Source organism: Mammaliicoccus vitulinus (assembly GCF_029024305.1).
Taxonomy (GTDB): Bacteria; Bacillota; Bacilli; order Staphylococcales; family Staphylococcaceae; genus Mammaliicoccus; species Mammaliicoccus vitulinus.
This window is the reverse complement of the sequence record NZ_CP118974.1, coordinates 2,364,527-2,421,737: the sequence shown is the minus strand read 5'-3', so window position 1 is coordinate 2,421,737 and position 57,211 is coordinate 2,364,527. Positions and strand designations below refer to the sequence as shown.

Annotated in this window: 68 protein-coding genes, 1 tRNA gene and 2 pseudogenes (2 of these 71 cut by a window edge); 44 read left to right on the top strand and 27 right to left on the bottom strand. The window is 30.8% G+C overall.

The features are described 5' to 3' along the window. The 11 genes from PYW35_RS12135 to PYW35_RS12085 all read left to right on the top strand — a co-directional run. On the top strand, positions 1-1,294 hold the 3' portion of the coding sequence (locus PYW35_RS12135; protein ID WP_103323366.1) for an HD domain-containing protein. The gene continues 5 nt to the left of window position 1, outside the view; only the last 1,294 of its 1,299 coding nucleotides appear in the window; the start codon falls outside the window, past its left edge; it ends in the stop codon at positions 1,292-1,294. A 68-nt stretch (positions 1,295-1,362) separates the two neighbouring features. Further along, complete coding sequence (locus PYW35_RS12130; RefSeq protein ID WP_016912468.1) at positions 1,363-1,875, top strand: YwhD family protein; 513 nt, start codon at positions 1,363-1,365, stop codon at positions 1,873-1,875. A gap of 205 nt (positions 1,876-2,080) precedes the next feature. Further along, entirely contained in the window at positions 2,081-2,497 is a 417-nt protein-coding gene (locus PYW35_RS12125) for a YwiB family protein (protein ID WP_103323367.1), read from the top strand. Further along, positions 2,494-4,152, top strand: a complete 1,659-nt coding sequence (gene argS / locus PYW35_RS12120) for an arginine--tRNA ligase (protein WP_103323368.1) — start codon at positions 2,494-2,496, stop codon at positions 4,150-4,152. Before PYW35_RS12125 ends, argS begins: the two co-directional genes overlap by 4 nt. Positions 4,153-4,248: 96 nt before the next feature. Then, a complete protein-coding gene (locus PYW35_RS12115) occupies positions 4,249-5,136 on the top strand; it encodes an ABC transporter substrate-binding protein (protein WP_103323369.1) in 888 nt (295 codons plus the stop codon). Beyond that, positions 5,129-6,106: a FecCD family ABC transporter permease gene (locus tag PYW35_RS12110; protein ID WP_016912472.1), complete on the top strand. Its 978-nt coding sequence runs from the start codon at positions 5,129-5,131 to the stop codon at positions 6,104-6,106. Before PYW35_RS12115 ends, PYW35_RS12110 begins: the two co-directional genes overlap by 8 nt. A 148-nt stretch (positions 6,107-6,254) precedes the next feature. Then, on the top strand, positions 6,255-6,950 hold the full coding sequence (locus PYW35_RS12105; protein ID WP_103323370.1) for an HAD family hydrolase: 696 nt from the start codon (positions 6,255-6,257) through the stop codon (positions 6,948-6,950). Continuing rightward, entirely contained in the window at positions 6,947-7,726 is a 780-nt protein-coding gene (locus tag PYW35_RS12100; protein WP_103323371.1) for an alpha/beta fold hydrolase, read from the top strand. The genes PYW35_RS12105 and PYW35_RS12100 overlap by 4 nt, the downstream gene beginning before the upstream one ends. Positions 7,727-7,849: 123 nt before the next feature. After that, positions 7,850-8,377, top strand: a complete 528-nt coding sequence (locus tag PYW35_RS12095) for an SA0570 family protein (RefSeq protein ID WP_016912475.1) — start codon at positions 7,850-7,852, stop codon at positions 8,375-8,377. 94 nt (positions 8,378-8,471) lie between these two features. Beyond that, positions 8,472-9,188, top strand: coding sequence for a hypothetical protein (locus PYW35_RS12090; RefSeq protein WP_016912476.1), 717 nt, complete (start codon positions 8,472-8,474; stop codon positions 9,186-9,188). Between the two features lie 131 nt (positions 9,189-9,319). After that, positions 9,320-10,102: an alpha/beta fold hydrolase gene (locus PYW35_RS12085; RefSeq protein WP_103323372.1), complete on the top strand. Its 783-nt coding sequence runs from the start codon at positions 9,320-9,322 to the stop codon at positions 10,100-10,102. A 429-nt stretch (positions 10,103-10,531) separates the two neighbouring features. On the opposite strand, the gene sarA is transcribed toward PYW35_RS12085, so the two are convergent. The 6 genes from sarA to PYW35_RS12055 form a co-directional block, all read right to left on the bottom strand. Continuing rightward, the gene (gene sarA, locus PYW35_RS12080) at positions 10,532-10,900 is read right to left on the bottom strand and encodes a global transcriptional regulator SarA (RefSeq protein ID WP_103323373.1); all 369 of its coding nucleotides are present in this window, start codon (positions 10,898-10,900) and stop codon (positions 10,532-10,534) included. Between the two features lie 373 nt (positions 10,901-11,273). Then, complete coding sequence (locus PYW35_RS12075) at positions 11,274-12,392, bottom strand: mannitol-1-phosphate 5-dehydrogenase (protein WP_103323374.1); 1,119 nt, start codon at positions 12,390-12,392, stop codon at positions 11,274-11,276. Further along, the gene (locus PYW35_RS12070; protein WP_016912938.1) at positions 12,392-12,826 is read right to left on the bottom strand and encodes a PTS mannitol transporter subunit IIA; all 435 of its coding nucleotides are present in this window, start codon (positions 12,824-12,826) and stop codon (positions 12,392-12,394) included. The genes PYW35_RS12075 and PYW35_RS12070 overlap by 1 nt, the downstream gene beginning before the upstream one ends. A gap of 6 nt (positions 12,827-12,832) precedes the next feature. After that, entirely contained in the window at positions 12,833-14,878 is a 2,046-nt protein-coding gene (locus PYW35_RS12065) for a BglG family transcription antiterminator (RefSeq protein ID WP_103323375.1), read from the bottom strand. Positions 14,879-14,902: 24 nt separating this feature from the next. After that, the gene (locus PYW35_RS12060; RefSeq protein ID WP_103323376.1) at positions 14,903-16,429 is read right to left on the bottom strand and encodes a PTS mannitol transporter subunit IIBC; all 1,527 of its coding nucleotides are present in this window, start codon (positions 16,427-16,429) and stop codon (positions 14,903-14,905) included. 841 nt (positions 16,430-17,270) lie between these two features. Then, the gene (locus PYW35_RS12055; protein WP_103323377.1) at positions 17,271-18,266 is read right to left on the bottom strand and encodes a siderophore ABC transporter substrate-binding protein; all 996 of its coding nucleotides are present in this window, start codon (positions 18,264-18,266) and stop codon (positions 17,271-17,273) included. 152 nt (positions 18,267-18,418) lie between these two features. Between PYW35_RS12055 and PYW35_RS12050 the strand changes: the two genes are divergently transcribed. The 5 genes from PYW35_RS12050 (at position 18,419) to isaB (PYW35_RS12030) (ending at position 20,715) form a co-directional block, all read left to right on the top strand. Continuing rightward, a complete protein-coding gene (locus PYW35_RS12050; protein WP_016912972.1) occupies positions 18,419-18,751 on the top strand; it encodes a YflT domain-containing protein in 333 nt (110 codons plus the stop codon). A gap of 536 nt (positions 18,752-19,287) precedes the next feature. Further along, a complete protein-coding gene (locus PYW35_RS12045; protein ID WP_103323378.1) occupies positions 19,288-19,611 on the top strand; it encodes a hypothetical protein in 324 nt (107 codons plus the stop codon). A gap of 13 nt (positions 19,612-19,624) precedes the next feature. After that, positions 19,625-19,810: a helix-turn-helix transcriptional regulator gene (locus PYW35_RS12040; protein WP_016912974.1), complete on the top strand. Its 186-nt coding sequence runs from the start codon at positions 19,625-19,627 to the stop codon at positions 19,808-19,810. 17 nt (positions 19,811-19,827) lie between these two features. Next, positions 19,828-20,034, top strand: a complete 207-nt coding sequence (locus PYW35_RS12035; protein WP_204107868.1) for a hypothetical protein — start codon at positions 19,828-19,830, stop codon at positions 20,032-20,034. A gap of 129 nt (positions 20,035-20,163) precedes the next feature. After that, on the top strand, positions 20,164-20,715 hold the full coding sequence (gene isaB, locus PYW35_RS12030) for an immunodominant staphylococcal antigen IsaB family protein (RefSeq protein WP_016912976.1): 552 nt from the start codon (positions 20,164-20,166) through the stop codon (positions 20,713-20,715). A gap of 2 nt (positions 20,716-20,717) precedes the next feature. On the opposite strand, the gene PYW35_RS12025 is transcribed toward isaB (PYW35_RS12030), so the two are convergent. Further along, positions 20,718-21,032: a thioredoxin family protein gene (locus PYW35_RS12025; RefSeq protein WP_103323380.1), complete on the bottom strand. Its 315-nt coding sequence runs from the start codon at positions 21,030-21,032 to the stop codon at positions 20,718-20,720. A 71-nt stretch (positions 21,033-21,103) separates the two neighbouring features. Between PYW35_RS12025 and PYW35_RS12020 the strand changes: the two genes are divergently transcribed. The 4 genes from PYW35_RS12020 to PYW35_RS12005 all read left to right on the top strand — a co-directional run bounded on the left by PYW35_RS12020 (position 21,104) and on the right by PYW35_RS12005 (position 22,910). Continuing rightward, positions 21,104-21,307, top strand: a complete 204-nt coding sequence (locus tag PYW35_RS12020; RefSeq protein ID WP_016912978.1) for a DUF6440 family protein — start codon at positions 21,104-21,106, stop codon at positions 21,305-21,307. A gap of 34 nt (positions 21,308-21,341) precedes the next feature. Then, positions 21,342-22,118 carry a GH25 family lysozyme gene (locus tag PYW35_RS12015; protein ID WP_103323381.1) on the top strand — a complete coding sequence of 259 codons (777 nt, stop codon included), beginning with the start codon at positions 21,342-21,344 and terminating at the stop codon, positions 22,116-22,118. A gap of 139 nt (positions 22,119-22,257) precedes the next feature. After that, positions 22,258-22,467 (top strand): hypothetical protein, encoded by a 210-nt coding sequence (locus PYW35_RS12010; RefSeq protein WP_016912980.1) that lies wholly within the window; start codon positions 22,258-22,260, stop codon positions 22,465-22,467. A gap of 68 nt (positions 22,468-22,535) precedes the next feature. After that, positions 22,536-22,910 (top strand): nuclear transport factor 2-like protein, encoded by a 375-nt coding sequence (locus PYW35_RS12005; RefSeq protein WP_016912981.1) that lies wholly within the window; start codon positions 22,536-22,538, stop codon positions 22,908-22,910. A 614-nt stretch (positions 22,911-23,524) separates the two neighbouring features. On the opposite strand, the gene PYW35_RS12000 is transcribed toward PYW35_RS12005, so the two are convergent. The 3 genes from PYW35_RS12000 to PYW35_RS11990 form a co-directional block, all read right to left on the bottom strand. Next, on the bottom strand, positions 23,525-23,941 hold the full coding sequence (locus tag PYW35_RS12000) for a DUF2188 domain-containing protein (RefSeq protein WP_103323382.1): 417 nt from the start codon (positions 23,939-23,941) through the stop codon (positions 23,525-23,527). Between the two features lie 75 nt (positions 23,942-24,016). Continuing rightward, positions 24,017-24,838 carry a trypsin-like serine peptidase gene (locus PYW35_RS11995; protein WP_103323383.1) on the bottom strand — a complete coding sequence of 274 codons (822 nt, stop codon included), beginning with the start codon at positions 24,836-24,838 and terminating at the stop codon, positions 24,017-24,019. 60 nt (positions 24,839-24,898) lie between these two features. Further along, the gene (locus tag PYW35_RS11990; RefSeq protein WP_103323384.1) at positions 24,899-25,885 is read right to left on the bottom strand and encodes a YeiH family protein; all 987 of its coding nucleotides are present in this window, start codon (positions 25,883-25,885) and stop codon (positions 24,899-24,901) included. Between the two features lie 97 nt (positions 25,886-25,982). On the opposite strand from PYW35_RS11990, the gene PYW35_RS11985 reads away from it, so the two are divergent. From PYW35_RS11985 to alsE, 7 genes are all read left to right on the top strand, one after another. Then, positions 25,983-26,825: a LysR family transcriptional regulator gene (locus PYW35_RS11985; protein ID WP_103323385.1), complete on the top strand. Its 843-nt coding sequence runs from the start codon at positions 25,983-25,985 to the stop codon at positions 26,823-26,825. A gap of 322 nt (positions 26,826-27,147) precedes the next feature. Next, a complete protein-coding gene (locus tag PYW35_RS11980; RefSeq protein WP_103323386.1) occupies positions 27,148-28,632 on the top strand; it encodes a BglG family transcription antiterminator in 1,485 nt (494 codons plus the stop codon). Beyond that, positions 28,625-29,011, top strand: coding sequence for a PTS sugar transporter subunit IIA (locus PYW35_RS11975; protein WP_016911908.1), 387 nt, complete (start codon positions 28,625-28,627; stop codon positions 29,009-29,011). The genes PYW35_RS11980 and PYW35_RS11975 overlap by 8 nt, the downstream gene beginning before the upstream one ends. A 12-nt stretch (positions 29,012-29,023) precedes the next feature. After that, positions 29,024-29,335: a PTS fructose transporter subunit IIB gene (locus tag PYW35_RS11970; protein ID WP_103323387.1), complete on the top strand. Its 312-nt coding sequence runs from the start codon at positions 29,024-29,026 to the stop codon at positions 29,333-29,335. A gap of 12 nt (positions 29,336-29,347) precedes the next feature. After that, a complete protein-coding gene (locus PYW35_RS11965; protein ID WP_016911906.1) occupies positions 29,348-29,800 on the top strand; it encodes a PTS sugar transporter subunit IIA in 453 nt (150 codons plus the stop codon). A gap of 16 nt (positions 29,801-29,816) precedes the next feature. After that, positions 29,817-30,917 (top strand): PTS fructose transporter subunit IIC, encoded by a 1,101-nt coding sequence (locus tag PYW35_RS11960; RefSeq protein ID WP_016911905.1) that lies wholly within the window; start codon positions 29,817-29,819, stop codon positions 30,915-30,917. A gap of 14 nt (positions 30,918-30,931) precedes the next feature. Beyond that, positions 30,932-31,615, top strand: a complete 684-nt coding sequence (gene alsE, locus PYW35_RS11955; protein WP_016911904.1) for a D-allulose 6-phosphate 3-epimerase — start codon at positions 30,932-30,934, stop codon at positions 31,613-31,615. A gap of 53 nt (positions 31,616-31,668) precedes the next feature. Here alsE and PYW35_RS11950 read toward each other — a convergent pair whose 3' ends face one another. Continuing rightward, positions 31,669-32,019, bottom strand: a complete 351-nt coding sequence (locus tag PYW35_RS11950) for a winged helix-turn-helix transcriptional regulator (RefSeq protein WP_016911903.1) — start codon at positions 32,017-32,019, stop codon at positions 31,669-31,671. 131 nt (positions 32,020-32,150) lie between these two features. Between PYW35_RS11950 and nfsA the strand changes: the two genes are divergently transcribed. Together nfsA and PYW35_RS11940 are read left to right on the top strand one after the other, a co-directional pair. Further along, positions 32,151-32,891: an oxygen-insensitive NADPH nitroreductase gene (gene nfsA, locus PYW35_RS11945; protein ID WP_103323388.1), complete on the top strand. Its 741-nt coding sequence runs from the start codon at positions 32,151-32,153 to the stop codon at positions 32,889-32,891. A gap of 22 nt (positions 32,892-32,913) precedes the next feature. After that, positions 32,914-33,375: a nuclear transport factor 2 family protein gene (locus PYW35_RS11940; RefSeq protein ID WP_103323389.1), complete on the top strand. Its 462-nt coding sequence runs from the start codon at positions 32,914-32,916 to the stop codon at positions 33,373-33,375. 415 nt (positions 33,376-33,790) lie between these two features. On the opposite strand, the gene PYW35_RS11935 is transcribed toward PYW35_RS11940, so the two are convergent. Together PYW35_RS11935 and PYW35_RS11930 are read right to left on the bottom strand one after the other, a co-directional pair. Then, positions 33,791-34,204 carry a universal stress protein gene (locus tag PYW35_RS11935; RefSeq protein WP_103323390.1) on the bottom strand — a complete coding sequence of 138 codons (414 nt, stop codon included), beginning with the start codon at positions 34,202-34,204 and terminating at the stop codon, positions 33,791-33,793. A gap of 11 nt (positions 34,205-34,215) precedes the next feature. After that, on the bottom strand, positions 34,216-35,667 hold the full coding sequence (locus PYW35_RS11930; protein ID WP_103323391.1) for a SulP family inorganic anion transporter: 1,452 nt from the start codon (positions 35,665-35,667) through the stop codon (positions 34,216-34,218). 114 nt (positions 35,668-35,781) lie between these two features. Between PYW35_RS11930 and PYW35_RS11925 the strand changes: the two genes are divergently transcribed. Together PYW35_RS11925 and PYW35_RS11920 are read left to right on the top strand one after the other, a co-directional pair. After that, positions 35,782-36,324 (top strand): recombinase family protein, encoded by a 543-nt coding sequence (locus PYW35_RS11925; RefSeq protein WP_103323392.1) that lies wholly within the window; start codon positions 35,782-35,784, stop codon positions 36,322-36,324. A gap of 471 nt (positions 36,325-36,795) precedes the next feature. Next, positions 36,796-36,939, top strand: coding sequence for an FAD-dependent monooxygenase (locus PYW35_RS11920; RefSeq protein WP_233709594.1), 144 nt, complete (start codon positions 36,796-36,798; stop codon positions 36,937-36,939). A gap of 408 nt (positions 36,940-37,347) precedes the next feature. Here PYW35_RS11920 and PYW35_RS11915 read toward each other — a convergent pair whose 3' ends face one another. Genes PYW35_RS11915 through PYW35_RS11905 form a run of 3 tightly spaced genes read right to left on the bottom strand, consistent with a single transcriptional unit; the run spans position 37,348 to position 40,294 of the window. Then, on the bottom strand, positions 37,348-38,523 hold the full coding sequence (locus PYW35_RS11915; protein WP_204107867.1) for an ABC transporter permease: 1,176 nt from the start codon (positions 38,521-38,523) through the stop codon (positions 37,348-37,350). Beyond that, complete coding sequence (locus PYW35_RS11910) at positions 38,520-39,200, bottom strand: ABC transporter ATP-binding protein (protein WP_103323394.1); 681 nt, start codon at positions 39,198-39,200, stop codon at positions 38,520-38,522. The genes PYW35_RS11915 and PYW35_RS11910 overlap by 4 nt, the downstream gene beginning before the upstream one ends. Then, entirely contained in the window at positions 39,197-40,294 is a 1,098-nt protein-coding gene (locus PYW35_RS11905) for an efflux RND transporter periplasmic adaptor subunit (protein WP_103323395.1), read from the bottom strand. Before PYW35_RS11905 ends, PYW35_RS11910 begins: the two co-directional genes overlap by 4 nt. A gap of 203 nt (positions 40,295-40,497) precedes the next feature. On the opposite strand from PYW35_RS11905, the gene PYW35_RS11900 reads away from it, so the two are divergent. Next, positions 40,498-40,668 (top strand): hypothetical protein, encoded by a 171-nt coding sequence (locus tag PYW35_RS11900; protein WP_204107866.1) that lies wholly within the window; start codon positions 40,498-40,500, stop codon positions 40,666-40,668. 127 nt (positions 40,669-40,795) lie between these two features. Here the strand turns inward: PYW35_RS11900 and PYW35_RS11895 are convergent. After that, a tRNA-Lys gene (locus PYW35_RS11895) sits at positions 40,796-40,886 on the bottom strand. A 350-nt stretch (positions 40,887-41,236) separates the two neighbouring features. Here PYW35_RS11895 and PYW35_RS11890 point away from each other — a divergent pair. After that, entirely contained in the window at positions 41,237-42,484 is a 1,248-nt protein-coding gene (locus PYW35_RS11890) for an aminoacyltransferase (RefSeq protein ID WP_204107865.1), read from the top strand. Between the two features lie 300 nt (positions 42,485-42,784). Further along, positions 42,785-42,925 (top strand): hypothetical protein, encoded by a 141-nt coding sequence (locus PYW35_RS11885; RefSeq protein WP_204107864.1) that lies wholly within the window; start codon positions 42,785-42,787, stop codon positions 42,923-42,925. 742 nt (positions 42,926-43,667) lie between these two features. Here the strand turns inward: PYW35_RS11885 and PYW35_RS11880 are convergent. The 3 genes from PYW35_RS11880 to PYW35_RS11870 all read right to left on the bottom strand — a co-directional run bounded on the left by PYW35_RS11880 (position 43,668) and on the right by PYW35_RS11870 (position 44,928). Beyond that, positions 43,668-43,943 carry a hypothetical protein gene (locus tag PYW35_RS11880; RefSeq protein ID WP_103323609.1) on the bottom strand — a complete coding sequence of 92 codons (276 nt, stop codon included), beginning with the start codon at positions 43,941-43,943 and terminating at the stop codon, positions 43,668-43,670. 35 nt (positions 43,944-43,978) lie between these two features. Next, positions 43,979-44,143: a hypothetical protein gene (locus tag PYW35_RS11875; protein WP_204107863.1), complete on the bottom strand. Its 165-nt coding sequence runs from the start codon at positions 44,141-44,143 to the stop codon at positions 43,979-43,981. 212 nt (positions 44,144-44,355) lie between these two features. Further along, the gene (locus PYW35_RS11870) at positions 44,356-44,928 is read right to left on the bottom strand and encodes a GNAT family N-acetyltransferase (RefSeq protein WP_103323610.1); all 573 of its coding nucleotides are present in this window, start codon (positions 44,926-44,928) and stop codon (positions 44,356-44,358) included. 403 nt (positions 44,929-45,331) lie between these two features. On the opposite strand from PYW35_RS11870, the gene pgsB reads away from it, so the two are divergent. From pgsB to PYW35_RS11845, 5 genes are read left to right on the top strand one after another with little or no spacing between them, the layout of a single operon-like run. Then, positions 45,332-46,489 carry a poly-gamma-glutamate synthase PgsB gene (gene pgsB, locus PYW35_RS11865; protein WP_016912235.1) on the top strand — a complete coding sequence of 386 codons (1,158 nt, stop codon included), beginning with the start codon at positions 45,332-45,334 and terminating at the stop codon, positions 46,487-46,489. Between the two features lies 1 nt (position 46,490). Further along, positions 46,491-46,943, top strand: coding sequence for a poly-gamma-glutamate biosynthesis protein PgsC (gene pgsC / locus PYW35_RS11860; RefSeq protein ID WP_016912236.1), 453 nt, complete (start codon positions 46,491-46,493; stop codon positions 46,941-46,943). A 15-nt stretch (positions 46,944-46,958) separates the two neighbouring features. After that, the gene (locus tag PYW35_RS11855; RefSeq protein WP_103323563.1) at positions 46,959-48,011 is read left to right on the top strand and encodes a CapA family protein; all 1,053 of its coding nucleotides are present in this window, start codon (positions 46,959-46,961) and stop codon (positions 48,009-48,011) included. Further along, complete coding sequence (locus PYW35_RS11850) at positions 47,995-48,153, top strand: hypothetical protein (RefSeq protein ID WP_016912238.1); 159 nt, start codon at positions 47,995-47,997, stop codon at positions 48,151-48,153. Before PYW35_RS11855 ends, PYW35_RS11850 begins: the two co-directional genes overlap by 17 nt. Before the next feature lie 5 nt (positions 48,154-48,158). After that, on the top strand, positions 48,159-49,736 hold the full coding sequence (locus PYW35_RS11845) for a gamma-glutamyltransferase (RefSeq protein WP_103323562.1): 1,578 nt from the start codon (positions 48,159-48,161) through the stop codon (positions 49,734-49,736). 483 nt (positions 49,737-50,219) lie between these two features. Here PYW35_RS11845 and isaB (PYW35_RS13300) read toward each other — a convergent pair. Both isaB (PYW35_RS13300) and PYW35_RS11840 read right to left on the bottom strand, forming a co-directional pair. After that, positions 50,220-50,645, bottom strand: a pseudogene (isaB, locus tag PYW35_RS13300) (immunodominant staphylococcal antigen IsaB family protein); the annotation flags it as partial. A gap of 30 nt (positions 50,646-50,675) precedes the next feature. Beyond that, complete coding sequence (locus PYW35_RS11840; protein ID WP_239102450.1) at positions 50,676-50,813, bottom strand: hypothetical protein; 138 nt, start codon at positions 50,811-50,813, stop codon at positions 50,676-50,678. A gap of 325 nt (positions 50,814-51,138) precedes the next feature. Between PYW35_RS11840 and PYW35_RS11835 the strand changes: the two are divergent. Next, positions 51,139-51,452 (top strand): annotated as a pseudogene (locus PYW35_RS11835) (recombinase family protein); the annotation flags it as partial. A 219-nt stretch (positions 51,453-51,671) separates the two neighbouring features. Here the strand turns inward: PYW35_RS11835 and PYW35_RS11830 are convergent. From PYW35_RS11830 to PYW35_RS11820, 3 genes are all read right to left on the bottom strand, one after another. After that, positions 51,672-52,091: a DUF805 domain-containing protein gene (locus tag PYW35_RS11830; protein ID WP_240594936.1), complete on the bottom strand. Its 420-nt coding sequence runs from the start codon at positions 52,089-52,091 to the stop codon at positions 51,672-51,674. 77 nt (positions 52,092-52,168) lie between these two features. Further along, complete coding sequence (locus tag PYW35_RS11825; protein WP_103323655.1) at positions 52,169-52,525, bottom strand: hypothetical protein; 357 nt, start codon at positions 52,523-52,525, stop codon at positions 52,169-52,171. Further along, the gene (locus PYW35_RS11820; protein ID WP_204107862.1) at positions 52,522-53,400 is read right to left on the bottom strand and encodes a LysR family transcriptional regulator; all 879 of its coding nucleotides are present in this window, start codon (positions 53,398-53,400) and stop codon (positions 52,522-52,524) included. The genes PYW35_RS11825 and PYW35_RS11820 overlap by 4 nt, the downstream gene beginning before the upstream one ends. Before the next feature lie 119 nt (positions 53,401-53,519). Between PYW35_RS11820 and PYW35_RS11815 the strand changes: the two genes are divergently transcribed. Both PYW35_RS11815 and PYW35_RS11810 read left to right on the top strand, forming a co-directional pair. After that, the gene (locus PYW35_RS11815) at positions 53,520-54,092 is read left to right on the top strand and encodes a flavodoxin family protein (RefSeq protein ID WP_103323354.1); all 573 of its coding nucleotides are present in this window, start codon (positions 53,520-53,522) and stop codon (positions 54,090-54,092) included. A gap of 300 nt (positions 54,093-54,392) precedes the next feature. Further along, on the top strand, positions 54,393-55,007 hold the full coding sequence (locus PYW35_RS11810) for a YIP1 family protein (protein ID WP_103323022.1): 615 nt from the start codon (positions 54,393-54,395) through the stop codon (positions 55,005-55,007). Between the two features lie 50 nt (positions 55,008-55,057). Here PYW35_RS11810 and PYW35_RS11805 read toward each other — a convergent pair whose 3' ends face one another. Beyond that, on the bottom strand, positions 55,058-55,237 hold the full coding sequence (locus PYW35_RS11805; protein WP_103323021.1) for a VraH family peptide resistance protein: 180 nt from the start codon (positions 55,235-55,237) through the stop codon (positions 55,058-55,060). A 362-nt stretch (positions 55,238-55,599) separates the two neighbouring features. Between PYW35_RS11805 and PYW35_RS11800 the strand changes: the two genes are divergently transcribed. Continuing rightward, the gene (locus PYW35_RS11800) at positions 55,600-55,761 is read left to right on the top strand and encodes a hypothetical protein (RefSeq protein WP_158256836.1); all 162 of its coding nucleotides are present in this window, start codon (positions 55,600-55,602) and stop codon (positions 55,759-55,761) included. 124 nt (positions 55,762-55,885) lie between these two features. Here PYW35_RS11800 and PYW35_RS11795 read toward each other — a convergent pair whose 3' ends face one another. Continuing rightward, complete coding sequence (locus tag PYW35_RS11795) at positions 55,886-56,125, bottom strand: DUF3923 family protein (RefSeq protein WP_103323020.1); 240 nt, start codon at positions 56,123-56,125, stop codon at positions 55,886-55,888. Between the two features lie 604 nt (positions 56,126-56,729). Here PYW35_RS11795 and lepB point away from each other — a divergent pair. Beyond that, positions 56,730-57,211 carry the 5' portion of a signal peptidase I gene (gene lepB / locus PYW35_RS11790; protein WP_103323019.1) on the top strand. Its footprint extends 106 nt past the window's final position, so the window shows 482 of its 588 coding nt (coding positions 1-482); it begins with the start codon at positions 56,730-56,732; its stop codon lies off the right edge, out of view.

Below are 57,211 nucleotides of genomic sequence, written 5' to 3'. Positions count from 1 at the left end.
ACAGGAAGCTTATGGAACAAAAAAATTACCTGAAGAAAAAGTTTTTAAAGATCCTGTTCATCGTTATATACATGTTAGCGATCAATTAATATGGGATCTAATTAAAACGAAAGAATTTCAACGCTTAAGAAGAATTAAACAACTTGGAACACTTTATTTATCTTTCCATACAGCTGAGCATAGTCGCTTTGGACATTCATTAGGTGTCTATGAAATTGTGAGAAGAATGGTAGACGAAGTATTTGATGGAAGACCATCTTGGGATAATAAAGATAGACCACTTGCGTTATGTGCAGCATTATTACATGACTTAGGTCATGGTCCATTTTCTCATTGTTTCGAAAAAATATTTTTAACGGATCATGAAGCTTTTACTCAGTTGATTATTAAAGGTGATACAGAAGTTAATGAAGTGTTAAGAAGAGTGTCGCCTGATTTTCCAACTGAAGTGGCAGAAGTAATTAACAAAACACATGAAAATAAATTAGTCATTTCAATGATTTCTTCTCAAATAGATGCAGACCGAATGGACTATTTACAACGTGATGCTTATTTCACGGGTGTGAGTTACGGTCAGTTTGATATGGAGCGTGTATTACGTTTAATGCGACCTTCTAAAGACGAAGTGCTTATTAAAGAAAGTGGTATGCATGCAGTAGAGAACTTTTTGATGAGTCGTTATCAAATGTATTGGCAAATTTATTTCCATCCTGTAAGTCGCGGTGGAGAAGTGTTGCTTAATAGATGTTTCAAACGTGCAAAAGCGCTCTATGACGAAGGGTATTCATTTAAAGAAAAGCCTAAATATTTAATTCCATTTTTTGAAGGTGACGTCTCTATTGAAGACTATATACGTTTAGATGAAACAGTCGTCATGTATTATTTAGAAGAGTGGACTGAAGAAGGTGATCAAATATTGAGCGATTTGAGTAAGCGCTTTGTGAATCGTGATTTATTTAAATATTTACCTTTTGATGGTTCTATTATTACGATTGGTGAACTGACAGATTTATTTGAAAAGGGCGGTATCGATCCAGAGTACTACTTTGTTTGTGATTCTTTTTCTGACTTACCGTACGACTATGATCGACCAGGCTCAAATCGACAACCGATTCATTTGTTGCAAAAGAGTGGTCACATTAAAGAAATTAGTAGTCAGTCTGTTATCATTCATAGTATTACAGGTATTAAACGACTTGATTATAAATTGTATTATCCAAAAGAATTAATTTTAGAGATGGAAGATGAAGATATTAAAGGAGATATTATTAATCTATTAAATGAACTCGTATAGATTACAAACTTGAATGTCAGTCTGATACTCTAGTATGATGTAAACATGAATTAAATGAGGTGAAACAAGTGGCTGAAAAGAAAGGATTTCAATTTAACATCATTAAAAATGACCCATTGGATGGCCATAAAGGTACAAATATTGGTTCAATCAGTTTAGATAATGTTGCACCTGTATTTGTTGATGTAGCTGAAAAGACGGCCTTTATAGATGTTGGCGCAATGCACGCAAGAGCTGAAGTAGAAAAGCGTGTGAAATGGGTTAAAGATATAGAAGAAGTAAAAGGCGAAGAAGCGAAAGAATATTGGCTATGTTGGGTTACAACGGAACGTGGCGAACAAGGCCCTTATTATGCAGGTTTAACAGGTTGTTACTTAATGGTTAACAAACCTAAAAAACGTGGCTATAAAAGTATGCCAGAACACGTTAATATGATGGATAGATCTATGAAACATCATGTGAAAATTGACCAAATTGGTGATGAAAATAGAATTGTCCTTAAAAAATTCCTTCAAGAACATAGTGAAGAGATGTGGCGTAACAGCAGTGACGAATTAAAATCATCACTTGCGGTTGATTAAATATGTCTAATTTGTGACTTAATTGTGAATTCTAATAATTCAACTAAATAGCTATTGTCTTTTCACAATTTCATAAGTAAAATAGTTGATAGCTACTATAGCTAGGACACTAAAAAAAGCAGGCGCTTTTAGCCCTGCTTTTTTTAATTTTATTTGTCAAATATGCTATAATGAGAGACGTTCTTAAACGGTGAGGTGGCCAACTATGGAAGAAAATATTCATATTAATATTAAACAAGTCGTAAAACAAAATGGCGAAAAGTCAACGTTTCAAACGAATACTTCCGGTACATATCATAGAAGAAATAGTGATATTATTAGGTATGAAGAAACGATTGATAACCAAATAGTAAAAAATATGCTTAAAATAGAAAATAATGGCGTGAAGATTCACCGTACTGGCGCTGTTAAAACTGTATTTCATTTTGTCGAAGGGCAAGAGACAATCAGTTATTATGATACAGAAGCTGGACGCATGACTATGAATGTCAAAACATTGTCCATTAAACATGATATAGACGATATTAAGGGCAAACTGAGGATACATTATCAATTAAGTGACCAAACAGGTTTACTCGGAACATATCAATTTCAAATTAATTATAAGGAGATAAATGAATGAATATTATTGACCAAGTTAAAGAGACATTAATTGAAGAAATTAAAGCAAGTATATTAAAAGCTGAACTTGTTGATTCAGTTCCAGAAATCAAAATAGAAACGCCTAAAGATCCAACAAATGGTGATTACGCTTCAAATATTGCAATGGTGTTAACTAAGCTTGCCCGCAAAAACCCACGCGAAATTGCAAACCAAATTGTAGAAAATTTAGACACGACTAAAGCAAACGTTAAAAAAGTTGAAATCGCTGGCCCAGGATTTATTAATTTTTATTTAGATCAACAATATTTAACAGACATTATCAAAACGGCTTTAACTAAAGGTGAAGCGTTTGGTAAATCAGAAGCACGTAAAAATGAAAGCATCATTGTTGAATATGTTTCAGCGAATCCAACAGGAGATTTGCATATTGGACATGCACGTAATGCAGCTGTAGGTGACACGTTATCAAATATTTTAAATGCAGCAGGTTATGATGTTACACGTGAATATTATATAAACGATGCAGGTAAACAAATTGAGAATTTAGCGCACTCTATTGAAGCACGATATCATCAAGCTTTAGGATTAGACGCAGAATTACCTGAAGATGGTTATTACGGAAAAGACATTATCTCTATCGGTAAAGACTTAGCGGAAAAGCATCCTGAAATTAAAGACCAACCTAAAGATGAGCGTATTAAAACGTTCCGTAAACTTGGTTTAGATTATGAAATGGTTAAATTGAAACAAGACTTAGCTGATTTTAATATTCATTTTGATAACTGGTTTAGTGAAACATCATTATATGAGACGAACAAAATTTCAGTAGTGTTAGATAAGATGACAGCGTTAGGATTTACTTATGAACAAGATGGCGCAACATGGTTGAAAACAACTGAATTTGGTGATGATAAAGATCGTGTACTTATTAAACAAGATGGTACGTATACGTATTTCTTACCAGATATTGCATATCATTATGATAAAGTTGATCGTGGTTATGACAAGTTAATCAACTTGTTTGGTGCAGATCATCATGGTTATATTAATCGTCTAAAAGCTTCTTTAGAAACTTTCGGAGTAGATTCAAAACGTCTTGAAATACAAATTATGCAAATGGTAAGATTATTACAAGATGGTGTTGAAGTGAAAATGAGTAAACGTACTGGAAATGCCATCACTTTAAGAGACATTATGGATGAAGTAGGCAATGATGCTGCACGTTACTTCTTAACGATGCGTAGTCCGGATACACACTTTGATTTTGACATGGAACTTGCGAAGAAAAAATCACAAGATAATCCTGTTTACTATGCACAATACGCACATGCTCGTATTTCTTCAATTATTCGTCAAGCTGAAGAAAAAGGTATCACAATTGATCAAAACGTGGATTTATCATCTATATCACATGAAAAATCTTATGATTTATTGAAAAAAATTGCTGAATTTGAACCTATGATTATTGGTGCTGCTGAATCACGCAGTCCACATCGCATCACAAATTATATTCAAGATTTAGCTGCACAGTTCCATAAATTCTACAATGCAGAAAAAGTATTAACTGATGATATAGATAAGACAAAAGCACACTTAGCTTTAATTGAAGCGGCACGTATTACACTACGTAATGCACTAGCTTTAATTGGCGTTTCAGCTCCAGAATCTATGTAATTAAATAAATTGTCTTAATTGAGGTGCAGCTCAATCTTATTTGAGCTGTGCCTTTTTGTGTACCATTTTTTAATAAACATGACTAGGAGAGATGTTATGAAAGGAATAAAAGTCATTTATTTGATTTTTGTGGCGATGATTATATTATCAGGTTGCCAAAGCGGTCAATCTAATCATGATAACGACACAAAGCAAGAATCAACTGATAAAAAGGAATATAAGCGCATTGTTTCGCTTATTCCAAGCAACACTGAAATATTATATGCGTTAGGACTTGGAAATAGAGTGGTTGGTGTCTCTACAGTCGATGACTATCCTAAAGATGTTAAGAATAAAAAGCAATTTGATGCATTTAAATTAGATACAGAAGCACTGCTGAAAACTAAACCAGATTTGGTATTAGCACATGAATCTCATAAATCTACTCAAGAAAAAGATTTAAAAAAATTGAGTGATGCAGGTATAAAAGTTGTTTACATAGATGATGCAAATTCTATTGATGAAATGTACGATACATTTAGACAAGTTGGTAAAGTGACTGGCAAAGAGCAAGAGGCTGATAAACTTGTAGATAAAGTTAAAAATGAAATGGCAGATGTGATTAAAGAAGTGCCTAAAGATCAGCAAGGTAAAAAAGTCTTTATGGAAATATCTTCACAACCAGACATTTATACATCTGGAACGCATACATTTTATGATGATATGTTAAATTCTATAAAAGCAGAAAACATTTATCATGATCAAGAAGGATGGATTAAAACAGATAAAGAAAATATTTTGAAAAGAAATCCAGACGTGATGATTACGACTAGTGGACAAAGTGAAGAGGAATATCAACAATTAAATAACAATAGAGCTGGCTTTGATCAAGTTAATGCTGTTAAAGAGAAACATGTTCATGCTTTAAACGCAGATATGATTTCAAGACCTGGACCAAGACTTGCTAAAGGATTAAAAGAACTTTTAAATAAAGTTTATGACTAAAAGCGCTAAAATCTATGGACTGATCGCATTATGGTTTCTCATTCTATTGTTTGCTATTACGATTTCTTTGTTTGTAGGGTCAACAGGTGTCACTTGGAAAATTGATAATCAACTTGATTGGACGATATTTTATAAGTTAAGAATTCCTAGAACTTTATTAGCATTAATTGCAGGTATGGGACTTGTAATAAGTGGACAAATTTATCAAACGATTTTAAATAATCCTTTGGCAGATAGTTTCACATTAGGTTTAGCAAGTGGTGCAACATTTGGAAGTGCGTTAGCAGTATTTATAGGTGTGTCTGTATGGTTTGTACCATTATTTTCGATTTTCTTTAGTTTATTAACACTTATTGTAATTGTATTCATTACAGAAACGATGGTTAAGACGTTTCATGTCGCAACGATGATATTATCAGGTATATTTATAGGCGCTTTTTTCAATTCTGCGCTTTATATCCTCTTATTATTAAAACCGGATAAAGTGAACAGCATGGTTTCTTATATGTTTGGTAGTGTTTCTTCAGCTGAAAAATTAACTGTGGAAATAACAGGAGGCGTTACACTTATTTGTATCCTCATTTTATTTGGAATGAGTCACTTCATTAAAATGATTCAATTAGGAGACGATAAGGCTATTACGCTTGGTGTGAATGTGAGGCTCATTTCATGGTGTTGTTTATTAATCGCAGCAATCATGACAGCGGTCATTATTAGCTTTACAGGTATTATAGGGTTCATTGGCATGATTGTCCCTCAAGTGGTTCGTAGAGTCTATAAAGTGCCTATTAGTATTCAGATGATATTAAATTTACTAATAGGTGGGTCTTTATTACTCATTGCTGATACAGTTGGCAGAGTCATACTCAGTCCAATACAAATACCTGTTGGAATTGTCTTATCAATTATTGCGATACCGATCATGATGTATTTAATGATCACAGAACAACGAAAAAAAGAAAATCATTAAACACACAATTTCTAATACAAATTTATAATGAGAATGGCGACACCAATCCTTTAATGTTCATTTTGAAGGATTGGTGTTTTCTATTATAAAATTTGTATTGCTTTCTTTATGGAATAGTTTAAAATGTTTCTATGAAAGGGATGATGACATGTGTTCGTGTGATATTCAAGCGATTATTTTTGATTTAGAAGATACGCTTGTAGATCGTGAGAAATCACGAATAAAATTTTTGGAAGAACAATTTGAACGATTTCATGAATTGATGGTTACAGTCCAAAGACGTGATTTTGAAAAGGTATACTTAACATTGAATCCCTATGGTTTAGAAGATATTGAATGGGTATACCGAGAATTAGTGAAAAAATTAAACATAGAAAGAATTTCATGGAAAACTTTTTATAATGATTATAAAATGCATCATTATAGATATCATTTTCCATTTTATGATACGTTGTTTGCACTAGAAAAACTGCGAAATATGGGTTATAAGTTAGGCGTTATCGCTAACGGTAAAAGTGAAGAGATTACACATGTTATGAATGCGATTGGCATTTATCCATATATCCATTATGTTTCAATTTCTGATGAAGTAGGTGTTAAAAAGCCAGACCCTATGATATTCGAAGATATTATGAAACATCTAGGTGTTTCAGCTGAAAATGTGATGTATGTTGGAGATTGCCCTTTAAATGACATCGCGGCTGCGCATGCTATGGGTATGAAGACTGTATGGATGGCTAATGCTGTTATCGGGACACCAGAGGAAAATGAATTGAATTATACGATTGAAAGTTTAAGTGATTTAATAGGCGTTTGTAATAAAATAGAAAGAGGTGAAGCATGATGAATTTATTTTTAACTAAAGAAAATGTTGCGATTCATTATAAAACTAGAGGTAATGGGTATCCTGTCATTTTATTACATGGCGTTTTTCAAGATATGGATGTTTTTACGCCTTTAATTAAAACATTAAGAAAGCAATATCAAGTTATTTCCATTGATTTAAGAGGCCACGGTTTAAGTGACACACCTCATGATAGTCGCGTAGATGATTATATTTCAGATATACAACAATTGCTTAGTGCTTTATTTATTAACTCAGCTTATGTTATTGGTTTAGAACTTGGCGCAACAATTGCAACAGGCTTAACGTATAAAAACCCAGATCTGATAAATGGTATGGTTTTGATAAATCCAACTGACGATCATACGACATTCCCAGATAATCGTATTTATGATCGTCATGCAGATGAAATCAGAACAATGTCTGATCACGAAAAAGAAAAATATTTATTAAAATTTAGATATAAAAATATTAAACAGGCTAAAAAGTTTGTTAAAACGCATATTCCAACGAATGATTTACAAACGATGGAAGAGGAAATCACGGTTAAGCGCTCATTTAAAGATTTTGATATTATTTCATTATTACCAGATATTAAAACGCGTACACTTATCATTTCTGGGTTACATGATGGAAAGATATTATATAGTGAGGGCGAGCGAATGAGTCAATTGCTACCTAACGCTGATTTTAAACTGTTTGAACAATCTGGAGAATTGCCTTTCGTTGAGGAAAAAGAAAAATTTCTAAAAGTGCTCACTGAATTTTTAGATTAAATTACAGCGTATTAATCTCTTTGTTACACGTTTGTAATAAAAGTGGTCATTTTGTAATGTGTATGTTATAATAATGCCAGTAAAAGCATAACATATAAGACACAGAATGAAGGAGAACCTCATATGAAAAAATGTCTCTTAACGATAGTGATGACACTTATGGTTTTACCATTTTCACCGTTTGCTGAGGCAAATGCTGCAACTAATAATCAATTAGATATTAACGAGGATAATGTACAAACTTACAAAGACGGTACAGTAGCAATCGAAGATATTAAAATTGGTGACAAGATTTCTAAAATTAAATCTAAATATCCTAACGTAATGTTTTCGTACTCTGATGATAGTAATGATAGAGAGAATTATTACGAATTTAATACTGATAATGGACATATGATTATTACAGCAAAAGTCCAAGGCAATAAAGAAACTGTGAAAAGAATTACAATGGTTTACGATGATTTAACAAATGTGAATTTGGATTCACTTGTTTCGTTACTAGGTGATAATACGACTAAACGTGTACAAAATAATAAATACACTGGTGGTTATGCTTACGTGAACAACGAACAAGCGCACTTCCAACTTTCTAAAGCAACACCAAACAGTAAACAGTTTAAAGTATATCGTATTGATTTAGGTAAATACTAAATAAATGACGAATCTAATCCCCCGTTATGTAATATACATATTGCATAATGGGGGATTAATTTATACAATATTAGAATGAAGGTGGTGTATATATTTGCGTCCGAACAATAAGGTATTACTGGAAAATGTGAATGATTATTTACAGCATGTCGCTGTATTACCTAAACAAATTGATAAAGTACAACATTCATTAAAGAAAGATATGAAAAAATCTGATGAGAAGGACATAGACTATGCTGAATATAGGCATAAGACTCATGCGGAAATTCTCCAAATTGTGGAACGAAATTTAGTGATTGTGAATTATAACCCTATTATCTTTTATACACTCAACTTCTTATTAATGGCATATTTATTTGATAAAAAAATAATTCCGTTTAATGCAGTAACTGGATTGTATATATTCTATTGTAGTATTATTCTTTCCATTTCACTCGTTATATATTTAATCATTAAGAAGCACAGTTATCTATATCCTAATCAAAAGCTGATGATGACGAATATCTTGTTATTTAGCATCGGTGTCATATTGTGCGTGCTCAAGATATTTAATGTAACTTTTGGTCTGTATGTTATTCCATTGGTCGTCTTTCAAACCATATTCGCGATTGGCATTTTGCTCGTTGTCTTGTCATTATTTTTAAAGAAGCCAGAAGTGGCAGCTATGGGCTTGGCAGTGATACAAAAGACAATCGCTTCAGTAACAATTAATGAAACAGTCATCACGGTCATAACTTTTAGTAGCTGGTTAATTATTTTAGTTATTATCCTATACTTTGTGATGATCTATTCAACAAGAAAATATGTGTAAATAAATACAGAAAATGAATTGTAGCTTACAATCATTTTCTGTATTTTTATTTATAGGATTAAATTAGTAGTATAAGTGTGAAAAATTGTAAAAGGGGTATATTATTACTGTAAAGTAGGGAGGTACACATTATGGGAGAATTAATAACAAGGGACGGGACTCATATTGTATATGAGAAACACGGTAAAGGTAAGCCACTAATTATGTTACATGCGTTGAGCATGAATTTAGCTGCATTTAATTCAACAGTACAACTTCTGAAAGATCAATATACGATTTATACAATGGATTCTAGGGGACATGGTAAATCTGAAAAACCACAATCAATATCTATACAAAATCATATTAATGACATTGTAGATTTAATGGAATCTGAAGAAATAGATTCAGCTTATATATTAGGTCATGATATGGGCGGTATCATCGCACAAGAATTCACAAATCAACATCCGAAAAAAGTTGATAAGTTAGTCGTAGTATCTTCGATATCTAATCAAGGAAAACAACCGCTTATTAAACTAATTGCTAAACATAGAGATAAAGTTGCAGGATTTAGTAAAGAAGAAGCGATGTTAATTTTATTTAATGAAATATTTCATGATGTTAAATCAACATTTAAATGGTATCAAGAAGTGAAAAAATATTATCGAATGTCAGCCGAAGAAGATGCAATATCAGTGAGATCGATTAACGGGATAAATGTGAAAGTAGATAACATCAAAGTACCTACACTCATAATAAGAGGGAAATATGATCCTTTCGATATAGATAATGATGCTGAAGCTATTAAAAATGCTCAAACAGAAATATTCGAACACTCAGGTCACGCACCCTTTATTGAAGAAAGTGAAAAATTTAAAGAAGTCGTTTCAACTTTTTTGAATCAAAAAGTAAGAGATAAGCTGGCCATATAAAATTAAAGAACTTGGGACATCATTCTTTTTCTCAAAATAAAACACCCAATCCGTTGTATTCATTTTCGGATCGGGTGTTTTTTATATTTTTGATTTTGTAAAGTGCATGCTTGCCTAGGGGTATGGTTCGAGCCTGTAGTCTCTCACTCATACTATTCCCCCGGGCGTCAGCACTTTACAAAATCGTGAGTAATATCTAAGTGAATTTAGGATTACGGTGTTCAGTGAGGGATACGGGTAAAACGCACGAAGACTCAAGAGATATTGTGCGATTTTGGTAAAATATGGATAAAACGCACGAAGACTCAAATATCATGATCCACTCAAAACAAAAAAGAGCAGAAATTCAATTTTAACAATGAATTTCTGCTCTTTTTAAGTTGCTAGGGCATAGATGTCCTAAGTCATTTTTGTTACATGATTTATATATTAGTCGTTAATGTCAGTCTTTGCGATTTCTTTATCAATTTTTTCAAGAACTTCTGAGATTGATTTGCGTTGTTTTTTATTAACTAAAATTAAAACAGTACGTTCATCATATTCATTTCTTCTTTTAGTAAAGTAATCTTGTTGTGATAAGTTTTTAACGGCTTTCACAATTTGTGGTTGTTTGTAGTTCAATTTATTAATGATTTTTTTTAAATGATATTCTTCTTCATCAGTTTCATTAATATAAGTTAATACAGCGAATTCTTCAAAGCTAAGTGAAAAATCCTTTTTAATAATAGATTTTAATTTATCTACGTAAGTAACAAGCGATAATAAGTCCGAACAATTTTCTATTTTAGAAATTGCCATTTTGAATCCCCCTAGTATATTGAGTATTTGCTTCATTAATTGAAATAATACAACGCCCTATATTATCGTTTTGGAAGCGCTTTTAGTTTTTGGTTCATAATTTAAGTTTATCAATTATTTACTTATTTTAGCCTAAATATAACTGTATGTAAACTAATAAGAGTAGGATTTAATTAAATAATAATAAAAATAATATAACTGTCACAAACGAAAGGAGCGTATAATATAATCTTAAAAAATATAAGTGCATGATTATTATTAATTCTACTAATAAAATAAATGGAAAATTACGAATTATCCTAATATTAAATGTGGATATTATAAATTTGAACCACGGAAAAAGCCGTATACAAAAATACGGCTTTTCAAAAGATTATTTTAGAATTGAAGTGTATTGAATAATAACTTCTTCGATAATATCTGATTCTAATTCTGCATATTTGTTTAAAAATTCAGCAACACTATTTGATTTGATATAATCGTTCTTTTCTATAGTTTCTTTGTCATTTGCATCTTGATACTCTAATAGATAACATACTGCTTTAACGAGTTCTGAATGCTTTTTATTTGTTTTTGATAAAGCGACGAGAGGTTTAACGATGCGATCGTTTGGTCCAATTTTACGCAGTACACCGCGTCCAACTCTTGTTACATCATCAGATAAATATGGGTTATTGAAACGGCCAATTATTTTTTCAACATAATAAGATTGGTCGGCTTTTGTAAATTCATCAAAGTTTGAAACAAGATATTCGCTTGTTTCTTGTAAGACTTCGTGTAAGCCATCATTTATTTCTTTATCTTGAATCGCTTCAAGGATTGTGTTGTAACCTTTATATTGACCATAATATGCTAAGTAAGCGTGACCTGTATTTACAGTTAATAATTTTCTTTCAATATATGGTGTTAAATCATCCACATAATGAACATCTTCTAATTGTGTACCTTGCCATTTAGAAGCCTCAACAACCCATTCAAAGAAAGGTTCGACTAATACATCTAATGATCCTTCTTTTTGACCTTGTGGCACAATACGGTCTACTGCTGAGTTAGGGAAACTAATATCATCAGATAAAGGTCCAGTAATATCTAAAATTGCTTTTTTAAGTTGATCTGTTGCCATGATGGCATTTTCACAAGCAACAATATTTAAGGCTTTACCAGGTTGGCGCTCTTTTAAAAATTGTGCAAATGATTTAGCGATGATAGGTAAGATATTAACACCAACTGCAGTTGTAATAACATCCGCTTCTAAAATTGCTTTTTTTAATTTATCTGTTTCAGTAATACTATTGATTCCTTTAACGCCTGATACAGGTTCTTTCGTATTTTCTGCGTTAGCGATGACAACTTGATAAGCTTGTTCTTCGTTAATTTGGTTAATAACATTTTCATTAACGTCTACGAAAGTTACTTCATAGCCATTGTCATTTAACACTTTTCCTATAAATCCGCGTCCGATATTTCCAGCTCCAAAGTGAATGGCTTTCATTAAAGTTCAACCTCCTCAAAGATCGCGATAATTTCATCTTTAGATTGAGCATTGATAACACGCTCAACATTTTCTTCTTCACTAAATACGATTGCAATTTGTGAAAGGATATCTAAATGCTCACCGTCTTTACCAGCAATACCTACAACAACTTTTGCTTCGTTGCCATCCCAATCAACGCCATCTGGAATATGAAGTAATACAAGACCTGATTTTAAAACTTCTGTTTTCGCATCATCAGTACCGTGAGGAATTGCTAAGAAGTTCCCCATATAAGTAGTGACGATTTGTTCACGTTCTTTCATTGCACTAGTATATTTTTCAGTTACTGCACCGTCTTCAACTAATGCTTGTCCTACTTTTTCGATTGCTTCGTCTTGTGAATTTACTGATAAGTTCATAAAAATGTTTTCTGGTTTGAATAAGTTTGTCATTTTAAGTCACTCCGTTTTCGTTAGTTTTTGTTTTAATTTATTTAAGAAAAATGATTTGAGTGTATTTTCTATTAGCACTCTATCATTTAACAACTGATCAATATCATCCAAATGCTCTGTAATTAAAGATGATACTTCACTCATAAGTTGACCTTGTTCTGAATTCTTCGGTATGAACATACATACAAGCCAAGTTACTTCTTGTTCTTCATGCTCTATTGTTCTAAGCGTTAAAGGTTGGGCTAATTCAGTTATGATGAGCTGTGGCTTTTTAATAACATCATCTGATAGGTGAGGGATAGCCACAGGATATCCTGATAACGCAAAGCCTTGAAGTTCCATTCTATTATTGAGTTTTTCAATAAAACTATGCGTATTTTCAATAATATGATGTTTAGATAATGTTTGAGCTAAGTAGCGATTGAGCTGAGTTACTTTTTTCTTTTCGACGATCATATTTTGAATTACTGATAAGCTTTCTTCTATAAAAGTAACTGTACGGTCATAATCTTTATGTGATAGTGGTTCTGCTTTACTTTGGCTATCACGTTGCCCTTGAACAATAGATTGTTGTAATTTTAAGAAGTACTTAACATTTTCTGCATCTTGTTCTGGTAATAATGGATTCACTGTAATATGCGGGTATTTAGTATCAACCGCGACAGTAGAAATCATGCCATCATACTTTGAAAAATCAATGGACTTCAAGCTGCTCACTGATACTTCAGTCGTTTGTGTGATTTCTGAAAAATGCTGTTTCAAACGATTGGAGAGAATACGGCTTGTACCAATTCCGCTGCTACATACGACCAATACGTGTAATGAGCGACTTTGTTTTGCTTTTAACATGCCACCAAAGTGAAGGGCGATATACGCGACCTCGCTTTTAGGGAAATGATAATTGTTGAATACAATCTTTAAACCTGACGAAACAGCGTCAAATAGTTCTTTATCATATGTTTCTATCATTTCGGTAAGCGGATTGTAGGTTTCAATATTAGCTTCCAAGCGGTTGATAGCGGGTTCTAAATGTAAATTAAGGCCTTTAAATAATGATTCTTCATCTTTGAAAGTAAACCCTTGTGTTTGTACAAATTCAATCAGTTCTGTTACATGTTGTTCATGAATTTCAGTGTTCTCATAAGCAGTTGTTTCATGTCGACGTCTTGCACCTCTTAAATGCATCGTAATAAAAGCAATTTCAGAATGATTAAAGGTGACATCATAAATGTTACTTAAGACGTTTGTAAGTCTTTCTGATACTTTAAACTCATCGGTTGAAATTAATTCATTTAGAATATCATCTTCAATTTCTACGTGACCATCTTGTTTAATCCGTTCAATTGCTAAAACAATATGAATCGTCAACGTTAAATAACTGGCTTCTGTTAATGTGTAGGGCAGTATGCCAAGTTCGTCCATGAGCAAACGTTCAACATTAAACAATCTGTCTATATCAACAATACCTTTAAGATGAGTTTCATTTAATGTGTGATAGACAAAGTGATCTTCAACAACAGAATAGACGCTGTCGCCGTCTAGCTTTTCTAACATGATTCTAGCTAACAATTGTCTTTTGTTAACTTCTTCACCATTCAGAATTAATCCTTCACCACGTCTACGTTCTAACGAAAGCTCGACCGTTTCTAAATCGGGTTCTAACTGTTCAATTATTTTATTAAGTGTATGCGTTGATGCACCGATTTCATTTGCTAAACTGTATAATTTTACTGGATCTTTAGATTGAATCAAGTTGTATAGAATAATAACTTTTCTTTCTTCATCAGATAAATCGATGGTATGTTGCTCATTTAAAGATTGGACAAAATCGTCAATGTTTACTGGTTCACCTTCAATACGCAAACCTAATTTTGGTACTCTTGTTAAGGAGAGGTGGTATTGATGAAGCGTATCTTCAACACTTTTCATTTCTCTATGAACCGTTCTTGATGAGATACCTAAAGCTTGTGCAATGTCATGAATGGTCAAAAAAGAGTGAAGACGCTCAGATAGTAATTTGAGAATGCTTTTTTCCCGGTTACTTATCATCATCGACCTTCACTCCTTTGTTTAGAATTATTTTTTCAATTCGTTAATTAACTCTTCATATCTTGGTGAATTTAAGAAATTATCTACTGAAATATGAATCGCTTTAGGATTCTTTTTAATCGCTCTGTCTGTTAATGTTTTTTGTGTAATGATGACATCTGCATCGTCTGGTAATTGGTTGATAGCAGTGTTCGTCACTTCTATATCCGTTAATTCAGCTTTTTTGAATTTGTTTCTTAACATGCCAGCACCCATAGCACTTGAGCCCATACCAGCATCACAAGCGAAAATAACTTTTTGAACATTTGAGAAATCATGAGCATCTACATTTTCAGTGTCATAGTCATTTAATAATTCGCCTGATTCATCTTTTTCTTCTGCATCATCTTTTTCTTCTGCATCATCTGAAGTTTCTGTTTCTTCTTTTTCAGCACCAGTTAAAGCACCACTTACAGAAGATTTTTTACCTTTACGAGCTTCCATGTCAGCTGCTGCTGATTCGATGTCGCTGTCAGGATCTTTAGTAACTTTTAATATGAGAGATGCAACGACGAATGAAACTAATGTCGCTAAGAAGATACCTAGTAACATCACTAAATAACTACCTTTAGGCGTAATTGCAAAGTAGGCTAGGATTGAACCCGGTGATGCAGGTCCAGTAGTACCGAAGTCGAATAAACTGAATGTAGCGACACCAGTCATACCACCTAATACAACTGCAACTAATAATAAAGGACGCATTAACACATATGGGAAGTAAATTTCGTGAATACCACCAAAGAAGTGGATAATAACAGCACCATATGATGTTGCTTTTGCTGTACCTTTACCAAATATCATATACGCTAATAAAATACCTAGACCTGGTCCAGGGTTAGACTCTAATGTATATAAAATAGATTTACCAGCTTGAGTTACTTGTTCAGATGCAAGAGGTGTTAGTACACCGTGGTTAATTGCATTGTTCAAGAATACAGTCTTAGCTGGTTCGATAATAATACTTACGAGTGGTAATAAGTGATGAGAAACTAAGAAATCAACACCCATACCAAGAATCTTCATTAATCCTTCAACTAATGGCGCTAAGCCTTTGAAACCAATGATTGCCATAATGAAAGCTAGAATACCAGCAGAGAAATTGTTGAATAACATTTCAAAGCCTTGAGGTGTTCTAGGTACTAAGAATTCGTCCACTTTTTTCATTAACCAACCAAGTAATGGACCCATAATCATTGCACCAATTAACATCGGCGTATCAGGGAATGCTGCGATAACCCCCATCGTAGCAGTCGCACCAACGACACCACCGCGTAAACCGTGAACTAAACGTCCACCACTAAATGCAATTAATAATGGAATTAAATATTTAATCATTGGATCTACCATAGAAGAAAGCTCTTCGTTAGGCAACCAACCATCTTCGATAAACAGTGCCGTAATAAGCCCCCAAGCAATAAAAGCACCGATGTTTGGCATAATCATACTACTTAAAAATGAACCAAAAGCTTGAACCTTAGGACCAATGCCTTTTTTCTTTTCTGTTTGTTCTGCCATATTTAACACACCTTTCCTTACATAAAAAGTATTTTGTACCTTAATCATACGAAGATGTAAGCCCATACACAATGAATAGTAAACGCGACTTTGTCACAGTCACTTTGACATGTGTGCCATAAGCAAATTTAATTGAAGCTTTTGAATGAAAATGTTTTCAATGTAATTATACACTGTTGTGTGATTCCTTCATAATGTTATGAAATTAATTTTGATAGAATACTCATATTACATAGAGGCTGAGACATAAAATTCTACTCAAAAAAATAACAACTCATTTCACTGATTTATTCGGCTAGAAATGAGTTGTTATTTTTTTGAAATCTTACGATTTTGTAAAGTGCATGCTTGCCTAGGGGTATGGTTCGAGCCTGTAGTCTCTCACGCATACTATTCCCTCAGGCGTCAGCACTTTACAAAATCGTTACTAATATTCATTTTTTTATGTTTTTTCATTTGTTCTTTTAAGTACATGTTCTATGTTGCAAGACTGACGAAACAAGCAACATAGAAGGACTGTAAGTTGCAAGACTGACGAAACAAGCAACATAGAAGAGCTGTAAGTTGCAAGACTAGCCAAACAAGCAACATAGAAGAGCTGTAAGTTGCAAGACTGATCAAACAAGCAACATAGAAGGACTGTAAATTGCAAGACTGATCAAACAAGCAACATAGAAGGTCTGTAAGTTGCAAGACTGACGAAACAAGCAACATAGAAGGACTGTAAGTTGCAAGACTGATCAAACAAGCAACATAGAAGGTCCGAATGTTGCAAGACTGACGAAACAAGCAACATTCAGACCCCGACCAGCTCCCGCCATACACTCCAAACTCTTCTTCATTAATATGCTTTTTCTATATCATCTAACTGTTTAATCGTAGCGCTAATTCCACCTGCACCAAAGAACCATGAGTTTGCGTCGAACTTGAGGATGTCATTATTTTTGATAGCATTCACATTTTTGATGACAGGATTTTTTAATGCTTGTGGCAAGTCTTTTGTATCTTGATCTGTTCTATTAATATAGAAGATTTTGTCTGGATTTTTGTTCGCTATATATTCATATGATACGACTTGTCCGCTCGAGTTTGCAGGCATGTCTGGATCGATATGCTTAATGCCTAAGTCACCGCTTAAAAAGCCACCGTATCTCCCGGTTTGACCGTATGTTTTGATGCCTTTTTGATCAATATTTGCAAACATGACTGTGTCATTGTTAATTTTATTTTTTACAGTTGAAACTTTTTTATCTAGTTTTTTAATAAGTGATTTTGTTTCTGATTCTTTTTCAAATATTTTACCGATATTATTTGCATTTTCTTTAATAGAATCTAAGTATCGATCATCATCTGGGCTTACATATAACACTTTAGCGTTTGGTGCTGCTTTCTTAAATTCTTCTAAATTTTTAGTATAAGCTTGTCTAAATGAAATTAAAATTAAATCAGGATTTTCTTCTGCAATTTTTTCGAAGTTAGGTCTTCCAGGATTACCTAAGTTGGTATATTTATCGTCTTTAAATTTTGATAAATAGCTTGGTAAAAAATCACCATTAGGACCTTTAGGAATGGCAGTTATACGATTTTGTAAGTTCAAATCTTGCATGATATCAAGAGCTCCGTAGTCCATTACAATAACTTTTTTAGGATTTTTAGGAATTTTTATTGTTTCAGTTTTTTTCTGACCTCGTTTATGATCTTTGTTCTTATCTTTATATTCATAAGTCTTCTTAATCGTGACAGTATCTTTATTGTTCGTTTCTTCTTTTTTATTGTGGTTACTACATGCAGATAGTAATAAAACCATGCATATAATCGCAACGATGTATTTTTTCATAGGTGTTCTCCTTAATATGTAATTGATAATTATTATCAATTATACAAAAGAACCAACAAATAACAACTGTTATTTAAATAAAAGTGAAAATGTTTCATAAAAAATAAGACGGGAAGACAATAAGTATCAAATAGAAAATGGGGGATTTATTCATGACAGTAGTAAAAAGTTATATCAATGATGAATCGTTAGAGCGTGATATTAACAAACTGAAAGAATTAAATATCGACCCGACTGATGTATTTGTATTATCACATGATGATGACCGTACAGCACGAATCGTAGAACATACAGATTATAATAATATAGATTACAACAATAAAGATATTGGCAAAACATTTGATAAACAAGGTGATGAACTGAGAGCAAAACTTATAGAAATAGGTTTATCTAAAGAAGATGCAGAAGATTACGAGGAGAAAATGGATGAAGGTAAAGTATTCTTAATCTCAAAAGATGATAAAGCAAAAGAAGTACTAGAATAATCATATAGTATAAGAAGTTGGGACATAAATACCCGTACTTAAAATAAAGGATCTCTTCATTAGGTTATAGCCTAGTGGAGAGATCTTTTTATTTTTACGATTTTGTTCGTGCATGCTTGCCTAGCAAAAGATATCATGCGATTCAGGTAAAATCCAGACAAAACGCACGAAGACTCAAAAGATATCGTGCGATTTTGGTAAAATCTGGATAAAATGCACGAAGACTCGGAAGATATCGTGCGATTCTGGTAAAATATGGATAAAACGCACGAAGACTCAAAAGATATTGTGCGATTTTGGTAAAATCCAGACAAAACGCACGAAGACTTGATATGCTCCCTTCAAAGTAGACAGTTAAAATGAGTGTGAATTCTTATTTTCCAAAGAATTCACGCTCTTTTATATTAATCTAGGATGTTAATGTCCTGGCTCATTTTTATTTTTCGCAAACTCAAAATGTAAAAAGTTTTTGACATATTTAGCACAGATGTTAGAATAATAAATGTAAAAAGTTTTTGACATTTGGAGGTGCTAATTTGATAGTTTTGAAGTGGTTGATTTTTATTATGATTACATTGATGATGTGGACGGTTTATTATAAATATATAGCAATTAATACTAAAGAATTTAAAAAAGAACGACAGCTAGATGAAAGACAATTAAGAATAAGACTCGAAATATTGTCTAACACGTTTGGCTATATGGTCTTGATTATAATGTCTTATATAGCGATTAAACTGTCTGGTATAAGTGGAAACGCGCATAATATTTTCACTCAATATCCAGAGATATTCTTTGTTGTGATATTATTTATTGTTTATGCAATGAATGTATTAATAGTTAAGAAGAAATACAGTTGAAAGTAGGAAAGTCGTGAAAAATAAAATTAAGGAATATCGTAAGCAAATGGGGATGTCACAAGATACGTTAAGTAAAAACGTTAAAGTGACAAGACAGACAATTAATGCAATTGAAAATGATAAATATGATCCAACTTTGGCGTTAGCTTTTAAATTAGCGAAAGCGTTCAATGTGACGGTGGATGAATTATTCTCTTAAAGGAAAGGAAGATGGCATTGAAAAAACAAGATGAAATGGAAAGACAACATATACTGATAGCATCTAAATATACGGTCGTGTATTTTATATTCGCTTTAGTCATTTATAATTCATATACAAAATTTACCACAGGTGAATTTAATGTTGTTTGGATAATATTATTAATTGGCGTCATTTTATTTACAAGCATTCAAACATATTTCAAATTCGTTACACGAAATTAATACTATTAAACAAAAGTATAAAAAAACAATAAATGTTTACTTCTATACCCCTTGTAATTGAATTTTAAAGTAGTAGCATGAAGGTGTATCAATTTATGATACATAATCTATAAAAGGGAGAGGAATCGAATGAACAAATTTTCTAAGATTTTTGTTTCAAGCGGTTTAGCATTAGCGTCAGTATTTACAGTAGGTGCAGCGAGCAACGGGAACACAGTGGAAGCAGCAAGCGACAGTAATATGGAAAGCCAAGCGTCTCAACCTTATACTTCTTATTATAATGGATATGCAAGTTATGACCCTGGATTCTTTATCACGGACACTTTCAAAAAAGGGTTTGAATCAGGGAACTTTTCATTAAATGGTTATGAAACACCAGCACATGAAGATTATGCTAAAGAACATCAAGATGAAGCTAAAAATATTAATTTATATGATCAGAATTTAAATGTCTATAGTAATTACGGTTTAGATGCAAATGCACAACCGACGAACGCTAATCAATTTAACTTATCTATAGATGATGTTAGAGAATCTTATGGATTTGATTATACTAAAACTGGAAGTCCTCGTAGTATAGTAGGTCAATATTCTTATGATTTAAATGGTTACAAAATTGCCTTCACATCTGATGGAAATGGTATGATAACTAAAATTGATTTTTATACAATAGTCGAGTAATGTTATAAATTTGTAATTTGTTCAATACGATATTGAAGTTCATCAAAGTCTATTATTCGGGCTTGTCGATGGACTTCTTTTTGATTGTAATAAAGTAATACAACGGGTGAAGTGAACAAGTTTAATTGTCCAACTGCTTCAGGTACTTGATCGGCAACAATTTCATAAGCTGGAATTTGATAATCTTCAGTCATTCTTTGCACGATTGGGTGATCAGCTTTACATACTGAACAATTTTCACTAGAAACATATATTAAAGTGAATGCATGTGCATTAATTTTTTCGTTTAATTTGTCAAAAGAATCAATAATTTTCATAAAAATATTCTCCTATCATTTAAATATAGTAGCAAATATTATACCATTACATGTGAAAAGGAGTGAATCAGATGTTTGGTAATAAAGAGAGCAATCAAGAAAATAACGAAAGATTTTACGTAAAATCTAAAGAAACAGTTAAGTCATTAGGTAGATTCTCTGTAATAGTAGATCGTGAAACAGGTGTAAATTACATACATGCATGGGTAGGACCTGGAAGCAGTTTAACGCCTTTATTAGATGAGAATGGTAACCCTATAATAGATAAAATATAATTGAGTTTTCCATAACAGTAAAAGGAGTATTTAAATGTCTAAAAGAATTGTGCGTGTCATAATAGCTATAACTTTATTGATGATTATGATAAATACATCATCAAAAGTAGCAGAAGCATCAAAAGAAGAAGGTACAATGGGTAATGGCTATAAGAAATACATAGAAAATAAAAAAGATACACAACTGAGAAAAAATCAAGAAACTGAAGAAGCGGCAGTCGTTCCTAAAGATCAGTCAATACTAGATTTATCAGAGTGGCAAGGAGCATTAACATCCGCTCATGTTAAAAAATTAAAAGCGAATTATGATTTTATAATATTAAGAGCACAATATGGTTCAGATTATAAAGATGCAACTTTTGCAACAAACTCAAAATTATTAGCAGAAAATAATATGAAATATGGTGTCTATTCATATAGTATGTACGAAAATGCTAGCGATGCAAGAACAGAAGCAAAGGCATTGTACAATAGAGCACCAAACGCAAGCTTCTACATTAATGATTACGAAGAAGAAACTGTAACATCAGGAACCTCTGATGAGAGCACACAAGCATGGTTAGATGAAATGAGAAAGTATTCAGGAAATAAGAAAGTACTATTATATTCATACGAAGACTTTATGCTGAATCATACCGCTACTGCTGTACAGTCATATGACGGATATTGGTTAGCAGCATATCAAGATGCACAACCTGAAAGAGAGCACGTACTGTGGCAGTATACAGATAGTTATTACTCAGAAGAACTTGATCAAAATGTAGATGCTAATGTATTAGGTCCAAACGTACAAACAAGTTGGTTTATTTAGAAAATCTTATAAAAATCTAGAGTTTAGGACATTTATATCTCATCCTAGTTTCATTTACATCGAATGATTGAGTGTATAGTTACAATATATACTATAATGGATAGTAAGATAGATGCACTTGAAAAAAGGGGTGTAACATATGTACTTATTATTTATTATTTTAGCCATTATTCTATTTATATTATTAGCATATTCTATCATCATATTAATGGGGAAAGACGGCATGATATATTCAATGCTGTCTAAAAATAATCGAAATCAATCTGAATTAAATAAAGGGTGGATATTCTTTACAAGTGTCTTGTTATTATTTATATGTTTAATTGTTTTATTTTATTTTGTTATTTAAATCATAAGTCGATATCATTTATTTCCAACGATGTGCAAGATATAATCACATGAAAAGAAGGTGAATAAATGAAAATATTAGAGGACTATTTTATATTATTTGATGAAGCAAGATATAGTGAAGAAAGTTTCCAGAAGTTAAATGCATTATTTAGTGATGATATTGAATTTGTATTGAATAATAAGACATTTAAAGGTAAAGAAGCTTGGACACAGTTTGTAAAAAGTGTGTATACAACAAACAAAGACTTGAAACATATGCATAACGGTTGGACACAAAACGAAGATGGTAGTTTCGAAACACATTGGGCAATTTGTGGTAATAGATATGAGACAGGCGTTTACACCCAAGAAGGTAAAGATATTGCAAGATTAGATGCAAATGGAAAAATTGTGTATTTAGAAAACCAACCAAAAGATGATCAATTATTCTCAAATCAATAAAATGATGATTAGAACTTTAATGAATCATAGATAATATGACAATGATTCTGGGACATAAATAATCATTCTCAAAATAAAAAATCTCTTCATTAGGTTAGCCTAGTGAAGAGATCTTTTTATATTTTAAAATCTTACGATTTTGAAAGTACATGCTTGCCTGGGGGTATGGTTCGAGCCTGTAGTCTCTCTCTCATACTATTCCCCCGGGCGTCAGCACTTTACAAAATCGTAGAGAACGAATCCAAGTGAAATTAGAATTACGTTGTTCAATGATTGTTACGGCCAAAACGCACGAAGACTCAGAAGATATTGTGCGATTCTGGTAAAATATGGATAAAACGCACGAAGACTCAAAGGATATTGTGCGATTCTGGTAAATTATGGATAAAACGCACGAAGACTCAGAAGATATCGTGCGATTTTGGTAAAATCTGGATAAAACGCACGAAGACTCAGAAGATATTGTGCGATTCTGGTAAATTATGGATAAAACGCACAAAGACTCAGAAGATATTGTGCGTTTTTGGTAAAGACATCTACAGTAAATAAATTGCTTGAGCTTTAATGGCTATCAACATTAAACTAAGATGTTTATGTCCTAACTCTATTTGTGTTTAATTTTCATTTTTCTTATGCTCGATGATTTCTGTATCTCGATTTGATGTGATATTTCGAGCACGTTTCATCGCGTCTTCTTTCTTATCAAATGTTTCGCTTGCTTGTTTAGCGCCATCTGTTTTAATTTTCCATTCGTCGTCTTCAAAGTATACATGTACGTCTTTCTCATTTAATTTAGGATTTGCAGAACGATCTTTATCGTGTTGTGTGATTTTTTTATTTTTGAGTTTGTTTAAATCTTCTTTTGATGCATCTTTATACCATTCTTCAGCTTGTTTAGTAGCAATAGGGATTGTATCTTGTTCTTTATAGCCGTCTTTCAACATAGCGTTTCCAATATCAATAGCTTTTTTTCTTTTAAGCTCGTCGAAATTTTTCCAACTTTGTGGGTAATCATCCATTGTCCAAGGCATAAATAATCATCCTTTCGATATTTACATACATTTATTGTTTACCACTTATATATGAAGTGAAACAATTTCGTCTTATCATTCACGATGTTGATTGATGAAATCTCTTGTTTTTCCTGTAAGGAGTGGACCGCCTGTATAAATGTCTCTTGTTGATTGGTGGTTCATTTTTATTTCTGGTCGTATGCCATGTGCATGTATGCCGACAACGTGATTGTCTTTATTAAACACCGGTGACCCTGAAAAGCCGACTGTTCTATGCAAATGTCCGATATATTCAATGTAATCTTTAGTTGGTTTAAGGAAGTAACCTTTAGATTGATACATAAGTTGACCATTGTACTGATGTTCGTTCGGATATCCTAACATGTACAGTGGTTCTTTAGATTTCATATTTTTTATTTCTTGTTCGGATGCTAGTTGTAATGGTTTTACTTTTTTAGATAAACGTTGTTCTGTAATAAGTACGGCTACATCTCTTTCATATGACTTATAAAACTTTTTAACTTTAAATTTCATAGGAATTTGTTGATCTGATTTAGATGGATAGAAATAAAATTGCTTTGTTTCTTTATTACCATCGTCATCACTTGCAACGTGTGAAGCGGTAATAATTGTATGATCATCAATGACAAAACCAGTTGCGCCGTTTCCCGATTTACCAGTTTCATCAGATGATACTTTACCAATTCCTTGGATATGATTTTTGCTATATGTACTGTAGGGTTTAAGTGTTAGTGAATCATTTGGTATTTGTGAACCAAGGTTAAAAGCATCATCATAATCTGAATGTGTTGCTTTCGTGAATGTATCTTTATAAGTTGCTGTTTCGTCATTAGGTACAAAAATATAATTAAATACCGATATGAGAAGTACTAAATATAATTTAAGGTATAACATAGGTTTATCACAATCTTTCTCAAAATTAGATATTGTCTATGTTATACCCTAATATAATGTTTATAAAATGCCAGCTACAAAATATGTGATGACTGAAAGTACGACTGATGTAATCGCCATAGCAATCATTGGTTTGAGCGCTTTTGTTCTTAAGTCGCTGAATGATACATTTAACCCTAAGCCTACCATTGCCATAATTAAGATTAATGTAGTAAACGTGCTCATAACATTTAAGACGCCTTCTGGAATGTCCACAAATGTATTAACAGCACTCATTATTAAAAAGCCAATTAAGAAGTAAGGAAAATCAATTTTTTGAGCAACTTTATTAGATTTCTTTCTATTTACGATAACTAAGAAAATAATGCTTAAAGGAATAAGTAAGAATACTCTCCCCAATTTAGTTAATAGCCCGATACTAAGTGCCTCTGAACCACCTGCATCAGCAGCTAATATGACATGTGCGATCTCATGTAAACTGGCGCCCGACCAAATACCATAAGCTGTTGGATCCATAGGAAATAAAGCGAATAATAATGTATAAGTTAATGAAAAAATCGTTCCCATAATCGCAACTAGACCAACACTTATACCAATATCACGCTCTTTAGATTTTAATATTGGTGATATTGCCGCAATAGCCGCTGCACCACATACACCCGTACCAATCCCTAATAATAATACTAAGTTTTTATCACCTTTAATGATTTTATTAAGCAAAATCATAAAACATATCGCAAAAGCGACAACACCTACATCAAATATTAAAAGTGTACTTCCTTGATGAATAATCGTAGATAAATTAAGTTTTAACCCATAAAGTATAATGGCGAGTCTTAAAAGTTTCTTAGAAGAAAAAGCGATACCCGATTCGATTTGTGTTGGGTAACCTTTAAAATGTCTATACATAATTGCTGTTATGATGGCGATTGCTAAAGCGCCAACTTTATTCAAAATAGGTAAGTTAGATAACAAAATACTTACAATAGCTATAATAAATGTGAATCCGACACCTAATAAGAAATTTTTGTTCATTTGAATGCCCATAGCTTTCACCTCAACTACAGTTTAATGGGCAGTTGATTATTTGTGAAATGCTATTTTTAAATATATAATATAACAAAAATGATATGAGGTGGATAAGTTGGAAGATAAATTGAAGATATTAAAAGTCATAGTAGAAGAAGACGGTTTTACAAAGGCCGCAGAAAAACTATTTAAGTCCCAACCGTCCATAAGTAGAGATATCAAAACACTTGAAGAAAAGTATCAAATTAAAATATTTGAAAATACTAGAAAGCAAATCATATTAACAGAAGAAGGTAGAGAGCTATACAATTATGCATGCCAATTAGCGATATTAGATGAACAATTATATACAAAAATTAATCAACATAAAGAAGAAGTGAAAGGGAAGTTTGTAATAGGAACAAGTCATACATTTGGACAGTCCATGTTGTTAGATTTAACCATTCACTTGCAAACAAAGTATCCAAAATTAAATATACATATATATGTATATAATTCAGCAGATATTTTAAGTCGCTTAAAAGATTACTCCATAGATTTAGGGATCATTGAGAAGCCAGTAATAGACGACAAAATAAGTAGCGAAGTATTAACAAGAGATAAGTTATTACTTGTGAAAAATAAAAAGATCAATGAAAACGTCAATGATATGAGATGTTATGTCAGAGAAACAGGCTCTGGCATTAGATATTATCAAGATATGTTATTACAACAACTTAACCTCACGTCACGTAAAGTCGTCATAAATGATAACCAATTAATTTTAGAACTCGTTAAACAAAATATGGGTTATACAATATTGTCTAATTTCTCCATTAAGTCATTTGATGAAGAATTTATAACGACAACGGATTTAGACTTATATCGCAATTTCTTCATCGTATCTAACAAAGCAAGGTACAAAACAAATAAATACAATACGATCATAGATGAAATTAAGTCATATAACTTTAGGTAGTGATTTAAGAGTAACATAAAGCTCACTTAGCATAGTGCTAAAATGAGCTTTTTTATTTTGGAATCATATTTTATCTAGGTAACGCATACAAAAGTTCAAAGTTTGAAGTTTAAAGTGTAAATAAAAATAAAATATTACATTAGTAATGTTATGCTTTATAATTAATGTTATTTAAAAAACAAAATTTTTAGGTTCATTTAATAGCTATAGTCACGGACTATAGCTATTACTTTATTTTAATGTCTATTGTAATGGACACACGAAAGTAAAACGCTTACATTATTTTGTTTTATTATAAAGTTACAGGGAGGTTGTAAACGTCATGAAAGGAGATAATCAAGAGAAGTTAATTAGTTATTTACTTAATGCGCATTCTTTTGTCGATTCGAGTAGTTTAGCAAAGCATCTTGATGTATCAACAAAAACGATTTATCGACTTGTTAAACGTATAAATAATTTTTATAAAGAACCCCTTATTATTTCTGAAAAGGGTAAAGGATATCGCATTGATGACAGAGAATATATAGAACAACATGAGATTGGTCAGTTTCATCAAAATGATTTACTTTCTCCTATTGAAAGACGAAATATGATAACAAAAGAATTATTGTTAATCTCCCCTAAAACGATATCACTTTTTAATATTTTTGAACGTTATTATATTTCTGAAAGTGTCTTAAATACAGATGAGAAAAAAATTGAAGAGATGTTGAAACAATTTAATCTAAAATTGGAAAGAAAAAAACGTCATTTATCTATAAAGGGTGCAGAAAGTAATATACGCCATGCGCTATTAGAACTGATTGGGGAAGGGAAATTAGCAAATTTATCAGCATATAATGGCATGGATCAAACAGAAGATAGGGATTCACATTTTGTTCAAGAACAGATTAACACGATTGAAAATTATAAAGGTATTATTATTCCTTATCCATATAACGTAAATATATTTTCTCATTTATATATTCTGATAATGCGTTTCAGAAAAAGAGGCGTTATAAACGGCGATAAAAATAGAGAAACCCAAGAAATAATGAAATTGAAAAATGAATATCAATCTTTTTATAGAATGAGTGATATGGTGATTGGCAATATTGAGAAGTACTTACATACTCAATTGCCCCAAAATGAAAGAATCTATCTATTTGAATACTTGATTTCATCTAGATTTGAGACGCAAAATATTCAAAATAATGAAGAAGATATGAAATATTCAAAAGATGTTATCGATATAACCAATGCCTTAATCAAAGGTGCAAGTCATGAATTAAATCATTCTTTCAAAAATGCCGATTTAGAACAGCAGTTGCTTAAACATGTTAAACCGATGCTTAATAGGATTGAACATGGATTAATTGTAAAAAACACTTTAATAGGTCAGATAAAAATTGAATATCCACTCGTCTTTAAAGTAATAAGCAACATATCAGAACAAATATCAGAACATTATTCTATCAAGAAAATAAACCAAGATGAAATAGGATTTTTAACATTATATTTTGCTAAGGAGCTTGAGAGAAACCCAGTAAAAATACGAACGTTAATTACTTGTACAACTGGTATAGGTACTTCAGAACTTTTGAAAACAAAAATAGATAGAAATGTCCCGGAAATAGAGATTGTAGATGTTAAATCTTCATTTGATTTAACGCAAGAGGATTTAAAAAAGATAGATTTAATTATTTCAACTGTTCATATTCCTGATGTAGAAGCTATTCCACTCGTTGTTATAAGCGCAATGTTTAATAAGAATGATCAAATTAAGCTGCGTAAGATGATAGAAATGATAGGTGATATAAATGAATAAAAATCTTTTTCACGAAATCCAAACTAAAAATACATTGTATCAAGATGTTATTAAAGAAATAGGACATCAATTGAAAAAAGATAACACGATTAAGTCACATGATAATTATTTTCAAGAAGTGTTAAGTAGAGAAAAGGATGGAAATATAGAGATTTTTCCAGAAGTGATATTACCACACATTCAAAGTGAAAATATTTTAGAAACTACAATTTATTTGATAAAGGGTAAAAATGACTTAATCAAGTGGCACAACAAGCCATTGAAATTAATCATATTATTAAATCTTAAACCGAATGAAGATCCAGAAGTGTTAATAGAAATACAAACGTTCATGAGAAATTTAGCAGAAGAAAGTTATGTAGAAACATTAATTAAATAGGAGGAATGAATTATGAATATCGTAAGTATTTGTGCTTGTACTGTAGGGATAGCACACACATATATTGCAGCTGAAAAACTAGAAAAAGCAGCAGAAAAGAAAGGACACAGTATTAAAATCGAAACACAAGGAACGATTGGTATTGAAAATGAATTGAGTGAAGAAGACATTAAACAAGCAGATGTCGTGTTGTTGGCTGTAGATGTAAAAGTAAGTGCTAAAGAAAGATTTGAAGGAAAAAAAATAATCGAAATACCGACAGATGTAGCGATAAAATCTCCAAATAAACTTATAGAAAAAATTGAACAAATATCAGAACAATAAAGGAGATGCCTTATGAATTTAAAAGATGTTATTGATGAAAAAACGATTTTAACTGAATTAGAAACAAGTAGTAGAGAAGAAACATTAGAAACGTTAGTTCATTTATTTAAACAAGAAAATTATATAAATGATCAAAAAAACTTTTTAGATGCTGTATATAAAAGAGAAGCGGAAGGTGTCACAGGTATAGGTGATTTAGTAGCAATTCCTCATGGGAAAAGCAAAAGCGTAGATAAAGTTGGTATTGCAATCGCAATATTGAAAGATGTTGTAGATTGGCCATCATTAGATGACAAAGGTGCCAAAGTTGTTATCTTGCTTGCGGTCGGAGAAGATAATGACAATTCTAAAGAACATTTAAAATTATTATCATTGATTGCCCGTAGACTAAGTAATGATGAAATAATTGAACAATTATTAAATTCAAAAGAAAAATCAGAAGTTGTATCGATTTTATCAAACTGATAAAGGGGAAGATAACATGAAATCATTTTTTAGACAGTTGAATCTGAAAGGTCATTTGCTAACTGCAATATCATATTTAATCCCTGTTGTTTGTGGAGCAGGTTTTATGATTGCAATTGGTATGGCATTTGGTGGTGATTCATCTGCGGATTTAACTAAGACAGGGTATTCATTTTGGGATGTTTTAGCAACGTTAGGTGGAGCAGGTTTAGGGATGTTACCAGTAGTCATAGCTACTGGTATTGCTTACTCCATAGCTGACAAACCAGGTATAGCACCTGGATTAGTCATTGGTTTAACAGCAAATGCTGTAGGATCTGGATTTATTGGCGGATTAATAGGTGGATTTTTAGCAGGTTATCTTGTCGTATTAATCATCAAATATATCAAAATGCCAAATTGGGCAAAAGGGTTAATGCCTATGCTCGTTATACCATTTATAGCATCACTTATAGGTGGATTAATCATGGTATATGTAATCGGGGCACCTATTACGCAGTTTACACATTTACTAACCGAATACTTACAATCATTAAGTGGTACGTCCAAGTTGATATACGGCATTATCATTGGGGTACTAGCTAGTGTTGACTATGGTGGTCCTATTAATAAAACGGTATTTGCTTTCGTGTTAACATTGCAAGCTCAAGGTATACATGAACCTATAACAGCACTAATCGTAGTTAATACAGCTACACCTATAGGATTTGCACTTGCATATTGGGTTGGTAGATTATTACGTAAAAATATTTATAAAAAAGTAGAAGTAGAAACATTAAAAACAGCATTTCCAATGGGAATTATAGAAATAGTAGAAGGTGTATTACCGATTGTCTTAAATGATATTATCAGATGCGTTATTGCAACTGGAATTGGTGGTGCAGTTGGTGGTGCAATTTCGATGGTCATGAATGCAGATTCAAAAGTACCATTCGGTGGGATGTTAGCCATTCCAACTATGTCACAACCTATGGGATTTGTAATAGCCATTGTTGCAAATGTAATTGTAACAGCAGTCGTTCTCGTAATATTGAAAAAGCCAGTCAATGAATCAGAAGAAATGGTTGATGAAATTGAAGAAGATGATATTGATTTAGGAGATCTAAAAGTTTACTAATGGAGGTAAAAATAATGAAAAATACAAAGTTTTCACCATCATTAATGACGATGGATTTAAATAAATTTAGCGATCAAATTACATTTTTAAATAATCATGTAGAATCCTATCACGTGGATATTATGGATGGTCATTATGTACCAAATATAACACTTTCACCATGGTTTATAGAACAAGTGAAGAAGATTTCAGATGTACCTATTTCTGCACATTTAATGGTAACAGAACCATCATTTTGGGTAGATGAATTATTAAAAGTAGATACAGATTATATATGTATCCATGCAGAAGTAGTGAATGGAGTTGCATATCGTTTAATTAACAAAATTCATGATCATAATAAAAAAGTTGGTATAGTATTGAATCCAGAAACACCAATAGAAGTAATCAAACCTTATATTAAATATTTAGATAAAATCACAATTATGACAGTAGACCCAGGTTTTGCAGGAGAGAAATTCATAGATGAAACGTTAGAAAAAATCGTTGAGTTAAGAAAATTAAGAGATGAATATCAATATGAGTATTTAATTGAAATGGATGGTTCATCTAATAAAAAAACATTTAGCAAAATTCAAAAAGCAAATCCAGATATTTATATATTAGGCAGAAGTGGTCTATTCGGTTTAGATGAGGATATCAATCAAGCTTGGATTAAAATGAAAAATGATTTCAATAATGCATTAACGAAAGTTTAAATGAACAAAAAAGCGTCAATCAGTTATGATTCCAACTGATTGACGCTTTTTATTTATCTACCATGTTTCTTCCCGAATTCTTCCATCATATCTATTATTGGCATGAGATCTTTTCCTTTTTTGGATAATCCATAAACAACTTTAGGGGGCACTTCTGGATAAACTGTTCTTGTGATGATTTCATCACTTTCCAATTCTCTAAGTTGTTTTGTTAAAGACCCTTGTGAAACGCTTGTGAGAAATTTCTTGATTTCCCCAAATCTACGATCATTTTCTTTTAAGTACCATAATATTAAATTTTTATATCTTCCAGATAAAACATTTTGAGTATATGCTATCCCATGCATATCTCTATGTTCTTCCACGAATGATTCGTCAAAGCCATAATTACATATTTTCACCATATAAACCCCTCCAATTCACGTTAGTACGAATTTTGATACTATGTCATTTTTTATTGCCTACTTACATTATGGTACTATCTATTTTAATATATTGTATATCAGAAAGTATTAAAAAGAAAGAGGGATTTATAATGAATGAAACAATAAAATTACTACAAAATCATAGTTCTGTAAGGAGCTTTGAAAATAAACAATTAACTGAAGAACAAATTAATCATATTTTTAATTCTGCTAATCAAACTTCATCATTTAGTTTGCTACAAGCTGTATCGATTATTCGTATAACAGATAAAGAAGTACGCAATAAACTGATGAAACTTAGTGGGGATCAAACTTATATAGGTGAAGCGGCAGAGTTTTGGGTATTTTGTTCAGATTTTAATCGAAATCATCAAATAGCACCGGAAGTAGATATTAGTTATACAGAATTTTTACAAATTGGCGCTGTTGATGTTGGTTTAATGGCACAAAATGCTTTAACAGCAGCTGAATCAATGGGATTAGGTGGTGTTTATATCGGTGGTATTAGGCTAAATATTGAAGAAATATCTGAACTACTTGAATTACCTAAGTATGTTATACCGTTAGTAGGGTTATGTATCGGCCATCCTGCAGAAGAAAAAGCCCCATTAAAACCAAGATTACCTCAAGAAGTCGTTATGCATAACAATAAATATGAAGATTTTGATGTAGAAGATATAAAAACGTATGATGAACAAATGAGAGCGTATTATGAGAGTAGACCAATAACAGCACCATTTACTGCGAGAAAAATAAAAGGATGGAGCGATCATATTGATGATCATTTAGTAAGAAGCATTCAACCGGACATGTTAAATTATCTTAATAAACAAGGTTATGCTATAAAATAATCATTAAAAAGGAGTTTTAAATATGAAAAAGCGTTTTAGTTGGAAAGCATTTATGGAAGATCTTACAGAAGAAAAAGAAGAATTAAATATAGCACCTGCCCAACCTTCAGAAGAACACATGAAACAAGTAATGCAAAGTCACATTGATGCAATTAATCATAAAGGTGTTGGAGCTACTTATTCTAGTGATTTCAAAGGAGAAGATCCAGTCGGTACAGCTCCTATTACTACTGGAGGTGGAGTTATGATTAATGAATTAAAAGAAATTTTTGATGTACCTTTCACACCTCAAAGAGCAGAGTTGATATCTCCTATAAGTACTTCTTTTGGAAATGCGGCAGCCATGGCATTTAAACTATATGTAGATGTAAATGGACAAAATATCTCTATTGATATAATAGATGTATTCGAATTTAACGAACAAGGTGAAGTCACTGAACAAAAAGCATATTGGGGTAAAGAAAATGTGACATTACTTGATTAATATCTTTAAATGTTAGGTATTAAAGTATTTGAATCAAAAACGATAGTTTAGGTTTAATTGTTTTGTATGATGAGATAAGTTTGTCTATAGTTGTTAATTTAAAATGTATTTAACATGAATTTTTATCGCATAGTTCAGAAGTTACTAAGAGTTTAGGACATAAATGCCTAAACTCAAAATAAAAGATCTCTTCATTAGGCTATTGCCTAGTGAAGAGATCTCTTTATATTTTAAAATCTGGATAAAACGCACGAAGACTCGAAAGATATCGTGCGCTTTTGGTAAAATTTGGATAAATCGCACGAAGACTCAGAAGATATCGTGCGCTTTTGGTGAAGAGATCTACAGTAAATAAATTGCTTGAGCTTAATGAATATCAACAATAAGCTAAGACGTTTATGTCCCAGAGTCTAAATTATTTAACAATAATAACTGGTATTTGAGCACGTTTAGCGACTTTATGACTGACACTACCAAGAACCATTTCTTGCAAGCTATTCAAACCACGTGTTCCCAAAATTATGGCTTGATATCTCCCGTTATTCGCAATTTCAACCACTTTGTCTGTTGGGACGCCATGAGCAATTTTAATTTCATAATTCACATTATGTTCCTTGAAAAAATTTTTAATAAAATGGAGCTTTTTTTGTCTTTCTTGATTTAAACTAGCTCCTTGTTGCCTATGTAAAACATCAGTTTTTGACTCTTCGACATTTACAACTGTTAGAATTGTGACAAATGTATCTTTATCTATAAAGTTAAGCACCTCTTGAGCAGCACGCTCACTATTTTCCGAACCATCTGCTGCAAGTAAAATTGATTTATACATAAAAACACTCCTTAATTTAAATGATTTTCATTTAATTGGCTTATTTCTGAAACAATTTTTCGACTGTCTGCGTTTAATTTTTCAACGTAAACAATGTTATTTTTCTCTTCGAATTTTCTAACAATCGTATCAATAGCATCTACTGCTGAATCGTCCCATAAATGGGCATGATTAAAATTCAACTCTATAATACTATCTTCAATATTAAGGTCGATTTGCTCCATCATAGAGTCAATTGACACAAAGAATATCTGACCTTTAAAAGAAAAAAGATGTTTCTTACCTAAATCTTCATAAACAACTTCAACTTTAGAAATTTTAGTTGCAAAGAAAAGTGCACTGAAAATCACACCTACAACCACACCGATAGCTAAGTTATGAGTCATTAATACAATAATCACCGTTAAAACCATAACGATTGCATCTGTTTTGGGCGCTTTTTTAATATACTTAAATGAATTCCAATCAATCGTTCCCAGAGAAACCATGACCATAATACCCGCGAGAATTGGCATCGGTATTTGAATAACTACACCACCGAGTACAATAACCATAAATATAAGAACAATACCTGCTGTAAATGTAGACAATCTACTATTTGCACCTGATTTAACGTTGATAAGTGTTTGTCCAATCATGGCACAGCCTCCCATGCCACCAAAGAACCCTGTAATAAGATTGGCAATACCTTGCCCACGTGATTCTTTGTTTTTGCTACTATACGTATCTGTTGCATCATCTACAATTTTAGCCGTGAGTAAACTTTCTACTAAACCTACAATTGCCATAGATAATGAATATGGAAAAATAATTTGAAGTGTTTCTAAATTAAATGGAACGTTAGGGAATAAGAAGTGAGGTAAAGTTTGTTTAATACTACCTAAGTCTCCTACAGTTCTTACGTCAGAACCAGTGTACATATAAAAAGCAGTTAAAACGACTATTGCTATTAATGTTGCGGGAATAGCTTTAAAGAACCGGGGAATAATATATACAATGAGTAAAGTTATAATAACATATATATAGGTCGATATAGATATACCAAAAATATGTTTTATTTGAGCCATAAATATCATAATACCTAATGCATTAACAAAGCCAATCATGACAGAACGGGGGATGAATTTCATTAAACGACCTACTTTAAGAATACCTAAAGTTAACTGGATTAACCCCATAAGTATCGTAGCAGCAAATAGATATTCAACGCCATAATCCTTTACTAAAGGTGTGACTAATAGTGCTACGGCACCAGTCGCGCCAGAAATCATTGCTGGTCTTCCTCCAATTATCGCAGTAACAGTAGCAATGATAAACGCTGCGTATAAACCCACCATAGGATCAACTCCAGCAATAATTGAAAACGCAAGGGCTTCGGGAATTAATGCTAGTGCTACAACAATTCCAGCAAGTATATTTATCCCTGGCTGGTTAAGCCATTCAGATTTTAATTTCTTAACCATTATTTCCTCTCCTTCACTTTAATTATATTGTAAAGTATAACAGGAAAGTTTCATATGTATACCCCTTATTGAAACTATATGTTATAATTTCCTTATGTAAGGTGGTGTACTAAAATGAAATATGGTTATATTAGGCCAGTTACAATAAATGATAGTGTGAGTGAACAAATAAAGAAATTAGAACAATATACAAATGATATTATTAAAGAAGAACATGCTAATAATAAAAAAAGAAATGAACTAGATGCTTTATTAAATTTTAAATTAACTTCTAATGATGTTTTATATATTACGGATTTATGTATCATTGCAGATACCACAAAACATTTAGTAGATATATTGGATATATTTTCAACAAAAGGAACTGCGCTATATGTGATTAATTTAAATAAAACAATAACGGAAAATGGGAAAGAAACCTTTATAAATACATTGCATGATATTACAGATTTTCAAAGTGACATTGTGAAATTCAGAACACGTATGGGGTTAGAAAATTATACAAGAGAAGGTAAAAGTCTTGGCAGACCTAAGCGCGATGATAAAAATTTAAGAGATGCAATAGAAATGTATATGAGTAAAAAATATACGCTAGATGAAATAAAAGCAAAAACTAATATAAGTAGAGCGACACTATATAGACATTTAGATAGGTAAATCTACTTTACTATAAAAAGACCAAGTCTTTACTTGGTCATAGACTGTGGATAAACCAAACGTGTAAATACTGTTTGGTTTATTTTTAGTCTTTTTGACATATTTCATTCAAATATCACACTAAAAAGTTAATATTTTGGGGTTCAGTATATTTATGAGTTAAGTCTGTAGTTAATATAAGAGATAAGTTTTATTATAAATACTGTTTGGTTGATCTTAAACGAGTACTTTTAATATTAGAGAAGGGGTACTTCAAGAATGGATTGATAATAATAAGCAAGAAACGCCAAAGGAACTTATAGATATTATAGATAAAATCACAACTAATGTTTTAAGATAATATGTCTCTTTCCTAATTTAAATGAACATATGACTAAAAGTGTCTATTTTCTAATTTGTAGTAATTGAACACTGTGTCTATTTGATATATGTTTAATCTATAAATAAAAATTAAATAGGAGATAGATGACTATGAATAATGAAGTATTAATAGTCGGCGCTGGAACTAGTGGTTTAGCTTTGGCAATATCATTAAGTAATCAAGGTGTTCCTTATCAAGTGAGGGTCCATATGATAAATAGAGCCATAGAATTTATCAAGTCAGGCTCCACATGATAAATAGAGCCGTTGAATTTATCAAGTGAGGCTTCTCATGATAAATAGCAAAAAATCTTTAAAATATTCTCCACGATTTTGCAAAGTGCTGACGCCCGGGGGAATAGTATGAGTGAGAGACTACAGGCTCGAGCCATACCCCTAGGCAAGCATGCACTTTCAAAATCGTAAGATTTTAAAACATTCGGATCTCCTATGTTGCTTGTTTGATGAGTCTTGCAACATATAGAGCATGTACTTAAAAGAACAAACGAAAAAATATAAAAAATGGTAGCTCTAAGTGCTACCAAAAGGACTTTAAATAAGAAAAGCAGTAGAAATTCAATTTTAATAATGAATTTCTACTGCTTTTTAATTTTCAGGACATTTATGGACCAGACTCTTTATTACTTTATTGAAAAATATAGTTTATTTAATAATATCTATTAGCTCTTTCTTAGATGCGGATCTTGCTGGTATCCAACCAAATACAATTCCGATGAGTGTTGAAACCCCAACTGCTAATAGTATTGAACCTACGCTGACGACACTTTGTACCATGTCTGGTGTAACGGCTGCGACTAATTTGGATATTAATATACCGATGATTAAGCCGATCAGTCCGCCTATGAGACATAAGACGATACTTTCGATTAAGAACTGAATTTCAATATCTCGTCCTTTAGCGCCAAATGCTCGTCGTATGGCTATTTCTTCTGTTCGTTCTGCGACGGATATGTACATCACATTCATAACACCTATACCTGCGATAAAGAGTGAAATACCTGCTACGGCAGCTACGAAATAAGTGATGGCATCGAATACTTGTGTAATACTCTTCATGACATCTTCCATATCTGAATATTGATAACTACCTTCGCTCATTCCAGACCCATGTTTGTTTAATTGTTTGGCTGCTTTATCTGCAATTTCTTTTTTCTTACCATCATCAGAAATTTTTAATTCAAGCTGTGGAAAATCTTGATTTAAGTCTTTCATATAACGGTTGAAAGTAGAACTAGGCATATTGACACTATTTTCATACATAGCGTTATTTACAATGCCAACGATTTTGAATCCTTGGTCATCAATGAATAATGTTTTTCCGACAGCGTCATTATTGAATACATTTTCAGCTATAGTATTATCTACCGTAACGACTTTTTCATTTAAATCATTATCTGTTTTAGAGAAACCTTTGCCTTCTGATGTATCAGTTGCTTGTTCTTTTTTGAAAACATTAATATCAGATTGTTTCTGTGCATTCGTCATTTCTGCAGAGTAACTTTCATCTTCATTTTCTTTGATTTTGGCATCGTTCACGCCGTCAATTTGTTTGACGAGCTCAATATCTTCTTTATCGAAGGGGTTGTTTTCTGAAGCTTCCATACCATCTGGCATATAGCTAATCATGGCTTGTCCTTTACTTGCACCCGTGTCTTCGAATTCTTCTGATGCTGTCTTTTTAAAGCCATTACCAAGCGACATAATGGTAATAACTGCAGCGATACCAATAATAATACCAATCATCGTAAAAATATTACGTCGTTTATTTTTCATGATGGATTTAAGTGAAATTGAGATGATATTTGGTAAGTTCTTCATTCAATCACCTCTTCTCGTTGTACACGTCCATCTAAAATATGGATAACACGATCGGCTTGTTCTGCTACTTTACGATCATGTGTAACGATAATCATCGTTGTATTTTGTTCACGATTAAGACGTATAAATAAATCCATAATATCTTTAGATGTTTGCGAGTCGAGTGCACCAGTTGGTTCATCGGCAATGATGAACTTCGGTTTGTTAACAATAGAACGAGCGATAGCGACACGTTGTTGTTGACCACCAGACAATTTTTTCGGTACTAAATTCTTTTTATCTTCAATGTTTACGTCTCTTAAAACAGATTCTACACGCTGCTTACGTTCTCTTGAAGACATTCCTGAATATAGTAGGGGAATACTAACATTCTCCATAATCGTATTATTTTGTATAAGTTTGAAATTCTGAAAGACAAAGCCAACTGTTTTATTTCTGACAAACGCAAGTTTATTATCAGAAACATTTTGATAGTTTTCATCATTAAACAAGTATTGACCTGTGTAACCTCTATCTATAAAACCCAAAATATTAATCAGCGTACTTTTCCCTGAACCAGATGGGCCCATAAGGGCAATGAATTCACCCGTATCAATTGAAATATTGATATCTTTTAAAATATGGTTTGTTTCTTCTCCGTTCTTAAAGTGTCGATTAACATTCACTAAATTTATCATGAAGATACCTCAACTTTTTCACCATTATTTAACGTTTTCTTAGGTGAAACGATGAGTTTTTCTCCAGAATTTAGTCCTTTCTCAACAAAAATTTCACCATTTTGACGTGTAATGTTGATGTGTCGTTCTTCAACTTTATTGTTCTTATCTAAAACAAATACATGATTGCCTTTTGCTAATACAGACTTAGGTAATTTAATCGCATCTAAAGGTATTTCACCTTCAGTTGAAAAGCCACTGCGGATAGGAATATTGATTTTACCAACTGTTACTTGATATTTTGAATTGTCTTTTCCGACACTAGGATTATTAGAAGTAGGGTTAGACGTCTCTGGCGTTTCACCTTCTGATTCAGATGCACCCATTGCGCTTTCTTGGCTCTTATCTTCATAACTAGTAGGTAATTCAGAAATTTTTGCAACTTTGCCTTTACCTTCATCACCAGTACTGCTCACTGAAACATTAACTGAATCTCCGACTTTAATTTTATTAATATCAAATTCAGAAATAGATGTTTTAATTTGAGATTCATCAGATACTAATTTTAAAATAGGCTCTCCGCTATTGGCTTCATTATCATTGTCCATTTCAACTTTACCATCAAACGATGCATACATACTTTCATTCACTTGACTATTATATTTAGACAATTGTTTCTGAGTATCATTTAGGACATCCAAGTCTTTAGATAATGTTTTTTGTAAATCATTATTATTAGGCTGTTGATTGATATTTTGGTAATCTTGATCAACTTTTTTCTGAGCCTCATCGACTTTTTCTTGTGAATCTTGGCGCTTTTGATCATTAATATTATAATTAATCAACTGATCACCTTGTTTAACCTTTTGACCATCTTCAACGACAGTGCTAACAAAATCGCCTAACTGATCATTATTGTTATACGTTTTAATTTTAGTAGGCGCAGCTTTCCCAGATATATTTAAAGGGGATTCTTCCTTAACTTCATATGTATCATAACCGTCTTTTTTATCATCATCTCCACCTTCAGCTGTCGTCTGCTTAATAATAAAAGCAACTCCGACTAATAATAGAAGAGCGATAATACCGATTATCCAAAGAACTTTTTTCTTCAAAATGTTACACTCCTATACTTATTTTATAATCACACAACGAAAATGTTATCATAGTTGGAATAAATTAAAAATAATATTTATAAAATTTAAGAATATTAATTATATAATAAATTATTTCCAATATTATTATGCGCTGTTGAAGTGTGGGTATGCTAGTAGTAATATCGCCCATATGTTAATAAATTTTAATTGAGGTGATCATTATGAAACAAAGTGTCAAAGAAAATCTATATATCATTGGTTTTTTAATAATACTAGTAACATTATTTTTAGATATGAGTGGCCAATTTAGAACAATCATTATAGTAACGCTATTCGTCTTAGCATGTGTTCTTAGGTTTATAGTTCCTACGAAAAATTCTAAAAATAATTAATAGAAATAACAATAAACGGTATAAATATGACTATTAGTATCCAAAAATAATAATATTGAAATAAATAAACAAAAAAAGAGAGACCGTTTAGGTCTCTCTTTTAAATACATAAATAATGGTTAGTATACGGAGGGAGAAGGATTTGAACCAACGCAAGCATTACTGCTCCTAATTGCCTAAAAAGGCAATCCTCTTAAACCAGGCTTGAGTATCCCTCCACGAATAATGCGAATTAAATATCTAAAGAATATAAATTAATTACTTAAAGAATATAACATAAATAATCCGAGGATACAACATTAATACTTAAAGAATATAACGTATATATAATCTTAATGAAAAACATTGAAATTTGTAAATATCTGTTATAGTATTTGGAAAGGTCTTAATATTCAGATATGAATTATATTGAGTATTAAAAGAATATAACATACATAATTTTATCAACTTTAGTTTTAACTGGCGTTATAAATATACTTACTAATCAAAAAAAATAAAAATCAGAACCCAATATATGGATATATTACTTATATCCATATTATTTTAATTTATATGAAAAGGTGAAATCATGGAGTTTTTACAACTTACAAAACAAGAATTCGAAAGATTTACACAAGAAAATTTTTCACATTATACTCAAAGCGCGAATCACTTTGAATATCGAAATGAAAATAAAAAAGATGTACATATTGTCGGAGTAAAAGATGAAAACAATCAAATAGTTGCAGCTTCTTTATTGTCAGAAGCACGTACACTAAGATTTTTTAAATACTTTTATTCACATAGAGGCCCTGTAATGGACTACCAAGATAAAGAATTAGTTAATTTCTTCTTTAAAAATTTAACAAAATACCTAAAAAAACAAAATTGTCTATTTGTTTTAGTAGATCCATACTTAGTCATAAAAACACACACAGCTGATGGCCAAATTATAAAAGAGTACGACCATCAAAATTTCAAATCAATTTTAGAATCACTAGGTTACAAACATAAAGGGTATTCAGTTGGTTACCAACCAATGAGTCAAATACGCTGGTTATCTGTACTAGATTTAAAAAATAAAACAGAACAAGATCTACTTAAAGAAATGAATTACCAAACAAGACGTAATATCAAAAAAACAGAAGAAATGAACGTACAAATTGAAAGTTTGAATATAAACGAAACAGAAAGATTTTTTGAATTATTTAAAATGGCTGAGGAAAAACATGGTTTTTCATTTAGAGGTTTTGAATATTTCAAAGAAATGCAAAAAATATATCATGATAATTCTATGCTAAAAATAGCTACAGTTAACCTAAAAGAATATTTACAGACTTTAGACTTACAAAACGAAAATCTAAAAGAAGAAGTTCTATTAGCAGAAACTAAATTAAAAGAAAATCCTAATTCTAAGAAACAAAAAACAGCTATAACCAATCTGTTGCAAAGACTTAAAAGTTCTGAAAAGAAAATGACTAAAATTAAAAATTTAATAGAAACAGATGGCGAAAAAATCGACTTAGCAGCAGCGTTATATGTATATAATGATCATGAAATGTACTATTTATCAAGTGGATCTAATCCAAGATACAACGAGTTTATGGGTGCTTACAAACTCCAAGGGGATATGATCAAATTCAGTAAAGAACATAATATAAATAGATATAATTTTTACGGTGTTACCGGAGATTTTTCAGATACATCTGAAGATTATGGCGTTCAACAATTCAAAAGAGGATTTAACGCCGATATCGAAGAATATATAGGAGATTTCATAAAACCTATAAAGAAAAACTGGTATTTCTTAAGTAAAATGATAGCTAAAGTTAAATAGCTTAAGCCATTTCTCTTTTTGAAGTTGTTATTAATATAGTGGAATATATGATAAAGGTTTTTAAAAGGAGGAGTTAAATAAAATATGGAAAAAACATACAATATTTTTTCGATTCTTTTGATTCTTATTTCTTTAACTATATTCATTAGTTCAATATTTGTAAGTGATGAGCAATATAAAATAATAATTAACATCAGCATGCTTATTTTAATTATTATTATGGGAATTACTGCTTTATTAATCAGATTTATAAATAACAAAAAAGGGTAAAATTATAAAAAAAGTTATTGAGGGATAAAAATGTTTGAATTGATAGCAAAAATAATGAATTTTATTTTTTCGACTTTCTCAGTTTGGGCTGGAACACCAAATTTAAAAAAAACGGCTAAAAATTCTAGAAATGGTAAAAATAAAAAAGAACAAATAAAGGAAAGTGATTAAAATAGCGAAAGTTAAACCAAGTCCACGGTGGGTTTTTGACGCATTTTATCGCTTAACAGGCGGTGCAACTTTCTGCTAATATTTTAGGAGTGATACTATGAAAAAACTTTTTAATATATGGATTTGTTTATCATTATTTATAGTAATAACATCTTGGACAATAATCAGTATCAAATTCGGCAACATAAATACTACTCAAATTCTATTAGCTAATATATTTATTTCTATTGCTTATATATTATATTTAGTAAGGTTCATTAAATATAATAAACAAAAAAACACTTAAATTTTTATTCTAATTTTCTTTAAGAACAGAAACTTTGAACCCTTAAAAATTCCAAAACTTGTCGAATGGTGGGCTTAATAGCTCATGCTATGCCAGCATTCGAGTGCACTCATTTTATTTTTTACTAGACATTTAAAATACTACATAAGTATGCTGGAAAAAGTAACTTTTTTGGTCAAAACCAATCGTACCCTTATTATCAAGATAAGAAAAACAGCAACAATGTTAATATAAATTTCAAGACAAAGAAAAAGGTTGGAAATAATGAAAAAAATTACTCACAATATATTACTAGCAATAATACTTATTTTCCTACTATTTAATATACTAATACTCTTTAATATCATTCAAATCGAAACAAGATTTTACGGAATAATCGTAATTATATTTGTAATATTAAACCTAATATACTTCAAAAAAGATGACAGGCATAAATAAGTTATGTCTGTCATCTTTTTATTTCTTAAATGCATACTTTTCTATTTGACTAACTTTCTGTTTCTTCTTCAAAACGAAAGAAAAAACAGCACATACAACAACAATCAAGATCAAAATAGATAATAAAATCATGTTAGAACCTATAATATTTATTCCAAATGAAGAACTATCATTAGATTCAAAATTAGCATATGTATTAAAGATAAACATTAATAAAATACCAACACTAGCAAGAATACCGACAACATCAAAAATGAATTTTACGTAGGGATATTTAATATTTTTAGTTAACAAACAAAAACTCCTTTTTCATCGCATAAAAGCTCAGTTTAATTTTTTTGATACCGGTCATCATACCAAACTACGAAAATAAAAAAGAATACTATAAAAACAGTAAACCATGTATCTAAATGATTTTGGTTCATTTGTTTATAGGCAAAAAATGCTAAAAAAATCGCCAAAATTATTTGCACAATAAATAAAAACCATTTCAAAACTATCACTCCTTTTAGCAAACTTTATCATAAAACTTATTTAAAAATAAAGACAACCTTAATTTCACCTTAAATATCCACTGGAATTATAGACGTTTATCTCCTTTAATAATATACTTATATTGAAAATGAATAACACAAAAAGAGGGACCGTTTAGATCTCTCTAAATTTATTCACTAGTTCTATTCGATGAAGAAACGATTATATTATGTTAATTCTGTTGATTGTTGCTATCATCAAAATTAATATAATAAATGTGATTATCAGTCCATTGTTCGAATTCATATATAAAGTTTTTTCTAGTACATTCATATTCAAAACCTGATTTTTGTAACAGCTTGATTGATGGATCATTATCTAAATTCACATGTGCTTCAAGTCTATGGAATTCGAGTTCTTTATCAGCAATATATAAAGTTTTTCTTAATGCTTCATAGGCATAACCATTTCTCCAAAATTGATTGTGTATAAAGTATCCACATTCTCCCCATTGGAAAATTCCACGTCTAATAGTTACTAAATCAATCATACCTATATGCTGATTATTTTTATCAAATATAGCAAAAATATACATCTCATCATTTTTTATTAACTCGTGATGTTTTTTTACTAAATCCTCAAACCAAATTTTAGTACAGACAGACATATCTATTAACCCATCGTCATATTGATATTGGGAAGGGTTTCTATCTAAAAAACCTTTAAGCCAACTTTCATAATCAGAATTTACTAACGGTCTTATTTCTAAACGATCCGTAGTAAAAGTTAAATTTTTATTATTCATATAAAAACCACCTATTGTTTTGAAATATATTTATTATAACTTATAGAATGAAAATCTTACTTTCATAAATATGAGTACATTTATATGTAAAAGTAAATTTTTTGTAAACTTAATTAAGTTTATTATACACAATTAAGAACAAAATAGTCTGATTATTAATATTAGAAATATTAACCAAGTTTAAAAATAATTCTTTTATTGTATATAAATAGAGTCTATGATAATATTCATTTGTGATATTGTTTAAATCGCAGGTATCACTCAAAGGATATGGGAATTCTTTGACCTATTTTATACCCCCTTAATTTAGATCCACGAGAGAAACAGCTAAATTAAATTCACTTCAAAAAGTAATATTCACACTAAAAAACCGGGAAATAAAAAAAGAAAGGAAATTAGAAATTTGTTATTAATAATAATCTTAACACTTCTTATTATTTCTCTAGGTGTATTAGAAAAGATCAAACACAATTCTAATATAAAAAAAATACCCATAAGAATTAATATTAATGGAATTAGAGGTAAGTCTACAATTACGAGATTGATTTTTAGCATTTTAAAAGAAAATCAACATAATGTGATTGCTAAAACTACCGGAACAGATGCGCGCATTTTATATTGGCATACCGATAAAGAGGACCCAATAATAAGAAAACCACAAGGAGCTAATATTGGTGAACAAAAGGCTATTATGAGGCATGTGGTTCATCAAAATGCAGATTCATTGGTTAATGAATGCATGGCTGTTAATCCTGATTACCAAATTACTTTCCAAAATGATCTAGTAAAGGCTAACGTTGGCGTAATTGTAAACGTTCTTGAAGATCATATGGATGTTTTAGGGCCTACTCTTGATGAGGTAGCTGAAGCATTTGCTGCAACTATACCATTTAATGGTAAGGCAGTTGTTATGCAAGATGAATATACAAACTATTATAAAAAAATCGCTCAAGATAGAAAAACCGACTTAATAGTCGTTGATAAAAATGAAATATCAGAAGATTATTTGAAAAAATTTGATTATATTGTATTTCCAGATAATGTTGCAATTGCTTTAGGTGTAGCTAAGTCTTTAGGTATAAATGAGGATGTTGCAATGAAAGGTATGTTGAATGCACCTCCAGATTCTGGGGCTGTAAGAGTAAAATATTATGAAGCTAATAATAATACAAATATTTTCATAAATGCTTTTTCAGCTAATGAACCGGAGTCAAGTTTAGCAATATTAGATAAGGTTTATTCTTATAACTATCCGTTTGAAAAGGTAGTGATTATTTTGAACTGCCGATATGACAGGGTAGATAGAACATACTTATTTACAGAAAAATTCATTCCTAAAATCAAAATAGATACGTTAATCGTAACTGGTAGTACCACTCAAATGGTTACTGAAGTAATGAAAGATTATCCAGAAATAAATTATTACAATTTTGAAGGTAAAGAATTTTCTGAAGTCCAAGATAGAATTTTAAAAGAATCTCAAAAATCTTTAATATTCTGTGTAGGTAATATCCACGGTAATGGAAAAAGTATCGTAAATTTCATAGAAGGGAAAAGCTAACATGATAGGTTCTGAATTATACTTCTCGTTATTTGTAGGTGTTATATTAAGTTTAATTTTTGCAGAAAAGTTTGGCATAAATCCAGCAGGATTAGTTGTACCAGGTTATTTGGCGTTAGTATTCGACCAACCACTAATGTTAATATCAGTTATTTTAATTAGTTGTTTGACTTATATAATCGTTGTACATGGAATTGGAAAAATAACAATATTATATGGAAGAAGAAAATTTGCAGCTATGATATTAACAGGCATGATTATTAAGTTTATGTTTGACTTAATATATCCAATTGCGCCATTTGAGATACTCCAGTTAAGTGGTATCGGTGTAGTTATACCTGGTATTATTGCCAATACGATTCAAAAGCAAGGCGTCATAATCACGTTATCAACAACAATTTTATTGAGTTTTGTTACTTATTTAATATTATTTGTCTATAGTTTCATTACATAAATAAGGAGAAAAGCAATGGCTAAAAAACTTACAATAGGAGAACAAATATTAAAAAAATCGAAAAAGCACAAAAAACAAACCAGTAAGCATATTGTAATATTATTAGTTATACTAGTATGTTTTATGATATTTGGTAACTATATTTATAAAGGTAAAAATATATTTGGTAGTTTAAAAGAGGATGATAAATTAGTAGTGACTTATTTAGGAAATATTAATTTAGCAGAAAAAGGTCAAAAGGAAAGTTTATCAAAAATATTAAGTCCTTTAAAAAATCTAACAAATAACAGTAATTATACATCTGCAAATTTAAAATTAAGTAGTAGTAATCCCGAAAAAGATATTAAAGATATTAAAACACTTAGTAATAATAATATTAACAGTTTGACATTGGGTAATAGCAATAATATGAATTTTAAGAATACACAAAGTATATTTAAAAGTATTGATCAATCAAATCCAAACCTTTTATCTGATGAAGGAATAAATATTATTAATAACAATATCTCAAAACAATTTCATCAAGGGAAAGAAATAGCTACTGTTTCCTTTAGTGATACAAGCTCTAAATTTATAGATGCTTCAGAAAATAATACTTCTATAAAATTGAATCCTAAAACTTTTATTCCTTTAATTAAAGATTTAGATAAAAACAATGATTTAGTAATCGTTCGTGTGAACTGGGGAGTACCGGATGAAAGGACAGTGTCAGAAAGACAAAGAGAATATGCACATGCATTAGTTGACGCTGGAGCGGATGTCATAATTGGTAATAATAATGTGATTCAAAAAATAGAAAGTTACAAAGATTCTCATATATTTTATAGCTTAGGAAATTTAACTTCACAAGACTTTTTATCTAAAAATAATGAAAGCATTATTGTTCAGCAAGAAATTGAAAAGGAAAAATTAAAAACAAAGGTTATTCCAGTTAATTTCAAGGGCGGTTATCTTTCTAATAATAATGATAATATCATTAAAAATAATCAAATGCTGAATTATATTAAAGACTCAAGTATGGAATGGACAACGAAAAAAGGAGAATTTATCAATGAAACTAGCAAATAAGTTACTTAATGCAACTGTTGTTATTACTATATTAGGCGCATTAACTTTAACTATAGCAATGCATTCAGATGAAAAATTATACTCAAAAGAGAAAATTGAACTTGAAGCAGCAAAAATTAACTATTTAAATCAGGGAGAATAAATCTTATGATATATAATCGCAAATTCTTATTTATTAGCATGATCATAGTTTTATTGATTTCAACCTTAATTTATTTATGTAGTACACAAAAAAAGTCAGATAAAGATAATTTGTACGAAAACAAAATATCGGAAGCTAAAAATGCAAAAAAGAAAAGCTATGGTGTCGCATCTAATAATCCAATTGCAGTAAAAATTGGAGAAAAAATTATAGAAGATGGAGGAAACTCTGTCGATGCTTCAATTGGTGTTTCATACGCTTTAGCTATTACAGAGCCTCATACTTCAGGTCTTGGCGGAGGTGGAGCCATGATTACTAAAAGTAATTCGAAATTTGAAAAACCAAGGTTGCTAGAATATAAAGATATGTCTGGATATAACTATAAAAAGAGTGATGAAACGGGTGTACCCGGATTAGTAAGTGGTCTTCATCAAGCTCATAAAAATGGTGGATCAATGGATGAGAAGAAGATAATGAATTATGTTATACCACTAGCTAAAGATGGTTTTGAAGTTGATGATGAATTAGATAGAAGCCTCAAAATATACGGTGACGATATAGATAAGGATTCTCCATTCTTTAAAGATTCTGAACCACTTGAAGAAGGGGACATTGTTAAGCAAAAAGCACTAACAAAAACGTTAGAAGGTATACGTGATAATGGGGTATCTTATTTTTACGATGATATCGCTGGTGACATAGCAGATCAGGCGGATAGTCACCTTAAGAAAAAAGATTTTAAAAATTATCAACCCGCAGATAAAGAAGCTATAGAAACTGATTACAAAGGGAATAAAATATATTCTGCTTCTAATCCACTGGGCGGAACACTAATGGCTCAAGGACTGAAACTTGATGAGATTATTAATAAAAAAAATACTAAAAAAGAATATGTAAATAGTATAATTTCAGGGAGAAATTTAGTTTTAGAAAATAAAGAAATAGTGAATGATCAAGAATCTGCATACAATAATTATTTAGAGCGCGACTATATAATTGATAAATATAAAGAACTAGATAAATATAATGGTATGAAACCTTCAGATGGTACAGATGGTAACACGACACACTTCGTAGTTATAGATAAAGAAGGGCAAGTTACAAGTACTACAAATAGTTTAGCAAGCTATTTTGGCACAGGTAAATTTGTAGATCAGGGCTTTTATTTAAATGATTCTTTGAATAATTTTTCAAAAGGTAGTAAAAATCCAAATAGGGGAGATAAACATAAATTCCCTAGATCATACACAGCTCCTACTATAATAGAAGGTAAAGACTTTACAATGGGTATTGGTTCACCAGGGGGTAACAAAATACCTACGATTTTAAATCAAGTAATGATACAGTATTTTAATGATGATAAAAGTATACAGGATATTATTGATAAACCTAGATTTTACAATGATGGAGATACTGTTTATTATGAAAAAGATATAGATGATGATTATCTTAAACAGTTTAAAAAAATGGGGTATAAAGTAAAACAAGGGAAAGACACACCGTATTTTGGGAGTGTACAAGCTGCAATATTAAACAAAGAGAATAATGCTGTAGAAACTGGTAGAGATGTAGGTAATAGATAGCAATTAGTTATTACTGAAACGATGGTTTTTATAGTTTTAATGGGAGAAAAACAAACAAGGGAAGACATTGCGCGTAGGCAAGTAAAAAGAAGCGATCTCGTTATAGAGACGCTTCTTTTTATTATAATTTAAAACAACGTGAAAATCCTTTTGTTTATGGTTATAGACAGAAGAAGAAAGATAGCTTAAATATACGTTTGATACAGTCACTAATGATAGACAAAACATTAATGCGCAAGAAGAAGCATTTATTGAAATAAGGGGTCTTTTTTGATATGTCTTCTGATAATCACCGCTTAAGTAAATAAGAGGCTAATCACTATATAAAATGATTAGCCTCTTTATAATATCAATAATTTTCTTTATGTCTGCAAATCAAGCTAGTATCATACCTAAAAACATGCCTACCAATAATCCCACCGATAATGTAGTGGACAGCACTCTTAACTAAGAAAAGTAACTATTTATATTTGTTGCTCAAATTTATTGTCCAATGTTCATTTGCATCAATTTGTTATTTTCGTCAAAGTACGCTGTGTAAGAACCATCATTCGTCGCATATTTTACAAATGTGCCGTCACCTTGGTCGCCCCCATTAGTGACACCTTCATCAATTATTTTATTAGACGTATGTGCTTTTTTAAACGTTGCTTTAGATACTGAGTCTGGTTTAGTTTCGAAAGAAATCCCGATAACTTCATTATCACTATTAAAATCTATAATTGTATCATAAACCTCTTTACTATAATCATAATCATTGTCAACGCTTGGATCTACTTTATAGCCATCGATTGATACATTATCATACTTTAATGCACGAACGAAGTTATAATCTTGTGTAAATGAAGGATCGTATGTTGTATAGCCTTCATAGTTATACCATGGCGTTTCAGCTTTTAAATTGGCATTACTTTCAGTGTTGGCACCACTAGCATCGCCTTAACCATGCCCCCATTTTTGAACTTGCTCCGCTGCTTGTACGTCTGAACTATTAGTTGTAATATATGCTGCTGAAGAACTTAAAACAAGTGTTGATGCAAAGACAGTTGCTGATAGTAATTTCCCTGCTTTATGCATAATAAATCACTCCTCAATTTTTTAAGTACTTTTCCTTTTTTATCCAAGGTGTAATTATTAACTTTAATCATAAACCTATTTCTTATAAAAGCAAATATAAATTATTTGTTGATTAAAAATAGTGATGTAAGAATTTAGAGATTTTCAAATACATTAAACATTAGTAGGATTTTATATCTAATTAAAATAAATTTCGTATATTTAAAGTCTACCCTAATTGAACAATGAGGAGCTCTTGTAAAATGCAGTTTCTAATTGTGTGATTAGGGTGTATAAGAAAAGGTGTTAAAAATAATAGTTGGATATGCACCTGTGTCAACTATTGATTGAAAATAGACCTATTTTCCAAGAAGCATTAAATTTTGTACGTATTGGAAATCGTTTAATTGTAGAAACGATTAATAGACTAGGTAGAAATTACGACGAAGTCATTCAAACTGTTAACTATTTAAAGGAAAAAGAAGTTCAGTTATTGATTACAATTTTACCTATGATGAATGAAGTGATTGGTAATCCTCTACTAGACAAATTTATGAAAGATTTAACCATTCAAATTTTAGCAATGATTTCTGAACAAGAAAGAAATGAAAGTAAACATCGACAAGCCCAAGTATTAAAGTAGCCAAAGAAAAAGGAGTCTCTTTTAATCTGCTTTCTGATAATTATTAGTTATGTAAATACAACTAAATAAATTATTTATTTCACTTCAGTAGATAATTAAGAATAGTCTAGAGAAATACAATGAACTTGAAATATTAGTTTTACTAATAGTTAAACTTGATAACAAGGATTTTCAAAAAATAACACTATAAAACAAAATTAATGATACTCCAATTACTGTGCCAAAAAGATTATTGTCTATATTGTTTTAGGATTAATACTATATTTGTTTTTATCTTTATGACCATAAGTACAACAAATTGCTAATACAATAAGGGAAAATATTAAGTACAATACATTTACGATGACTAATACTAGAGACCCTTCAAGAGAAGAAACTGCTTCGGGATTTATTGAAACGAGTATAAATCCAATTATAGGGGATATGTAGAAAATTAAAGGTAATAACATAGACATTCCTATATCATGAAAGCGTCTAACCATTACAGTGAATGATGCAACAATCGTTGCTATATTAAATATCCAATATATAATTTCAGATAAGATATTTGGTATAGGTAATATGTAATTTAATATAGAAGCTATAAAGGATATGATAATTGTCATAAGAAATGGATACCAATACTCTTTACGTCTTGATCGGTCTTTTATATTCAAAGCATTTATCCAAAATAATTTGTAGTTTTGAAATATTAAATAATTTATTAAAAACGAATGATATGTTTTTTTTAATGTTAAAGCATTTTAATACTTCGGATGGTTGAGTTTTTAGGAATAAAAGCGTGATTGGAATTAATGTATATTTCGCCTGAATGATTATGAATCATTACTCGATAATAATTTATACTTCCGCTACCTTGATTATCACTTTGACTTACAATGTTTATTTTTTTCTCGTTCTTTAAAAATTCATAAGTCTTATCATCTTTAGAAATTTGTTTTAAATGATTGTTGTTATGATTTTCAATATCACTGTTTAGTTGTTTTTCACTTTGATGTAAAGACCACTTATCAAACAGTAAAAAATTCATAAGTAAATATGTAGTGATTAATAATACAAAAACAAAACTTACTTTAAGAAATTTCTTCATTTTATTTCTCCTTCCAAAGAAAATACATTTTCAATAAACGAAAATACGCTTTGTTTTCTAGTATTCGAATTATATAGAAGGTTTGTCTTTAATGTCGCGAATTTATAGTCTAATGGTACTAAAAATAAATGATGATTATTCAATTCTTGTGCTACAACAAATTGTGGTAATAAAGCAATACCACCAAAGTTTTGAATATGTTGAAGTAGGGATTCAATGCCAATAAATTCTATTTTTTGCATAGGCGTAATATTATTTTTAAATAAAATCCTTTCCATTTGTTCACGGTAACTACAACCTTTTTCAGTAACTAATAGAGTAGAATTTTCTATATCATTAAATTGAAATGAAGGTAACTGGCAATTTGTTACTAAGACGAGTTGACCTTCTGATATTGGAATATTATTTAAAGTGTTATTTATAATATGTTCATCTGTTATTAAGGATATATCAGTTTCGTTATTCGATAATTCTTCTTTAATATAAAAATTAGAATGTGCTGTCTTGAACGTAATATTCACATGTGGATTGTTAATGATCCATTCACTTATTTTTTGAGCATATTTGTAAATATATTGACTCTCTTGCATATTGACCACTAAACTCTCCGAATGATTATATAAGCCACGTACTTCCTTCTGGAATTCTATATGACTATCGATGATATTTTGAGCATATCTTACATAGGTTAAACCTTCGTTAGTTAATTCAACGCCATATTTTTTTCTGTGAAAGAGTAATACACCTAACTCATTTTCAAGTTTTTCAATATGTCCTGATACTGTCGATTGGGAATAGTTTAATAGACTTGCTGTTTTGGAAATATTTTTAGTTTCACTAGCTACTAAAAATGTCTTAATAAAATTAATATTCATTGTATACTCCAATCAATAATCGTGTTTTGTGATACCTAGTATCTGAAAAATCTATTTTAATAATATCATAAAGCGGATTAGTATGAGTATACACACTAAAAGTATAGGGGGAGTAAATAATGATTACATGTTTGTTAGGAAGTAGTAGAAGTGATGGTAACTCAAGAATATTGGCAGATAATCTATTAAAAGGTACAAAACATAGAATGATTAATCTTTATGAGAAAAGAATAGATAAAGTTATAGACAATAGGCACTCAAAAATGAATGACAAAGATTTGCATCAAGATGACTATTCAGAGGTATTAAAAAATGTGATGGATGCACATACTGTTGTGTTCTCTACACCATTATATTGGTATTCTATGAGTGCTTCTTTAAAACTATTTATAGATCGATGGACAGAAAGTTTAAGAGATCAACATAGAGATAATTTCAAATCAGTAATGTCCAATAAAGAATATATTATTATCATAGTTGGTGGTGACAATCCCGCAGTTAAATCAAGACCATTGATAGAACAATTCAAATATATTTTTGAATTTATGAATATAACGAATTATTCTTTTATAGTTGGAGAAGGTGTAAAACCATTAGATATATTAGAAGACAGAAACACTATGGAGAAAGTAAAAACTTTAAATAGTGACTTGAGAAATTTAAAACATCAAATAGGAGAAACAAATGAATAAAATCGAAAAATGTACCATTGCATTCAGCATTTTTATAATGATTTCTTCGTTGCTATTACTATTTTTCAAATATTATTTCACCTATATAATGCCTGTATTAGTTTTTACAACATTTGTTGTAATGGTCATACTCACTATTATGATGATTCTATTTTTTGTTTTTGAAAATTATGAATAATACTATTCAATTAATTCAACCGGATTTATAAATTTAAGAATATTAATTATATAATTTAGTATTTGAATCATTCTATATGAATGTTATCATAAAATAATAAAACGTTTTAAAGGAGCAACAACATGAAAAATTCAAATTTAGTTTTTGCACCAACTTTTAATAAGTTTAGAGAAAAGCCGAAATGGTTAGTAAATATGTTACTAGTTATCATTATAGCAATCGCTTCAGCATGGATTACTACATTAACTACAGATATTTCAGCTGAATTAAGAGAAACAGGCTTAAGTGAAGCCGATGTAGCCAATATGTCTACATTCACGACAGTATTTGCATACATAGGAGCAGTCATAGGAGCAATTGTTGGCATTGCATTCATGTTCCTTTTAATCTTAATCGTATCAAAAATCATGAAATCAGATGTGAAAGCAACAAGTTTATTTGCAGCTGCAACATTTATGACACTCATTACATCAATCTATGGCTTAATTATTGTAGCTATCCATGCAATTATGGACTTAGATCCCGTAAAATATTCATTTACAAGTTTAAAAATATTTAATCAAAGTAATCAATTTCTCGGTATATTTGATTTGAAAATACTTTTAGGTGCTTACTTATTTGGCGTTGTATTATACGCAACAAGCCATCTCAAAGGAAAAGCAGCACTTATTTGGGGCATAGTATATCTTGTGCTTTTAATAGGACTAGGACTTATTCAAGCAAGTATAGCTTTATAAAGTAAGCGTAAAAACCCGTTTCCTGAATTTGCGGAAACGGGTTTAATATATTATTTATAACTTTTTAAATAATAAGCGCCACCTAATAATCCAACAGGAATACCTAGTAAAGGCGTAAATATAGTGCTTAATACAATAACAGCTATTAATACAACAGCTATATTATAACTCGTTAGTTCTAACTCGAGTAAATCGTCAAAACTTTTTTTGAGAATGTCTTTTACTTTCATTTATAGCACCTCTTTCATAGTTTAGATTTTGTATATACTATATTTTTAGGATAACATTTAATGAATCTAGAAAGAAACAACTCATAAAGATTGCTGATATATATTCATACTTGCACTATGTTGTTTGAAAATATTAATCTTGAAAGGAATGATTAGAATGGGATTTTATATAATGATTCTCTCCATAATATTAGGTATATACTTAACAATACTCGGAATATTTCGTAGGAAATATAGTTTTTTATATAAAAGCTTTATAGTGATAGGAATATTACTGATTGTTTTTGGTATTTATTTAGCACGACCGCATTAAAGATTTTCTTAACTTATAACATTTAATGAATAGTTAAAGAGGGATTACAATGAGAATAGTTATATTTTTAATTTTAATAGCAGGTATTCTTCCAATGATCGCCACGAATTTACATGGTAATTTAACAAATCTATCTGGAGTTCTATGGGTAATATCTGGAATATTATTCTTTATAGCGGCATATAAAGTAATAAAAAAAAGAAGAACATAAACAGTATTAGAATCATGTTCATAAGTCTAAACTTATAAAGACGTTAAACTGACTAACAAAGCCCCATGTCATCCATTTATAGAAGTGGATGACATGAGGCTTATTTTTAAGGAAAATGGATATGTTATTTTTGAGGTGCTAGTTTCTTTGAAGTAACAATATTGATAATTAGCCAAGCGATTTGAGTTAAAAACGGTATGATAAACAAGGTAGAGATCATACCAATAGACATCCATTTTAATTCTGTTGTTTGAACAGCACCTGCAGCATCAACATCCCTAAACCATAATAATAAAGATATCGTAATGAATGATCCTAATTCAATTACAGTTAATACCCACCATAAAATCCACGATATTTTCAAGTAGAATCCTCTTTTCAGTATGTATTTTAATAATCTTATAATTAAAATGTTATCATTCATATTTTAAATGAGCAATATTAGTCAATTCATTGTGTTAGTAATAATAGCCGAAAAAAAATAACCATCTAGAGCACACTTTGGCAATGTAACTAGAGGTTATTTTAATACCTTAAATATTACAAGCCATCGTCTATTTAGAAGACTCGCTAGGGCGACATGTTCATGCATGTTGCCTTTTTTCAATTTTATAATAGCACGATTTGGTATATTTTGTCTAATGATGAATAATAACCCAAAAAAATAACCATCTAGATACTACATTGGTAAAGTGACTAGAGGTTATTTTCAAGTAAAATATAATAAGCCATCGTCTTTTTCCAAGGCTCGCTAGGGCGACATGTTCGTGCATGTTGCCCTTTTTCAATTTTATAATAGCACGATTTGGTATATTTTGTCTAATGATGTATAAGGAAGTTTCATACATATATTCAAATCATACTCTATTAATTTTATATATATTATGTTGTTTACATATGATATAATTTCAATAATATTAGAATATTTATTATATTGATTTGGTTTTTAAAGAACTAGGAGGTATATAATGGTAAAAAATATAATGGAATGGGTTGCTTCTATTGCAATTGCTATAGTTGCTGCTTGGTTAATCACAACTTTTTTAATCAGTAGATACGAAGTTCATGGTGAATCGATGTCTCCAACTTTTAATGATCAAGACAACCTTGCTGTAAGTAAGATTTCTAAATCATTAGGGACTATTGATAGAGGTGACGTTATTATATTCCACGCTAATGAGGAAAAAGATTTTATTAAGAGGTTAATTGGGATGCCGGGAGACACTGTAGAGTATAAGCAAGATCAGCTTTATGTGAATGGTGAAAAAGTGGCAGAGCCTTATTTAGATTTTAATAAAGAACATAAATATTCGGATTATTTAACAGAAAACTTTGATGTGTCAGATACAAAAAATTCAGGTGGGAAGAAAGTCATTCCTGAAGGTAGATATTTAGTGTTGGGTGATAATCGTATGAATAGTAATGATAGCCGTTTAGATGTTGGCTTAAT

What these genes read in the sequence shown, in the direction of transcription:
- PYW35_RS11910 (WP_103323394.1), bottom strand. Translation starts at nt 39,200, where the DNA reads ATGATAAATTTAGTGAATGTTAATCGACACTTTAAGAACGGAGAAGAA.
- PYW35_RS11920 (WP_233709594.1), top strand. Translation starts at nt 36,796, where the DNA reads ATGAATAATGAAGTATTAATAGTCGGCGCTGGAACTAGTGGTTTAGCT.
- PYW35_RS11820 (WP_204107862.1), bottom strand. Translation starts at nt 53,400, where the DNA reads ATGAATATTAATTTTATTAAGACATTTTTAGTAGCTAGTGAAACTAAA.
- PYW35_RS11815 (WP_103323354.1), top strand. Translation starts at nt 53,520, where the DNA reads ATGATTACATGTTTGTTAGGAAGTAGTAGAAGTGATGGTAACTCAAGA.
- PYW35_RS12075 (WP_103323374.1), bottom strand. Translation starts at nt 12,392, where the DNA reads ATGAAAGCCATTCACTTTGGAGCTGGAAATATCGGACGCGGATTTATA.
- PYW35_RS12015 (WP_103323381.1), top strand. Translation starts at nt 21,342, where the DNA reads ATGTCTAAAAGAATTGTGCGTGTCATAATAGCTATAACTTTATTGATG.
- PYW35_RS12005 (WP_016912981.1), top strand. Translation starts at nt 22,536, where the DNA reads ATGAAAATATTAGAGGACTATTTTATATTATTTGATGAAGCAAGATAT.
- PYW35_RS11925 (WP_103323392.1), top strand. Translation starts at nt 35,782, where the DNA reads ATGAAATATGGTTATATTAGGCCAGTTACAATAAATGATAGTGTGAGT.
- PYW35_RS12115 (WP_103323369.1), top strand. Translation starts at nt 4,249, where the DNA reads ATGAAAGGAATAAAAGTCATTTATTTGATTTTTGTGGCGATGATTATA.
- PYW35_RS12055 (WP_103323377.1), bottom strand. Translation starts at nt 18,266, where the DNA reads ATGAAAAAATACATCGTTGCGATTATATGCATGGTTTTATTACTATCT.
- PYW35_RS11840 (WP_239102450.1), bottom strand. Translation starts at nt 50,813, where the DNA reads ATGCATAAAGCAGGGAAATTACTATCAGCAACTGTCTTTGCATCAACA.
- PYW35_RS12095 (WP_016912475.1), top strand. Translation starts at nt 7,850, where the DNA reads ATGAAAAAATGTCTCTTAACGATAGTGATGACACTTATGGTTTTACCA.
- PYW35_RS11930 (WP_103323391.1), bottom strand. Translation starts at nt 35,667, where the DNA reads ATGGTTAAGAAATTAAAATCTGAATGGCTTAACCAGCCAGGGATAAAT.
- PYW35_RS12065 (WP_103323375.1), bottom strand. Translation starts at nt 14,878, where the DNA reads ATGATGATAAGTAACCGGGAAAAAAGCATTCTCAAATTACTATCTGAG.
- PYW35_RS11850 (WP_016912238.1), top strand. Translation starts at nt 47,995, where the DNA reads ATGAAACTAGCAAATAAGTTACTTAATGCAACTGTTGTTATTACTATA.
- PYW35_RS12060 (WP_103323376.1), bottom strand. Translation starts at nt 16,429, where the DNA reads ATGGCAGAACAAACAGAAAAGAAAAAAGGCATTGGTCCTAAGGTTCAA.
- isaB (WP_016912976.1), top strand. Translation starts at nt 20,164, where the DNA reads ATGAACAAATTTTCTAAGATTTTTGTTTCAAGCGGTTTAGCATTAGCG.
- PYW35_RS12110 (WP_016912472.1), top strand. Translation starts at nt 5,129, where the DNA reads ATGACTAAAAGCGCTAAAATCTATGGACTGATCGCATTATGGTTTCTC.
- PYW35_RS11845 (WP_103323562.1), top strand. Translation starts at nt 48,159, where the DNA reads ATGATATATAATCGCAAATTCTTATTTATTAGCATGATCATAGTTTTA.
- PYW35_RS11805 (WP_103323021.1), bottom strand. Translation starts at nt 55,237, where the DNA reads ATGAAAGTAAAAGACATTCTCAAAAAAAGTTTTGACGATTTACTCGAG.
- PYW35_RS12000 (WP_103323382.1), bottom strand. Translation starts at nt 23,941, where the DNA reads ATGCCTTGGACAATGGATGATTACCCACAAAGTTGGAAAAATTTCGAC.
- PYW35_RS12085 (WP_103323372.1), top strand. Translation starts at nt 9,320, where the DNA reads ATGGGAGAATTAATAACAAGGGACGGGACTCATATTGTATATGAGAAA.
- PYW35_RS12070 (WP_016912938.1), bottom strand. Translation starts at nt 12,826, where the DNA reads ATGACAAACTTATTCAAACCAGAAAACATTTTTATGAACTTATCAGTA.
- PYW35_RS11965 (WP_016911906.1), top strand. Translation starts at nt 29,348, where the DNA reads ATGAATTTAAAAGATGTTATTGATGAAAAAACGATTTTAACTGAATTA.
- PYW35_RS12020 (WP_016912978.1), top strand. Translation starts at nt 21,104, where the DNA reads ATGTTTGGTAATAAAGAGAGCAATCAAGAAAATAACGAAAGATTTTAC.
- sarA (WP_103323373.1), bottom strand. Translation starts at nt 10,900, where the DNA reads ATGGCAATTTCTAAAATAGAAAATTGTTCGGACTTATTATCGCTTGTT.
- PYW35_RS11890 (WP_204107865.1), top strand. Translation starts at nt 41,237, where the DNA reads ATGGAGTTTTTACAACTTACAAAACAAGAATTCGAAAGATTTACACAA.
- PYW35_RS12050 (WP_016912972.1), top strand. Translation starts at nt 18,419, where the DNA reads ATGACAGTAGTAAAAAGTTATATCAATGATGAATCGTTAGAGCGTGAT.
- PYW35_RS11810 (WP_103323022.1), top strand. Translation starts at nt 54,393, where the DNA reads ATGAAAAATTCAAATTTAGTTTTTGCACCAACTTTTAATAAGTTTAGA.
- PYW35_RS11970 (WP_103323387.1), top strand. Translation starts at nt 29,024, where the DNA reads ATGAATATCGTAAGTATTTGTGCTTGTACTGTAGGGATAGCACACACA.
- alsE (WP_016911904.1), top strand. Translation starts at nt 30,932, where the DNA reads ATGAAAAATACAAAGTTTTCACCATCATTAATGACGATGGATTTAAAT.
- PYW35_RS11800 (WP_158256836.1), top strand. Translation starts at nt 55,600, where the DNA reads ATGAGAATAGTTATATTTTTAATTTTAATAGCAGGTATTCTTCCAATG.
- PYW35_RS12010 (WP_016912980.1), top strand. Translation starts at nt 22,258, where the DNA reads ATGTACTTATTATTTATTATTTTAGCCATTATTCTATTTATATTATTA.
- nfsA (WP_103323388.1), top strand. Translation starts at nt 32,151, where the DNA reads ATGAATGAAACAATAAAATTACTACAAAATCATAGTTCTGTAAGGAGC.
- PYW35_RS11900 (WP_204107866.1), top strand. Translation starts at nt 40,498, where the DNA reads ATGAAACAAAGTGTCAAAGAAAATCTATATATCATTGGTTTTTTAATA.
- PYW35_RS11940 (WP_103323389.1), top strand. Translation starts at nt 32,914, where the DNA reads ATGAAAAAGCGTTTTAGTTGGAAAGCATTTATGGAAGATCTTACAGAA.
- PYW35_RS12100 (WP_103323371.1), top strand. Translation starts at nt 6,947, where the DNA reads ATGATGAATTTATTTTTAACTAAAGAAAATGTTGCGATTCATTATAAA.
- PYW35_RS11980 (WP_103323386.1), top strand. Translation starts at nt 27,148, where the DNA reads ATGAAAGGAGATAATCAAGAGAAGTTAATTAGTTATTTACTTAATGCG.
- PYW35_RS11950 (WP_016911903.1), bottom strand. Translation starts at nt 32,019, where the DNA reads ATGGTGAAAATATGTAATTATGGCTTTGACGAATCATTCGTGGAAGAA.
- PYW35_RS11975 (WP_016911908.1), top strand. Translation starts at nt 28,625, where the DNA reads ATGAATAAAAATCTTTTTCACGAAATCCAAACTAAAAATACATTGTAT.
- PYW35_RS12105 (WP_103323370.1), top strand. Translation starts at nt 6,255, where the DNA reads ATGTGTTCGTGTGATATTCAAGCGATTATTTTTGATTTAGAAGATACG.
- PYW35_RS11885 (WP_204107864.1), top strand. Translation starts at nt 42,785, where the DNA reads ATGTTTGAATTGATAGCAAAAATAATGAATTTTATTTTTTCGACTTTC.
- PYW35_RS11935 (WP_103323390.1), bottom strand. Translation starts at nt 34,204, where the DNA reads ATGTATAAATCAATTTTACTTGCAGCAGATGGTTCGGAAAATAGTGAG.
- PYW35_RS11855 (WP_103323563.1), top strand. Translation starts at nt 46,959, where the DNA reads ATGGCTAAAAAACTTACAATAGGAGAACAAATATTAAAAAAATCGAAA.
- PYW35_RS11960 (WP_016911905.1), top strand. Translation starts at nt 29,817, where the DNA reads ATGAAATCATTTTTTAGACAGTTGAATCTGAAAGGTCATTTGCTAACT.
- PYW35_RS11870 (WP_103323610.1), bottom strand. Translation starts at nt 44,928, where the DNA reads ATGAATAATAAAAATTTAACTTTTACTACGGATCGTTTAGAAATAAGA.
- PYW35_RS11825 (WP_103323655.1), bottom strand. Translation starts at nt 52,525, where the DNA reads ATGAAGAAATTTCTTAAAGTAAGTTTTGTTTTTGTATTATTAATCACT.
- argS (WP_103323368.1), top strand. Translation starts at nt 2,494, where the DNA reads ATGAATATTATTGACCAAGTTAAAGAGACATTAATTGAAGAAATTAAA.
- PYW35_RS11995 (WP_103323383.1), bottom strand. Translation starts at nt 24,838, where the DNA reads ATGTTATACCTTAAATTATATTTAGTACTTCTCATATCGGTATTTAAT.
- PYW35_RS11915 (WP_204107867.1), bottom strand. Translation starts at nt 38,523, where the DNA reads ATGAAGAACTTACCAAATATCATCTCAATTTCACTTAAATCCATCATG.
- PYW35_RS11990 (WP_103323384.1), bottom strand. Translation starts at nt 25,885, where the DNA reads ATGGGCATTCAAATGAACAAAAATTTCTTATTAGGTGTCGGATTCACA.
- PYW35_RS12125 (WP_103323367.1), top strand. Translation starts at nt 2,081, where the DNA reads ATGGAAGAAAATATTCATATTAATATTAAACAAGTCGTAAAACAAAAT.
- pgsC (WP_016912236.1), top strand. Translation starts at nt 46,491, where the DNA reads ATGATAGGTTCTGAATTATACTTCTCGTTATTTGTAGGTGTTATATTA.
- PYW35_RS12025 (WP_103323380.1), bottom strand. Translation starts at nt 21,032, where the DNA reads ATGAAAATTATTGATTCTTTTGACAAATTAAACGAAAAAATTAATGCA.